Consider the following 55,884-nt stretch of genomic DNA (forward strand, 5'->3'; position numbering starts at 1 on the left):
GAGCACGGCGCCGAGGGCGACGACCGACCACAGCGCGAAGCGCCAGCCCGCGACGCCGCCGAGCGCCGTCCCGAGCGGTGAGCCGACCGCCCTCGCGATCGTCGGTGCGGGCTTCACGCTCGCCACGGCGGTCGGCTCACCGCTCGGGACGGCGCTCGGCGGCGTCGCGGGCTGGCGCTTCGCGCTGTGGTCGGTCGTCGCCCTCGGCGCCGTGCTCGCCGCAGCGATCCCGCTGTTCGTGCGCGCGGTGCCGCTCGCCCCGCAGGCGACGCTGCGCCGCAGGCTGGCCGCCCTCGCCGATCTGCGCGTGGTCGCGCTACTCGTGACTACCGTCTTCATGATCGCGGGCTTCAACATCGTCTACATCTTCTCCGCGACCGTGACCCGGGCGTCCACCGGGGACGCCGGGCCGCTGCTGGCGGCGCTGCTGCTCGCCTACGGCGCCGCCGGTGTCATCGGCAACGTCGTCGCCGGCCCGCTGACCGACCGCTTCGGCAGCCGCCGCGTGGCGGCCGTCGCGCTCCTCGGCCAGGTGGCCGCGCTCGTCGTCCTCCCGTTCGTGGAGGCGTCGTTCGCCGCCTCGATCGCCGTCTTCGCGCTCTGGGGCGTCGCCGCGTTCGCGATGGCCATCCCGATCCAGCACCGTCTCGTCCACCTGGATCCCGGTTCCTCGGCGCTCGTGCTGTCGTGGTACTCGACGGCCATGTACGTCGGCATCGCGATCGCGCCCCCGATCGGCACCCTCGCCCTCGGTGCCGGCGGAGCGGTGGCCGTGCCGTTCGCGGGGGCCGCGGTGACGGTGGTGGCTCTGGCGGCGTTCCTGCTGAGTCACGTCGCCCGAACGGCCCGGCCCGCGGCCGCGCGTCCCGACCCTACGCCGTGAGCGCCTGCATCGCGTCGGCGAGGGCGGCGACCCGGGCCGTCGCTGTCGCCGTGCGTGCGGCGAGGTCGCCCTCGTCGCTCGACGCGTCGATGTAGATCTTCAGCTTCGGCTCGGTGCCGCTCGGGCGCACCATGACGCGCGAGCCGTCCACGAGGACGATGCGCAGCACGTCGCTGGGCGGAAGCGAGCCGAAGCCGTCGCGGAGGTCGTCGATGTGGTCCACGACGACGTCGCCGAGACGGCTCGGCGGCGTCGACCGCAGCGCGGCCATGATCTCGTCGATGCGGGACAGGTCGGTGACCCGCAGCGCGATCTGGTCGCTCGCGAAGTAGCCGAAGCGCTCCGCGAACGCGTCCAGGTGGTCCGCGATGGTGCGACCGGAGGCGGCGAGCTCGTTCGCGAGGTCGAGGAGCGCGGTGGCGGCCGAGATGCCGTCCTTGTCGCGGATGGTCTCCGGGTTCACGAGGTAGCCGAGCGCCTCCTCGAAGCCGAAGATCAGGCCGGGAGCGCGGGAGACCCACTTGAACCCGGTGAGCGTGTCGGCGAAGTCGAGATGGTACGCGGCGGCGACGGCCGCGAGGGCCGGCGACGAGACGATCGAGCAGGCGAGCGCGCCGAAGGCGGCCCCGGCGGTCGAGGACCGCTCGGCGAGGTCCGCGGCGCGCCAGCCGAGGAGGGCGCCGACCTCGTTGCCGCTCAGCCGGCGGAAACCGTCGGCCGAGCCGTCGGGGATGGCGACGGCGAGCCGGTCGGCGTCCGGGTCGTTCGCGATGATCAGGTCCACGCCGGCCGCCCGACCGGTCGCGAAGGCCAGGTCCATCGCCCCCGGCTCCTCGGGGTTCGGGAACGACACCGTCGGGAACGCGGGGTCGGGGTCGCGCTGCTCGGCGACCACGACGGGCGTGGCGAAGCCGGCGCGCTCGAACACGGCCTCCGCCGTGCGCCAGCCGACGCCGTGCATCGCCGTGTAGGCGAACGAGACGGCGTCGCGCGGGGCGGTCGTGGTGGCGACGCCCGCGGTCGCCTCGATGTACGCGGCCTCCACATCGCCCGATGCGACCTCGAACTGCTCGGAGCGCGGGAGGTCGCCGATGTCGCCCTGCGCGACCTCCAGGATGTGCGCCTCGATCTCCGCGTCGGTCGGGGAGACGATCTGCGAACCGTGGTTCACGCCGCCCAGGTAGACCTTGTAGCCGTTGTCGTTCGGCGGGTTGTGGCTCGCCGTGACCATGACGCCGGCGCTGACATCGAGGTGCCGCACCGCGAACGCCAGGACGGGTGTCGGCAGCAGCCGGGGGAGCAGGACGGCGCGCACGCCGGCGCCGGCCATCAGCTCCGCGGTGTCCCGTGCGAAGACGTCGGAGTTCTTGCGGCCGTCGTAGCCGATGACGACCGACGGCTGGGAGCCCTCCGCGTGCTCCAGCAGCCACCGTGCGAAACCGGTGGCGGCCTGGGCGACGAGGACGCGGTTCATCCGGTTCGGCCCGGCGGCGATCTCGCCGCGGAGCCCGGCGGTGCCGAACTCGAGGCGGGTGTCGAACCGCGAGTGGAGGTCGTCGACGGCCTCCGCGGAGCCGGCCTCGGCGGCCACGATCAGCGACTCCAGCTCGGAACGCGTCTCGGGGTCGGGGTCCTGCGCGAGCCAGGCGCGCGCCTGCGCGATCAGCTCGGTCGCGTCCACTGCACCGTCCTGGGCGGCTGAGCTCATAGCGCCTCCACGATCCGGGCCAGCAGGGCGCTGATCACCGGCTCGGCCTCCCGGCCCGCGTCGATGACCTCCTGATGGCTGAGCGGGGTCTTCTGGATGCCCGCCGCCAGGTTCGTGACGAGCGTCATCCCGAGGATCTCCATGCCGGCCTGACGGGCGGCGATGGCCTCCAGGGCGGTGGACATGCCGACGATGTGGCCGCCGATGGTCTTGGCCATCTGCACCTCGGCCGGCGTCTCGTAGTGCGGGCCGCGGAACTGCGTGTACACGCCCTCGTCGAGGCTCGGGTCGATGGTCCTCGCCAGGTCGCGCAGGCGCTTGGAGTAGAGGTCGGTGAGGTCGACGAACGTCGCCCCCTCCAGCGGCGAGTCCGCCGTCAGGTTGATGTGGTCGCTGATCAGGACCGGCGTGCCGGGCTTCCAGTGCTCCTTGATGCCGCCCGCGCCGTTGGTGAGGACCATCGTGGTCGCGCCGGCGGCCGCGGCGGTGCGGACGCTGTGGACGACCCGGCGGACGCCGTGCCCTTCGTAGTAGTGGGTGCGTGCGCCGATCACGAGAGCGTGCTTGCCGTTGGCCAGGCGGATCGAGCGCAGGGTGCCGACGTGGCCCTCCAGCGCCGGCTTGCTGAAGCCGACGATCTCGTGGGCGGGGATGGTGGCCACGGTCTCGCCGATGAGGTCGGCCGCCTTGCCCCAGCCGCTGCCGAGCGTCAAGGCGATGTCGTGCTTCTCGACGCCGGTCTTCTCGGCGAGCTGCTGCGCCGCCTCCCTGGCGACCTCGAACGGGTCGGCCGCCGGCGCGTCGAGCGGGTTCTGGGTGGATTCGAGCATGAGGCAACTCTACTGAGCGCCACCCGGCGGTGAAGCGTTCCCGTGGTTGCGCATCGGTGCACCCGGATACGGAAGAATGAGAGGCATGGGCTATGAATTCGAGCGCAAGCAGCGCATCGCCGTCCTGGGCGGCGGACCAGGCGGGTACGAGGCGGCGCTCGCGGCGGCGCAGCTCGGCGCGGACGTGACGCTCGTGGAGCGCTCGGGGGTCGGCGGCTCGGCCGTCATCACCGACGTCGTGCCCTCGAAGAGCCTCATCGCGACCGCAGAGGCCACCAACGCCATCGCAGAGGCGACGGACCTCGGCGTCCAGTTCTTCTCGCGCAGCGAGAGCGGCAAGCCGGTGCGCCCGGAGATCGCCGTGAACCTCGCCGCGGTCAACAAGCGCCTGATGGGGCTCGCCCGCCAGCAGTCGGAGGACATGCGCGCCGAGCTCGTGCACGCAGGAGTCCGCATCGTCGCGGGGGAGGGGCGGCTCGACGGCGACAACGCGATCATCGTGTCGACCGGCAGCGGCGCCTCCGGCACCGATTTCGACCGGGTGGAGGGCGACACGATCGTCATCGCCGTGGGCGCGAGCCCCCGCATCCTGTCGTCCGCGGTCCCCGACGGGGAGCGCATCCTGACCTGGACGCAGCTCTACGACCTGCCCACCGTGCCGGAGCACCTCATCGTCGTCGGGTCGGGCGTCACCGGCGCCGAGTTCGCCTCCGCCTACACCGCGCTCGGCTCGAAGGTCACGCTCATCTCCTCGCGCGACCAGGTGCTGCCGGGCGAGGACGCCGATGCCGCCCGCGTCATCGAGAACGTCTTCAAGCGCAACGGCATGCAGGTGCTCGCCAAGTCCCGCGCCGAGTCGGTGGTCCGCACCGAGAACGGCGTGGTCGCGACGCTCACCGACGGCCGCACCGTCGAGGGCAGCCACTGCCTGATGGCCGTCGGCTCCATCCCGAACACCGCGGGCATCGGGCTCGAGGAGGCCGGCGTGCAGCTCACGCCGTCGGGCCACATCCGGGTCAACCGGGTCGCGCGCACCAGCATCCCGAACATCTACGCCGCCGGCGACTGCTCCGACCTGCTCCCGCTGGCCTCGGTCGCCTCCATGCAGGGGCGTACCGCGGTCTTCCACGCGCTGGGCGATGCGGTCAACCCGATCGAGCTGCGCAACGTCACCTCCAACATCTTCACCCAGCCCGAGATCGCGACGGTCGGCTGGAACCAGAAGCAGATCGAGGAGGGCATCGCGCAGGGCGACATCTACAAGCTGCCGCTGAAGTCCAACCCGCGCGCCAAGATGCTCGGCATCCGCGACGGCTTCGTGAAGCTGTTCGCGCGCACCGGGTCGGGCACGGTGATCGGCGGCGTCATCGTCGCGCCGCGGGCCTCCGAGCTGATCTTCCCGCTCGCGCTGGCGGTGGAGCACCGGCTCACCGTGGACCAGGTGGCGCGGGCGTTCACCGTGTACCCGTCGCTCTCCGGCTCGATCTCGGACGCCGCGCGAGCGATGCACATCGTGCTCTAGGCAGGGGGCCGGGGGATGGAGGAGGTCCTGGTCGTCGGCGTCCTCGCCGTGCTGACCATCGCGGCCGCCACCGTCTACGGGCAGCGCTTCGGGGTCGCGTCGCCGCTCATCCTGGTCGTCGTCGGCATCCTGGTCTCGTTCCTGCCGTTCGTGCCGGCGCTGGAGGTCCAGCCGGAGTGGATCATCGCGGGCGTGCTGCCTCCGCTGCTCTACTCGGCGTCGGTCTCGATGCCCGCGATGAACTTCCGGCGCGAGTTCGGCGCGATCGGCGGGCTCTCCGTGGTGCTCGTGATCGTCAGCTCGGTGCTGCTCGGGATCTTCTTCGCGTGGGTCATCCCCGGGCTGGGGCTGGCGTGGGGCGTGGCGCTCGGCGCGATCGTGAGCCCGACCGACGCCGTCGCGACCGGGATCGTCAAGCGGGCGGGCGTCTCACCGCGCGTGGTCGCCATCCTGGAGGGCGAGAGCCTGCTCAACGACGCCACCGCGCTCGTGCTGCTGCGCGCGGCGGTGGCGGCCGCGGCGGTCGCCTCGTTCACCCTCGGAGCGGTGACGCTGTCGTTCCTGTACTCGGTGCTGGTCGCCGTGGTGTTCGGCTGGGCCGTCGGGCGGCTGAACCTGATCGTGCGGGCCCGGGTGAAGGACGCCACGGTGAACACTGTCATCTCGTTCACGGTGCCGTTCCTGGCGTCCATCCCGGCCGAGGCGCTCGGCGCGTCCGGGCTGGTCGCGGCTGTGGTCGCGGGCCTGATCACCGGCAGCAGGGCGCCGCGGGTGCTGTCGCCCGAGCACCGCTTGTCGGACAGCCAGAACTGGCGCACGGTGGAGCTCGTGCTGGAGGGCATGATCTTCCTCACGATGGGGCTCGAGCTCTTCGGGATCGTCCAGAAGGTGCAGAACGACCACTCGGGGGTGCTGCCCGCGGTCGGCATCGCGGCCGCGGCCCTGCTGCTGACGATCGTGGTGCGGGCGGCGTTCGTGGCCCCGCTGCTGGCCCTGCTCGCGCGGCGCAGCCGGCGCAGGGAGCGGATGCGGCCGACGCTGACGAAACTGCAGAAGCGGCTCGAGGATCCGGAGGCGGCCAGGCGGCTGCTGGAGCAGGGGCCGCCGCCGACCGACGCGCTGCCGGAACTGCAACAAGGGATCGATCCGGCGGCGGACCCCGATGCGCACGCCGAGGTGCTGGCCGCGGACCCGTCCGCCGCGCACGCGGAGGTGGCCAAGGTGGCGGGCGTGCAGGACGCCGCCGCCGTCACCCGCGACCGGCTCGTGAGGCCGTCGGGATGGCGCGGCCGGCTGATCCGGCGTCAGGGCGGGAAGCGCCGGGCCTGGACCGTCGAGAACATCACCCGGTTCGGCACGCGGCTGCGCCGGGTCCTGGCGGACATCGACTACTTCACGGGAGCGCCGCTCGGCTGGCGGGAGGGCACCATCGTCGTGTGGGCCGGGATGCGCGGGGCGGTGACGGTCGCGGCGGCGCAGAGCCTCCCGTCCGACACGCCGGGCCGCTCGGTGCTGGTGCTGATCGCGTTCCTGGTGGCGGCGGGATCGCTGCTCCTGCAGGGCGGCACGCTAGGGCTGGCCTTGCGGGTGGTGAAGCCGACGGCCTCCGACCCGAAGGCCGAGAAGGAGGAGCGCAAGCGGCTGCTGGAGCTGCTGCACGAGGCCGGCCAGGCGGTGCCGCAGCCGCAGACCACGGAGCGGACTCCCGAGGCGTTCAACCAGCACAAGGCCGCGCGGCTCCAGCGCATCCGCGCTCAGCGCGACGCCCTCCTCGACGCCCGCGACGACGGCACCTTCAGCGCCGACGTGCTCGCCGGCGCCCTCAGCAACCTCGACGCCGACGAAATCAGCATCGACCTCAAAGGCGACCCCACCGAGGCCACCGGCTGACCCCGCCCCCGCCTTCGCCAACTCCGGCGATCCGCCACAAGATCTGCCGATGCTCCGGAGTTACGGACTTTCACACGGCGTGTCTCCGCGGTCCTCCGGAGTTGTTACGTTCCCCACAGCGACCCGATTTCGGAACGTTCTCCACCGATCACGACAACCACGCCCCACCAACAGCTCGACCGCCAACGCTAGAGGGATGAACTGGATGAACTCCCTCGTCACCCACGGCGGAATCGCGACCTCCAGCCAATTGGTCGCGAGCGGTGTCACTGCCCGCGAGCTCACTGCCGCGGTTCGCGACGGTCGGGTGCTCCGCCCGAGACGCGGCGTGTACGCCCTTCCTTCCGCGCCTCGGCCGGCCATCGCGGCGGTCGCCGAGGGCGGACGCCTCTCTTGCGTCTCCGCGGCGCGTAGCTACGGCTTGTGGGGCGGCCTCGACGGCAGGACCCACCTGCGTGTGCCGTCTCATGCGACCCGGTTGCCGCCCAGCCACTCGGTCCGTCACTGGATCGACGGTGAATCGCATCCGGAGTGCTGGCGTGTCTCGATCGCTGACTGCCTGCGGTCGGTGGTGAGGTGCGGATCGGAGGAGACGGCTGTGGCAGTGCTCGACACCGCCTTGTCGGCCGGGCTCGTGACAATCGCGGGGGTGAAACGAATCTTCGCGGACCAGGCGAAATGGATGCGCAGCATCGCCGCCCGTTCGCGGCCGGGTTCGGACTCCGGTGTCGAATCACTCGTCCGGCAGCGGCTAGAGGCTCGAGGGCATGTCATCGAGCAGCAGCTCCAGGTCGCCGGCGTGGGGAGGGTGGACATGCGTGTCGACGGCGTCCTCTACCTGGAGATCGACGGCTACGCGTTTCACTCTGGCCGCGAGGCGTTCGAGCGGGATCGTGTCCGCGACGCGGGCCTCGCGCTCGTGGGACAGCGACTCCGGGTGTCGGCGCGGCAGGTGCTGAACGAGTGGGAGGCCGTCCAGGTCATCGTGGAGCGAATGTTGGCTGGTCCGGAGAATCGTGCAACCGCACGTGCGAAACGACCGTAACTCCGGAGAATCGCCTGATTTTTCGGTAGCTCTCCGGAGTTGCGGGAGGGTCAGTGGATGTTGAGGAGGAGGTGGCCGGAGGAGACGGTCTCGCCGACGGTGGCGTTGATGCCGGTGACGGTGCCGTCCTTGTGGGCGGTCAGGGGCTGCTCCATCTTCATGGCCTCCAGGACCAGCACCAGGTCGCCCTTGACGACCTCGTCGCCGTCGGCGACCGCGACCTTCACGACGGTGGCCTGCATGGGCGCGGTCACCGAGTCTCCGGTCGCGGTGTCCACGGCGTGCGCGCCGGCCCGGCGGCGCGGTGCGGGAGCCGAGACCTGCGCCGGGGCCCCGCCCGCGAGCAGGCGCGCGGGCAGCGACACCTCGATGCGCTTGCCCTCGACCTCGACCACGACGTTGCTGCGGCGCTCGGCCGCGGCCTGCTCGCCCAGCGCGCCCGACCACGGCTCGACGCCGCCGGTCCACTCGGTCTCGATCCAGCGGGTGTAGATCGAGAACGGCTCGCCGTCCTGCGGGGCGAAGGCGGGGTCGCGCACGATGGCGCGGTGGAAGGGCAGCACGGTCGGCAGCCCGGCGACCTCGAACTCGTCGAGGGCGCGGCGGGCGCGCTCCAGCGCCTCGTCGCGGCTGGCGCCGGTCACGATGAGCTTCGCGAGCATCGAGTCGAAGGCGCCGCTGATCACGTCGCCGGCCTGGATGCCGCTGTCCACGCGAACACCGGGGCCGCCCGGGGCCTTGAACACGTGGACCGGCCCGGGGGAGGGGATGAAGTTGCGGCCGGCGTCCTCGCCGTTGATGCGGAACTCGAAGGAGTGGCCGCGAGCGATCGGGTCGTCGTAGTCGAGCTCGCCGCCCTCGGCGAGCCGGAACTGCTCGCGGACGAGGTCGATGCCGGTGACCTCCTCGGAGACCGGGTGCTCCACCTGGAGGCGGGTGTTGACCTCCAGGAACGACACCGTGCCGTCCTTGCCGATCAGGAACTCGCAGGTGCCGGCGCCCTGGTAGCCGACCTCCTTCAGGATCGCCTTCGAGGCGCTGTAGAGCTTGTCGTGCTGCTCGGGGCTGAGGAACGGAGCCGGAGCCTCCTCGACCAGCTTCTGGTGGCGGCGCTGCAGCGAGCAGTCGCGGGTGGAGACCACGACGACGTTGCCGTAGGCGTCCGCCAGGCACTGGGTCTCGACGTGCCGGGGCTGGTCGAGGTACTTCTCCACGAAGCACTCGCCGCGGCCGAAGGCGGCGATGGCCTCGCGGGTCGCCGATTCGAACAGCTCGGCGACCTCGTCGCGGGTGCGGGCGACCTTGAGGCCGCGGCCGCCGCCGCCGAACGCGGCCTTGATGGCGACCGGGAGGCCGTACTGGTCGACGAAGTCGAGGACCTCGGCCGCGTCCGCGACCGGATTGAGGGTGCCGGGGGCGAGCGGCGCGCCGACCTTCTCGGCGACGTGGCGCGCCGAGACCTTGTCGCCCAGGCGCTCGATGGCCTCCGGCGACGGGCCGATCCAGGTCAGGCCCGCGGCGATGACGGCGCGTGCGAAGTCGGCGTTCTCGGCGAGGAAGCCGTAGCCGGGGTGCACGGCGTCGGCGCCGGAGCGGCGCGCGACCGAGAGGATCTTGTCGATGACCAGGTAGGTCTCCGCGCTGGTCGAGCCCTCGAGGGCGTACGCCTCGTCGGCGAGGCGCACGTGGAGGGCGTCGCGATCCTGGTCGGCGTAGACGGCGACGGACGCGATCCCGCTGTCTTTCGCGGCGCGGATGACGCGGACGGCGATCTCGCCGCGGTTGGCGATGAGGACCTTGGAGATACGTGGCACAGTTCCCTAGCCTATTCCGGAGGTCGAACCAGCTTTTGGACGATCCCTACAAAAAAGCACTCGCACGGCTTCAGAGAGTCGACAACTGACTCTCGGCGGCGATCATGCCCGGTTCCACAGCTCCGTCCACTCCACGCCCAGGCGCCGCACCAGATCGCGCAGGGTGGACAGCGACAGGCCGACGACCGTGCTCGGGTCGCCCTCGACGCGCGTGATGAACGGTCCGCCGAGGCTGTCGATGGTGAACGCGCCCGCGACCTCCAACGGCTCGCCGCTGGCCACGTAGGCGTCGATCTCGGCGTCGGTGACGTCGGCGAAGGTCACAGAGGCGACGGCCGCCGCGCCCACCGCGCCGTTCTCGCGGCCGTCGCGGTGGTCGATGAGCCAGTGCCCGGAGTGCAGCGTGCCCGTGCGGCCGCGCTGGTCCCGCCAGCGCTCGCGCGCGACCTCGGGGAGGTGCGGCTTGCCGTGGATGCTGTCGTCGATCGCGAACGCCGAGTCGCCGCCCAGGATCAGGCCGTCGATCGGCGCCCCGTCGAGCGTCCCGCGCACGGCCTCCGCCTTGAGCCGCGCGAGGAGCTGGACCATGGCGTGCGCCGAGAGCGTCCCGTGCTCGGCCTCCGCCGCGGCGACCGCAGCCGGCTCGTCGACGTGCGACGGCACCACGATCGGTTCGACCCCGGCCGCGCGCAGCAAGGCGAGGCGGGCGGGGGAGGTGGAGGCGAGGTAGAGGCGCATGGTCACCTGTGGGATGCTCGATGGATGCCCCAGAAGGACGAGGTCGAACTCGACATTAGCAACGTCGCGCACGGTGGCGTGTTCGTCGCCCGCCACGAGGGCCGCGTGGTCTTCGTACCGGACACCATCCCGGGGGAGCGGGTCCGGGTGCGGGTGGCCGACCGCGCGCACGACCGGTTCTGGCGCGCGGAGCTGCTGGAGGTCCTGGAGCCCGCGGCCGAGCGCCAGGAGCACGTCTGGGCTGCGGCGTCGGTCCGCCGTGCGCCGGAGGAGCGCGCGGGCGGCGCGGAGTTCGGCCACATCCGGCTGGACCACCAGCGCGAGCTCAAGCGGCGCGTGATCGTCGACGCCCTGCAGCGCACGGCGAAGCTCGACGCCGGCACCATCGACGCGCTCGGCCCCGACGGCGGAGGTCCCGTCGTGGAGGCCGTCGCCGGCGAGGCCGAGGACGGCACCGGCTGGCGCACGCGCGTCCGGCTCCAGGTCGGCGAGGACGGCACGATCGGCCCCTACGCCGCCCGCACGCACACCATCGTCCCCGTCACCGACCTGCCGCTCGCGACCTCCGCCGTCGAGGAGTCGACCCCGTTCGGCCAGCGCTTCCCGGGTGCGGAGTCGGTGGACGTCGTGGCCACCGGGCTCGGCGCGACCCACGTGCTGGTCAACGATCGTCCGGAGCGACGCGGCAAGCGGGTCGTCCGTCCCCGGCGCCGGCCGGTGCCCATCCGGGAACGGGTCGGCGAACGGGAGTTCCGGCTGGACGCCCGCGGCTTCTGGCAGGTGCACCGCCAGGCGGCCGCCACGCTCACCGAAGCGGTGCGCTCCGCGGTCGACGAGGCGCTCTTCGACCCGCGCGCGGCGAACCTCGACCTGTACGGCGGCGTCGGACTCCTCGCCGCCGCGCTCGGCGACCGGTTCGGCCCGACGCTCCGCATCACGTCGGTGGAGGCCGACGAGGCCGCGACCGACGCCGCCGCGGAGAACCTCGCCGAGTGGGTCGGCGCGGCGGCGGTGACCGCGCGCGTGGAGCGCTTCGTCACAGGGCTCGCCGCGGAGGCCACCGCCGCCGAGCGCACCCGGTTGCGGGCGGCGACCGTGGTGCTCGACCCGCCGCGCTCCGGCGCGGGCCGTGAGGTGGTGGACGCCATCGCGTCGATGCGGCCCGCCCAGATCGTCTACGTCGCCTGCGACCCGGTCGCGCTCGCCCGCGACGTCGCCTACTTCGCCGAGCGCGGCTATCCGCTGCGCACGCTGCGGGGCTTCGACCTGTTCCCGAACACGCACCATGTGGAGGCCGTCGCCACGCTGACCCCGTGATCGCCCGGTATCCGCGTATCCGAGCACTACGATGGTCAGCATGGTGCGAGTGGCAATCGTCGACGATCACGAGTCCGTGCGGCTCGGGCTCAAAGCCGCCTGTCAGGACGCGGGATACGACGTAGTGGTGACGGCGGCGACGGTGGACGACTTCGTTCAGCAGCTCGGCTCGCAGGAGTGCGACGTCGTCGTCCTCGATCTGTCGCTCGGCGACGGCTCCAAGGTGACCGACAACGTCAAGCGCGCGCAGGCGACCGGCGCGGCCGTGCTCGTGCACAGCATCGCCGACCGGGTCGCGAGCGTCCGCGAGGCGCTTGCCGCGGGTGCGGCCGGCGTCATCCCGAAGTCCTCTCCCACCACGACCGTGATGAACGCGATCGAGACGGTCGCGCGCGGCGATGTGCTCAACAACCTGGAGTGGGCGACCGCGATCGACGCCGACAGCGACTTCGCCAAGGCGCAGCTCGGCCGCCGCGAGCGCGACGTGCTCCACCTCTATGCTTCCGGTCTGCCGCTGAAAGCGGTCGCGGCCCAGCTCGGCATCGCGAACTCGACGGCGCGCGAGTACCTCGACCGCATCCGCGTGAAGTACGTGGAGGTCGGTCGTCCAGCCCCGACGAAGGTCGACCTCCTGCGCCGCGCCGTAGAGGACGGCATCCTGCCCGGGCTCGACCCCGACACGGGCAATGAGCGCGGCTAGCGTCCAGCGCTCCGTCCCCGGAGCACCTGTCGAGACGGCGAAGCCGCGCAACCCGCTCAGCCGCGCCAGGATCGAGCGGATCTCCGACCGCACGGTGTCGGCGTTCGGCCTCGTCTTCGGGCTCCAGACCCTGCCGACGGCGCTCGGTCAGCTCGGCTACCTGCGCAGCCCGTGGGGGCTGATCGTCCTGGTGCTGGTGTTCGGTGGGCTCGCCTTCACCGTGCTGCTCGCGATCTTCGCGCAGCGCTTCGTGAAAGTCACGATGGGCGTGCTCTCCGTGGTGTACTTCGCGGCGATCGTCACGTGGCCGCTGCTCGTCGCCGACCCCAAGGCGTTCGCGTCGGACAAGCCGTGGGTGTGGTTCCTCTGCTCGGTCTTCACCGCGTTCGCCGCCGTGGCGTACCCGTTGTGGCTGGCCATCGTCTACACCTTCCTCACCCCGATCGCGTACGGCGTCGTGCGCGCCCTGCCCGCGGGCGGGGGAGTCGGCGCCGAGCTCGCCGGCCTCGACGCGGTCTACGCGATCATCCTGGGCGGCGTGATCCTCGCCATCATCGCGATGATGCGCCAGGCGGCGACCGCGGTCGACGTCGCGCAGAGCCAGGCGCTCGCCAAGTACGGAAACGCGGTGCGCCAGCACGCGACGGAGGTCGAGCGCGTGCAGGTGGACGCGATCGTGCACGACAGCGTCCTGACGACGCTGCTGTCCGCTGCGAGTGCCCGCACGCAGGAGCAGAAGGACCTCGCGGCGCGGATGGCCGCCGACGCGATCGGGCACCTCCACGCCGCAGAGGCGTCCGGGCCGGAGGATACGACCCAGGTCGGCATCGGGCAGCTCTCCGACCGGCTGATCACGGCCGCGCGGGCGTTCTCCTCGCCGTTCGAGGTGGACGCGCAGGACCACGACGAGTTGCACACCCTCCCGGTCAACGTCGCGGAGGCGGTCTACTCCGCCGCGGTGCAGGCGATGGTCAACAGCATGCAGCACGCCGGGGGCGAGGAGGTGCGGCGGAGCGTCGTCGTCCGCGGCGGTGAGAACGGCGCGGCGGTCCGCGTGGTCGTGACCGACGACGGTCGCGGGTTCGACGCCGATGACGTGCCCGCCGAGCGGCTGGGGCTGCGGGTGAGCATCCGGGAACGGGTCGCGAAGGTCGGCGGCCGTGCGACCGTGGAGTCGGCGCCGGGGGAGGGCACGACGGTCGCCATCGTCTGGCCGGCCGGTGAGCGCGGCTCCGTGGTGGAGCGCGAGCAGGAGGCCGCAGGATGATCACCCTCAACCGTCTGCTGTTCCTCGGCCTCGGAGCGCTCTTCTCGGCCTACCATCTCTTCCTCGCGCTGTCGTCGGTGTCGATCCCGACCTCCGCAGGGCCGGCGATCGTCGCCATGGTGCTGTACGCGGTCGCGACGGTGCTCAGCCTGTGGCCCACCAGCCCGACGAAGATGCCGATCTGGCTCGCGGCGTTCGACCTCGCCGTCTGCGTGGTCATCCCGATCCTGGTGACCAGCCAGCTGGATCCCGCGAAGGACAACGGCTACGCGACCTGGTACGTGGCCGCGGTCGGCACGCTGATGACGATCGCCGCTGTCCGCCGCCAGCAGTTCGTGGCGTGGCTCGGCGTCGGCTTCCTCGCGGTGCAGACGGTCGTCTGGGCGGGGCCCGGCGCGCTGGCGGGGCTGGGCGTGATCGGCTCGGTCGTCTGGGTCGGCGTCGCCGTCGTCATCGCCGGCTCGCTCGCGAAGGCCGGTCGCGACGCCCTCCAGTTCGCACGGGCCGAGCGGGAGGCCACCGAGTGGCAGGCCGCGCAGGAGGCGCACGTCATGGAGCGCCAGCTGCGCCTGCGGCAGACCTACCGGGTGGCCGCGCCGATGCTCGCCGAGATCGTGCGCCGTGGAGGCGACCTCACCGAGGCGGAGCGGCGGGAGTGCCGCTATCTGGAGGGCGCCATCCGCGACGAGATCCGCGGTCGGCGCCTGCTCAACGACGACGTGCGGCGCGAGGTCATGGACGCCCGCCGGCGTGGCGTGGTCGTGAGCCTGCTCGACGAGGGCGGGATCGACGACCTCGACCAGTCCGGGCTGGAGACGGTGCTCCGCCGGCTCGCGGACGCGATCCGCGGGACGACGACGGACAAGCTGATCGTCCGGACCGTGCCACGGTCGTCCAAGACCGCTGTGACCGTGGTGGGGCTGCGGATGTCCGACGACGGCGCGGCGAACGCGCTCGGGGCGGAGTCGGAGGACGACGAGGTCGACCTCTGGCTGGAGATCCCGCGCCCCCTCGTCGAAGCCGTCGTCTGACCCAGGCGGCCACGAGTCCCCGTCTCCCAGCCCCTCGGCGGAAGTTTGCGGGTTAAAAGGGGAAAGGGGCCGACACCCGAATTTGTCGGCCCCTATTTCAAACCCCGAGTCAGGGCGACAACCCGAATATCGCCCTGACTCGCCCCCAAAGCACTCGCCCGCTTACCCTAGTCGGCGAGTGATTGGCGGTGTTACTCACGAGGAGAGACACCTAGCAATAACAATATTGTCGGCGCGAGCGATAAATACATAGTCGTCATTTTGGGGGACCCTGGGGGACACGTCCCGGGCGCCGCTGCACCCCAGTGGCGGAATGTCGCCTGACCCGCGAGTGGGGGACTCCCCGATCGGGGTACAAACGCGGTTTTCGGGGTACTCAGCCCGAGAACGAACGCCACACGCCGGCGCCGGGCGTGAGTGGCCTGCGGAGGCTGCGCTGGGTGCGCTCCCAGCCGTCCGGTCCGCTCTGCGGCCGGGCGTCCCTCGCCGCCTCGGCGGCCTCGGCGGCGGCGGTCGCGAGCACCGCGGTGACGGCCGCGACCTCCTCCGGGGTCACGCCCTTGGTGAGGAACCGCAGCTGAGACGGGTCGAGCGGGGACGGGCCGGTCGACGCCGCGTGCGCGCCGCTCACAGCGGGATGTTCCCGTGCTTCTTCGGCGGCATCGCCGCACGCTTGGTGCGCAGCGCACGCAGCGCCTTGATGACCGAGATGCGGGTGGCCGCCGGCTCGATCACGCCGTCGAGCTCGCCGCGCTCGGCGGCGAGGAACGGGCTGGCGACGTTGTACGTGTACTCGCTGGCGAGGCGGGCGCGCACGGCGGCGACGTCCTCCCCGGCCTCCTCCGCGCGCTTGATCTCGCCGCGGTACAGGATGTTGACCGCGCCCTGGCCGCCCATGACGGCGATCTCGGCGGTCGGCCAGGCCAGGTTCATGTCGGCGCCGAGCTGCTTGGAGCCCATGACGATGTAGGCGCCGCCGTAGGCCTTGCGGGTGATGATCGTCACCAGCGGCACGGTGGCCTCGGCGTACGCGTAGAGCAGCTTCGCGCCGCGCCGGATGACGCCGGTCCACTCCTGATCGGTGCCCGGCAGGTAGCCGGGCACGTCCACCAGGGTGAGGATCGGGATGCTGAACGCGTCGCAGAAGCGCACGAAGCGCGAGGCCTTCTCGCCGGCGTCGATGTTGAGCGTGCCCGCCATCGCGCTCGGCTGGTTCGCGACGATGCCGACCGAGCGGCCCTCCACGCGGGCGAAGCCGATCACGATGTTGGGTGCGAACAGCGGCTGGATCTCCAGGAACTCGCCGTCGTCGACGATCCCCTCGATGATCGTGGTGACGTCGTACGGCTGGTTGGGGGAGTCCGGGATGATCGTGTCGAGCCGGCGGTCGGCGTCGGTGATCTCCAGCTCCGGCTCCGCCTCGAACACCGGCAGCTCTGCCAGGTTGTTCTGCGGCAGGTAGCTGAGCAGGGCGCGCGCGTAGTCGAGGGCGTCCTCCTCGTCGCTGGCGAGGTAGTGCGAGACGCCGGAGATCTTGTTGTGGGTGAGCGCGCCGCCCAACTCCTCGAAGCCGACGTCCTCGCCCGTGACCGTCTTGATCACGTCGGGGCCGGTGACGAACATGTGGCTCGACTTGTCGACCATGATCACGAAGTCGGTGAGCGCGGGGGAGTAGACCGCTCCTCCCGCGGCGGGGCCCATCACGATGGAGATCTGCGGGATGACCCCGGAGGCGGCGGTGTTGCGGCGGAAGATCTCGCCGTACTTGCCGAGCGCGACCACGCCCTCCTGGATGCGCGCGCCGCCCGAGTCGAGGATGCCGATCATCGGCACGCCGGTCTTGATCGCGTGGTCCATGACCTTGATGATCTTCTCGCCGGCGACCTCGCCGAGGCTGCCGCCGAAGATGGTGAAGTCCTGACTGAAGACCGCGACGTTGCGGCCGTGGATGGTGCCGACGCCGGTGACGACCGCGTCGCCGTACGGGCGCTTGGCCTCCATGCCGAACGCGTGCGTGCGGTGCCGGACGAACTCGTCGAACTCCACGAACGAGCCCTGGTCGAGGAGCAGGTCGATGCGTTCGCGCGCGGTCAGCTTGCCCTTCGCGTGCTGCTTCTCGATCGCAGCCTGCCCGCTCGCGGTCACGGCCTCGTGGAACCGCTCCTTGAGGTCGGCGAGTTTGCCGGCGGTCGTGAAGGGATCGGGGGTCTGACGTGCTTCGGTGTCGGTCACGCCGTTCACTCTACCTGCCAGTCGAACGGCCATGCTGTCTAGGGAATCCTACAAATCCGCACGCTTTCGCTGGCAGAATTGAGCAATGAACTTCCGTCGCAGCCGGGCTGTCGTCCCCGTCCTCGAGGTGCTGCCGGAGGCCGCATCGACCAACGACGTGCTCCAGGCACGCGCGGGCGACTTGCCCGATCTCGCCGTGGTGGTCACCGACAACCAGACCGGGGGCCGCGGCCGGCTCGGCCGGGTCTGGGTGTCGCCGCCCGGCAAGGCGCTGGCGATCTCGGTGCTGCTGCGCCCGGAGGGGCTCTCCCCGGAGGCGCTCGGCTGGTTCCCGCTGCTGGCGGGGGTCGCGATGAGCCGGGCGCTCGCGGGCTTCACCAGCCGGGAGGTCGCGGTCAAGTGGCCCAACGACGTGCTGATCGACGAGGCCAAGGTGTGCGGCATCCTCTCCGAGCTGCTGCCGGGCATGGACGGCGTCATCGTCGGCGCCGGCGTGAACCTCACACTGGGCCAGGCCGAGCTGCCCACCCCGACCTCGACCTCGCTCGCGCTGGCCGGCGCGAACGACATCGACCCCGACGCGGTCCTGGCGGCCTACCTGACCCAGCTCAGCGTGCTGTACCGCGAGTTCGTGGCCGCGGGCGGCGACCCGATCCGCAGCGCGCTGCGCGACGAGGTCGTGGAGGCCTGCCACACGATCGGCCGCTCGGTGCGGGTCGAGCTCCCCGGCTGGGACGTCCTGCTCGGCACCGCGACGTCGATCGACGCCTCCGGACGGCTGATCGTGGAGTCGGATCACGGCCCCACCGCGGTGGCGGCGGGCGACGTGACGCACCTGCGGTATTAATGGGATACATGAGCACCACGCCGGAGGGTACGCCCGCGCCACTTCCCGAGCGGGTCATCGCCCGCCTGCGGTCGAACGCGCGAGCCCTGTTCTGGCCGAGCCTCGCCTTGATCGTCGCAGCCGGCGGCGTCGGCTACTTCGCCGGGCGCGTCTCCGAGGTGTGGGAGGTCGTCCTCCTCTGGAGCGCCGCCGCCGCGATCGTGCTGCTGCTGTTCCTGCTCCCGCTCGCCGTCTGGCTGAGCCGCCGCTACACGATCACCACGCGCCGGCTCATCATCCGGCACGGGTTCTTCGTGCGTGTGCGGCAGGAGCTGCTGCACAGCCGCGGCTACGACGTCGCGGTCAAGCGCAACTGGCTGCAGAGCATGTTTCGCTCGGGCGACGTGCGGATCAACTCGGGCCTCGACCATCCCGTCGTGCTGCGGGATGTGCCGAAGGCCGATCAGGTGCAGCGCGCGCTGAGCGAGCTGATGGAGCACGCGCAGACCATCGTCGCGGTGCGCAGGCAGCAGTCGGAGTCAGTCTCCGACGAGACCACCGTCTGGGGTTCGCGCTAGCGAGACGCCCGTCGTGGCGGCCGGCTCGTGCGCAGCGCGTGCCGCGTTGGCCGTCGCCTTCGCGCGGGCGCTGCGGGCGGGCGCGAACACCCACCAGCGGTACAGCACGAAGCGGAACAGCATCCCGACCGCGAGGCCGACGACGTTCGCCGAGATGTTGTCGGCGAACGGGTTCGTCATCCCCAGCAGGTAGTGCGACACCCACACGCACAGCAGCGGGATGCCGGTGCCGGTGGCGAGGCTGACTGCGAAGAACTCGACCCCTTCGCGTGCGGCGTTCTGCTGCCGCTGGCTGGAGAAGGCCCAGTACCGGTTGCCGATCCAGTTCGTGAGGATGGCGATGACCGTCGCGATGATCGTGGAGTAGATCGTCGCGTGCGGCACGTGGCGCAGCACGATCAGCAGCATCACGTTGAAGACGACCAGGTTGACGCCGAAGCCGACGGTGCCCACCGCGCCGAATTTGATCAGCTGCGGCAGGATGCGCGCCGTGCGGTGCGCTGCGGTCGTCTCGGTCGTCATGCTCCAGCCTGGCTATGCGGGAAGATAGGAGTGCGTTCGCCACACTACGCGGCCCCGGTGTCCGGTATCTGGGAGTTGCCCGCGCCTAGGTGAAGAGTATCGAGGAGAGACATCGGAGATGGCCAGGAACAAGGTCGGTGTGATCGGCGGCGGACAGCTGGCCCGGATGATGATCCCCCCGGCGGTCGAGTTGGGCATCGACATCCGGGTGCTGGAGGAGGCCGAGGGCATGAGCGCCGACCTGGCCGCGACCGGGGTCGGCGACTACCGCGACCTCGACACCGTGCTCGCGTTCGCCGAGACGGTGGACGTGGTGACCTTCGACCACGAGCATGTGCCGCCGGCGATCCTGCGCGAGCTCGTCGGGCGCGGCATCCCGGTGCATCCGGGCCCCGACGCCCTGCTCTACGCCCAGGACAAGCTGCACATGCGCGCCAAGCTCAGCGAGCTGGGGCTGCCGGTGCCGGACTGGGCGGCGGTGGAGTCCGCCGACGAGCTGGGCGCGTTCCTCGCCGACCACGGCGGCCGCGCGGTCGTGAAGACGGCCCGCGGCGGTTACGACGGGAAGGGCGTCCGCGTGGTGACGGAGGCCTCAGGGGCCGACGACTGGTTCCTTGCGCTCGCCGAGGACGGCCGCGGCGGCGCGCTCCTGGTGGAGGAGCTGGTGGACTTCCGCCGCGAGCTGGCGCAGCTCGTCGCGCGCCGACCGTCCGGCGAGATCGCCGCCTGGCCCGTCGTGGAGACGGTGCAGCGCGACGGCGTCTGCGCCGAGGTGATCGCCCCGGCGCCCGGCTCGGCCGGCCGGGTGGCGCAGGTCTCGGCCGACATCGCCCGCCACGTCGCCGAAGGCCTCGGCGTCACGGGCGTCCTGGCCGTCGAGATGTTCGAGACGACGGACGGCCGCGTGCTGATCAACGAGCTCGCGATGCGCCCGCACAACAGCGGCCACTGGTCGATCGAGGGCGCGGTCACGGGCCAGTTCGAGCAGCACCTGCGTGCGGTCCTCGACCTCCCGCTCGGCTCTACCGCCCCCCGCGAGGACTGGTCGGTCATGGTCAACATCCTCGGCGGCCCCGCGGAGGGCACACTCCAGGACCGCTACCCCGCGGCACTCGCTGCGCACCCGGAGGCGAAGTTCCACGGCTACGGCAAGGCGCCGCGGCCGGGGCGGAAGGTCGGGCATGTGACCGTGGGCGGCGACGACCTGGATGATGTCGTCTACCGGGCGCGGGCGGCGGCGGCGTTCTTCGAAGGGTGATCGGCCCCCGGTCGGTCTCGGGGCGCCATCGCCACGGCGACGCAGATCAGACCGGCGGCCAGCGGCATCCCGAAACTCAGCCAGACCTTGGTGAGCGGCCAGAGCAGCGTGATGAGCGCGGAGGCCTGATCCGGCGGAGCGACGACGGTCACGCTGTCCCCGACGAACGCGAGCACGACCCCGACGACCGCGATCGCCGCACCGGTCAGGCCGATCCGGATGGAACGACGCCGGAGGTTCACGACGCGGCCCGTTGGGCTCGGTCCCGGCAGTAGGACGTGATCAGAGGGGCCGCCTCCGTGATTCGTTCTTCGATTCGTGTGGGGGAGAGGTCCGCACCGAGCCCGTCGACGACGGACGCGACGAGGGACTGCGAATCGGGATAGACACGTTCCATCGCGCTGAACTGGTCCGCGAACTCGGTCGGGTCCAGCGCTGTGCTCCGCGCCACGCTCGCGAGGAAGCCGGAGCACGTCCCCACGTACTCCTGGGCCGCGGTCAGAGGCTCCGGATGCGGGACGTAGTCGGGGGACGGCCGAGCGTCGATGCCGAGCGCCTTCAACGCGGATACGATCCGCCGAGGAGTTCCCGTGGCATACCAGTTCGCCCCCACCGCGACCTGGTTGTCCGCGTCGAAGGTCGGGACGAGGTCCACCAGTGCCTGGTCCGGAGAGGCGTCCTTGCGGTAGACGCGGAGAAGCACGGTGTCGCCGCCCGAATAGAAGCAGTCGACCCCTGCCATGTCGTCGTAGTGGTTGAGGTCGGCTGAGACGATCCGGTGCCGATCGCATTCCATCGCCGACGCGGTCTCCTCTATCTCTGCCAGTTCGAGCCGTGCGGATGAGGCCGATGGCGAGCCAGAAGGCTGGCCCGGGGCGGTTGTGCAGCCGGTCAGCGTGAGTGCGATGGTCAACGGCCCGAGGACGCCGGCGCGGTGCCGACGTCCCCGAGCGGATCCTCGTGCGGGCATGTGCATCAGTAGAAGACGAGGGCGGTCCCGAACTGCCCGATCGACTGGCCCTTCATCTTCGCGGTTGTGATGACATTCCCGATCGTCACCTTCTTGACCCCGGCGGAGCCGCAGCCGAGAGCCACCCAGTTGGCGACCCAGCTGGAGCCGACCTTGGTGTATCCGCGCCCTTGCATGCACGGATTGCCGTTGGAGTGCGGGTCCACTTCCCAGCCGTAGATGTGCGCCGCGCTAGCGGTGGTGCCGATGAGCGAGCATCCGTCCACCGACGTGTGCCAAGCACCACCCACCGGGATCGCCATCCGGTACCAGTTGCAGCCGGCCCGAGCGCGACTCGGCGACGCGGTCTCCCCGGTGCGGTCGATGGTCATCGGTTGCATCGAGCCCTCCTCGTCCAGGAGGAAGGCCGGCCCGTCGATCGGGGTACCCTGCTCCAGCTGGAGACCTGAGATGTCGATCGTGTCGGTCTCGGCGGCGCCGGCGGGTACAGCACCTGCTGAGGCGAGAACCAATCCTCCGAGGATCGCGATCGCTGTTCTGAGTTTCTTCATGCCTTGCTCCGTTCCATCGCTTCATCACGACTCGACAAATGTAGCAATAGACATGTCAAATATCGACAGTGACAACCACGATGGATACCCCCACCCCCGCGCGCCTAACCCGCCCACCCCGCACCCCACACCTATCCTGGGTGCCATGCCCGCTCACTCTCAGCCTTCGGTGTCCGTCATCATGGGCTCCGACTCCGACTGGTCGGTGATGCAGGAGGCCTCGAAGGTGCTCACCGAGTTCGGTGTGGCGCACGAGGTGGAGGTCGTCTCGGCGCATCGCACGCCCGAGAAGATGATCGCTTTCGGCAAGGAGGCGGCCGGCCGCGGGGTGCGGGTCATCATCGCCGGCGCCGGCGGGGCCGCACACCTGCCCGGGATGGTCGCCGCCGTCACAACGCTCCCCGTCATCGGCGTGCCCGTGCCGCTGGCGCGGCTGGACGGGCTGGACTCGCTGCTGTCGATCGTGCAGATGCCCGCGGGCGTCCCCGTCGCCACCGTCTCCATCGGCGGAGCCCGCAATGCCGGGCTGCTCGCCGTCAAGATCCTCGCCACCTCCGATCCGGAGCTCTCCGGCGCTCTGGCACGCTTCGCCGCCGATCTCGAGGCGAGCGTGGAGGAGAAGAACCGGGCGTTGCAGTCCCAGCTATGAGCGCGGCGACCCCGCTCCGCCACCCCGACGTCTCGTCGCCGGGGGAGATGACCGCGCGCGGCTGGTGGCTCGTCGGCCTCAACGTCCTGCTGCCCGGCGCGCCTCAGCTCGTCGCCGGCAACCGCACGCTCGGCCGCGTCGGCATCCTCGCGACCCTGCTGCTCTGGCTGCTCGGGATCGTGGCGCTCGTCGTCGCCGTCGTCTCGCCGTCGTCGCTCTACACGTTCGCGACCCAAGCGGGCAGCCTTACCGTCGTCCAGCTGCTGCTCATCGCCTACGCCATCCTCTGGGTCGTGCTCACGCTCGACACGCTGCGGCTCGTGCGGCTGGTCAAGGCCCGGGCGAACGCCCGCGGCTGGATCGCGGCGTTCTCCGTCGTCGTGCTGGTCGGCCTGGCCGGGACCGCCGCCTACGGGTCCGCGGTGGCCGGCTCGGCGCGCGGGGCGCTCGGGGACATCTTCGCCGACAGCGCGCCCGTCGCGCCGGTGGACGGCCGGTACAACATCATGCTGCTGGGCGGCGACGCGGGGCCCGACCGCGAGGGACTGCGGCCGGACAGCATGTCGATCGTCAGCATCGACGCGAGCACGGGCAAGGCCGTGACCATCGGCCTGCCGCGCGACCTCAACCCGGTGCCGTTCTCGGCGAAGTCGCCGCTGCGCACCCTCTACCCGGACGGCTACGGCTACCACGACAAGTGCGACGTCGACGTCTGCCAGCTCAACTCCATCTACACGGAGGTCGAGCTCTACAAGTCCGACCTCTACCCGAACGCGAAGAAGCAGCAGAGCGAGCCGGGGATCGAGGCGATGCGCGACGCGCTGGAGGGCGCGACCGGCCTCACCATCCAGTACTACGTCCTCATCGACATGCAGGGCTTCGCCGACCTCATCGACGCGCTGGGCGGCGTCGACGTCACCGTCAGCGAGAAGGTGCCGATCGGCGGCGACGAGAACCTCAACGGCGTCGTGGAGTGGATCCAGCCCGGCAAGCGCCACATGGACGGCTACCACGCCCAGTGGTACGCCAGGGCCCGGCACGGGACGAGCGACTACGACCGGATGGCGCGGCAGCGCCAGCTGCAGGACGCGATCCTGAAGCAGTTCAACCCGCTCAACGTCGTCACGAAGTTCCAGGACATCGCCAAGGCCGGCGCGCAGGTGATGAAGACCGACATCCCGCAGTCGATGCTGGGCTACTTCGTCGACCTCGGGATGAAGACCCGCACCCAGCCCGTGGACAAGCTCGAGCTGGTGCCGCCGACGATCGACCCGACGGAGCCCGACTACACGCAGATCCGCCGGCTCGTGAGGGCGTCGCTGACGCCCGCGACGGCGACCCCGACGCCGTCCGGGCACTAACGAATCCGGCGGGAAGCCGCGCCCTGAATCGCTTCAGCGCTCCCAGGTGACCCCTGAACAGGTCACAGGAACCACCCAGCGCAACCCGGTACCGTCGCCGGCCTATGGCGGGTACAGGTGGAAACGTGGACGAGAAGACGGTGACGAAGAACGGTGCACGCCTGACAGCGCTCGATGGATTGCGCGGACTCGCGGCGGTCGTGGTCCTCTTTCACCACGCCCTCTACACGAACCCCGATTTCCCCGGCGCTCCCGGCGCCGGCCACGCCCCGGTGGGTTCCGCCATGTGGTGGATCAGCTACACGCCGCTCAAGCTCGCGACCGCCGGTGTGGAGTCCGTGATCGTGTTCTTCGTGCTGTCGGGGCTCGTCGTGACCCTGCCCGTCGTGCGCCGCCGCGGCTTCGACTGGGTCGCCTACTTCCCCCGCCGGGTGGTGCGGCTGATGGTCCCGGTGGCCGCGTCGGTCGTGCTGGCGGCGGCATGGGTCGCCGCCATCCCGCAGCTGAGCCCGCAGCCGAGCGGGACGTGGCTGAGCAGCTCGTCGACCCCGAACTTCTCCTGGGAGTACATCGTCAAGGCGATCGACCTGCTCGGCGGCGACGGCCAGATCAACAACCCGCTGTGGTCGCTCCGCTGGGAGCTCGCGTTCTCGCTGCTGCTCCCGGTGTTCGCGATCGCGGCACTGGCGGTGCGCAAGTGGTGGATCGGCGGCCTGGCGCTGGCCTGCGCCCTCACCTGGCTGGGCGCCCGCGCCGGGTCGGGGGAGCTGGAGTACCTGCCGGCGTTCTTCGTCGGCGCGGTCATCGCGGTGCGACTCGACGTCGTCCGCAACGCCGCCGACCGGATCAACACGCGCTGGTTCCGCCACCCGCTCTGGGCGGGGCTCACGGTCGGCAGCGCGCTGCTGCTCATCGCGCCGTGGCTGGTCGGTCCGGGCGTGGGGGAGATCCCCGAGCTCGACCCGGCGCTGAAGGGGCTCGTCCCGCTGGCCGCGGCCGGTCTCGTGGTCGCCGCCCTCGGCTGGAAGCCGCTGCGCATCGTGTTCGAGTCGCGGCCGCTGCAGTTCCTCGGCGCCATCTCCTTCAGCCTGTACCTGGTGCACGTGCCGATCATCCTGTTCAGCACCTACCTGTTCGCCGGCCAGGCCTGGTATGTGCCGCTGCTGTTCGCCATCCCGTTCGCGGTGCTGGTCGCGGTCGCCTTCCGTTGGCTGATCGAGAAGCGCAGCCACGGCTGGTCCAAGGCCGTCGGGGAGTGGGCGTCCGCCCGCTACCAGGCCTGGTTCGGCCGCGATGAGGACGCCGAGACCCGCGAGCGCGAGCCGGCGAACGCCTCCACGCGCGGCTGACGACCAGTGCGCCGCGTGTCAGACGTCGGCGTGCAGCTGCCAGACCCGCTCGGCGGAGTCGCGCCAGCTGAACGCCCGCGCCCGGTCCGACGCGAGCACACCGAGCCGTCCGCGCAGCTCGGCGTCGTCGAGCACGCGGCCGATCGCACCGGCGAGCCGCTCGCTGTAACCGCCGTCGTCCTCCGCGGAGGCCGGCCGCTCGACGACCAGGCTCGCGCCGGCGGCCACCTCGACCAGGGCCGGGTCGTCCGAGTGGATGACCGGGAGGCCGAACTTGAAGGCCTCCACGATCGGCAGGCCGAAGCCTTCGGCGAGGCTCGGGTAGACGAACAGCGTCGCCCGGTCGAGCACCACGGCGAGGTCGGCGTCGTCCAGCCGGCCGAGCGCGCGCACCCGGTCCTCGGGGAGGCCGGCCGCGGCGGCGACACCGGTCGCGGTGCGGTCGTCGTACCGGTCGGGACCGGCGATGAGCAGCGGGATGTCGTGCGCCTCCGGACGTGCGACTGCACGGATCAGCGGGGCGATGCCCTTGCGCGGCATGATCGAGCCCAGCGTGAACGCGTACACCGGCGGCAGCCCGAGCCGGGCGGCGCGCTCGTCGGCGTCGGCCGGGAGCCGCAGCGTGGTCGCCGGGGCGCCGCCGATGACCCGGATGCGGTCGCCGAAGTCCAGCGACCCGGCGAGGCTGTCCGCCACCGCGTGGGTCGGCACGACGATCGCGTCCGCGTGCTTGCGGGCGCGCTTGGCCATCGACTTGGTCCACAGCACCGTGGCGGCCCCGAGCGACTCGGGATGCGTCCAGGCGAGGGTGTCGTGGATGGTCACGGCGATCTGGTCGCCGTCGTTGACGCTGTCGTGCTTGCGCAGCGGCGCGAGGAGGCTCGGGGCGTGCACCATGCCGCGGAGACCGCCCACGGCGAGGCCCGACTGCCAGGCCAGCGAGAGCTCGCGGCGGGCGAGCGGAAGCCGCACCAGGTCCGCGAGTCCAGGCAGGGTGGCACGCAGCTCGGCGAGCTGCTCGTCGGGGACGTTCGACACGTACGCGCGCACGTCGCAGCCCGCGGGCGCGGTGGCGATCAGCTGACGGGTCAGCTCCTCGGTGTAGCGCCGGGCTCCGCCGGTCTCCGCCGAGATGAGCTCATCGACCACCACGCTGAGTGTCGTCATTCGTCTCCAGGTCCAGGACTCCCTGCCGCGCGGCGTCTGCCAGGGCGGCCTCCCACGACCGCATCGGCGCCAGTCCGGCCTTCGCCCAGGCCCCGTGCGCGAGCACGGAATAGGACGGTCGGGGTGCGGGACGGACGAACGTCGCGCTGTCGGTCGGTGTGACCCTATCAGGGTTCAATCCGGCGGCGCTGAAGACCGCCTTGGCGAACTCGAACCAGCTCGCCTGACCCGAATTCGTGCCGTGGTAGACCCCTGCGGGGGCGTCGGATTCCAGCAGGGCGACGATCTGCTCGGCGAGGTCGCCGGTCCAGGTCGGCTGGCCGAGCTGGTCGGCGACGACGCTTACGGTCTCGTGGCTGCCGGCGAGCTTCACCATCGTGCGGGCGAAGTTCGCGCCGCCCGCGCCGTAGAGCCAGGCCGTGCGCACGACGTAGGTGCCGTCGGGGTGCGCAGCGAGCGCCAGCTCCTCGCCGGCCGCCTTGGTGCGGCCGTAGGCGTTGATCGGGTCGCGCGGGGTGTCCTCGGCGTAGGGCTCGGCGGCGTGGCCGTCGAAGACGTAGTCGGTGGAGACCGTCACGTAACGCGCGCCGGCCGCTGCGGCGGCGACGGCGAGGTTCTCCGTGCCCAGCGCGTTGATCGCGTAGGCCTCGTCCTCGTGCGTCTCGGCGTCGTCCACCTTGGTGTACGCGGACGCGTTGACGACGGCGTCGTGTCCGGCCGCAGCCACCAGGACGGCGTCCCGGTCGGTCACGTCGAGCTCGGCGCGGCCCAGAGCGGTCACCTCGTGACCGTGCGCGGCCAGCGCCTTCCGCAGGTCCTGACCGAGCTGGCCGTTTGCCCCGGCGACGAGGACGCGCATCAGTTGTCCAGGGCGGCGCGGGCCTTGAGCGGCTCCCACCAGTCGCGATTGTCGCGGTACCACTGCACGACGTCGGCGAGGCCCTGCTGGAACGGCACCAGCGGCTCGTAGCCGAGCTCGTTCTGGATCTTGGAGATGTCGACGGAGTAGCGCAGGTCGTGGCCGAGGCGGTCGGCGACCCGGTCGACGTACGACCAGTCCTTGCCGGTGGCGTCAAGCAGCAGCTGGGTCAGCTCCGTGTTGGTGAGCTCGGTGCCGCCGCCGATGTTGTAGATCTCGCCCGCGCGGCCGTTCACGAGGACCATCGCGATGCCGCGGGTGTGGTCGTCGACGTGCAGCCAGTCGCGGATGTTGTTGCCCTCGCCGTACAGCGGCACGTGCTTGTCGTCGATCAGGTTGGTGACGAAAAGCGGGATGACCTTCTCGGGGAAGTGGTACGGCCCGTAGTTGTTCGAGCAGCGGGTGATCGAGAGGTTGAGACCGTGGGTGCGGAAATAGCTGCGCGCGAGCAGGTCGCTTCCGGCCTTGGAGGCGGAGTACGGCGAGTTCGGCTCCAGCGGGCGGTCCTCCGCCCAGGAGCCCTCGGCGATCGAGCCGTACACCTCGTCGGTGGAGACGTGGACGAACCGGTCGACCTTGTTCCGCAGCGCGGCGTCGAGCAGCTGCTGCGTGCCCAGGACGTTCGTCTCGACGAAGATCGACGCGTCGCGCACCGAGCGGTCGACGTGCGACTCGGCGGCGAAGTGCACCACGGCGTCGATCGTCGGGAACAGCTCGTCGAGCAGGCCGCCGTCGCGGATGTCGCCCTTGACGAAGGTGTAGCGCGGGGATGCCGCGACCGGGGCGAGGTTCGCCAGGTTGCCCGAGTAGGTCAGCGCGTCGAGGACGACGACCTCGGCGCCCTCCAGACCCGGGTAGGCGTCCTGCAGCGTGCGTCGGACGAAGTTGGAGCCGATGAACCCGGCGCCACCGGTGACGAGAATCTTCATGCGGATGGGCTGCTTTCTGTCGGTGTATCCGGCGTCGAGTCTACCGTGAGGCCGCGTTGGTAGACTCCCGGGGTGCAGATCCGAGAACTTAAGATCCCCGACGCCTACGAGATCACCCCGGTGCAGCACGCGGACGACCGCGGCCTGTTCTTCGAGTTCTACCGGTTCGACCGGTTGGAGGAGGCCGTCGGCCACTCGCTCGACCTCAAGCAGGGCAACACGTCCGTGTCGCGGCGTGGCTCGGTGCGCGGCATTCACTTCGCCGACATCCCGCCGAGCCAGGCCAAGTACGTCATGGCGCCGCGCGGTGGGGTGCTCGACTTCGTGATCGACATCCGCGTCGGCTCGCCGACGTTCGGGCAGTGGGACTCGGTGCTCCTCGACGACACCGACCGCCGTGCCATCTACGTCGCGGAGGGCCTCGGGCACTGCTTCGTGGCACTGACCGACGACGCCACCGTGAGCTATCTGGTGACCGACGTCTACAATCCGGGTCGTGAGCACGGGATCAACCCGCTCGACGGCGATATCGCCCTCGAGTTCCCGCTCCCGGCCGACGACCTGCTCCTGTCCGCCAAGGACACCGACGCCCCCGGCCTCCTGCAGGCGAAGGAGAGCGGGCTGCTTCCCACCTGGGACGCGGCGCGCGCCTTCTACGCTTCGCTCGACGACAAGTAAGGACGACCACTCCCTCATGCGCGGAATCATCCTCGCCGGCGGCTCCGGCACCCGGCTGTGGCCCATCACCAAGGGCATCTCCAAGCAGCTCATGCCCATCTACGACAAGCCGATGGTGTACTACCCGCTGTCGACGCTGATGATGGCGGGCATCAACGAGATCCTCATCATCACCACCCCGGAGTACAACGAGCAGTTCCGCGCCCTCTTCGGCGACGGCTCGCAGCTCGGCATCCGGCTGGAGTACGCCGTGCAGCCCTCGCCGGACGGCCTGGCGCAGGCGTTCATCATCGGCGAGGAGTTCATCGGCGACGAGTCGGTCGCGCTGGTGCTCGGCGACAACATCTTCCACGGCACCGGCCTCGGGTCCGCCCTCCGGCAGCACAACGACATCGACGGCGCCCTGATCTTCGCCTACCAGGTGAGCGACCCGAAGGCGTACGGCGTCGTCGAGTTCGACGACAACTTCACCGCGGTGTCGATCGAGGAGAAGCCGGCTCAGCCGAAGAGCAAGTTCGCCGTCCCCGGTCTGTACTTCTACGACAATTCGGTGGTCGGGATCGCCAAGACCATCGAGCCCAGCGCGCGCGGCGAGCTGGAGATCTCGACGGTCAACGAGCGCTACCTCCAGTCGGGCAAGCTCCAGGTGCAGGTGCTCGATCGCGGCACCGCCTGGCTCGACACCGGCACGTTCGAGTCGATGATGCAGGCGTCGGAGTATGTGCGTGTCATCGAGGATCGGCAGGGCTTCAAGGTCGGCTGCGTCGAGGAGATCGCCTGGCGGGCGGGCTGGATCGACGACGCCCAGCTCGCCGAGCTCGCGGCGCCGCTGGTGAAGAGCGGGTACGGAGAGTACCTACGCCGGCTGATCGAGGGCTGATCCGCCGCAGACCGCCTGCAAGCGGACGGACTGCGCGTCGCCGGCCTACAGGCCGCGGGTGAGCAGCCACGCGCGCACCGACAGTGCGACGCGGAGCACGAGCCGCACCGGTGCGAGGAGCAGGCCTGGGTACTTGTTCGAGAGGAACCGGTACGCGCTCTGGTGGTGCGCGGAGAGCATCCGCTTCGACTCGGTGCGGGTGGACAGCCCGCCGTGGTGGATGACGGAGGCGGCGGGTTCGTAGCAGTTCCGGTAGCCGTGCTTGCCGAACCGGTAGCCGAGGTCGACGTCCTCGAAGTACATGAAGTAGCCCTCGTCGAACCCGTCGATGCGCTCGAACGCTTCGCGCCGGACGAGCAGGCAGGCCCCGGAGAGCCAGCCGACGTCGCGGGCCTCCGTCTCGCGCTCGGCGCGGTACGAGCGGGTCCACGGGTTGCCCGGCCACACCCGCACGAACAGAGCGTGGCCGATGCCGGTGCGCAGCGAGGGGATGCTGCGTGCCGACGGGTACACCGTGCCGTCCTCGTTGAGGATGCGCGGGCCGACGGCGGCGATCCGGGGATCGGAGTCGAGCCGCTCCCGCAGGATGTCGACGGCGCCGGGGGTGATGACGATGTCCGGGTTGCTCACCAGGACGGCGTCGACGTCGTCCGGGAGGGTCCGGACCGCGCGGTTGATCGCGCCGCCGTATCCGTGGTTCTCGCCGAGCGCCACGACCTCGGCCCCGAACTCCGTCGCGATGCGACGGGTCTCGTCGAGGTCGGCGGACCCGTTGTCGGCGATGAGCACCCGCAGACCGCGACTCAACTCCGGCCGGAGGCTGGTGAGGAAGGAGTCGAACTGCCCGCTCGAGTTGTAGCTGACGGTCACGACGGCCGTCGCATCGGCGGATCGGGGCACCCGTCGAGCATACAGTGCCGCTTGGATTCCCCTTTCATGCTTCTGTGGGAGGATTGCGGACGGCAGCACGGCGCTTCGGCGCTTCGGCGCTGCCGGGCCAGGAGATCGAGAACGAGGAAGACGAGTAGACGACGTGGCAGCAGTGGGCAAGCTTTTCTCTCGAGCCGTCGAACGCGGGCCCCGGGTGATCGCGCGGAAGACCCGCACTGCCTTCCTGATGGTCAAGAACAACGGCATCGGCGCGACCCTCGGCTACGCCCGGTCGAAGGTCGGTCAGGTGACCGGGCCGCAGCGCGCTCGACTTCTGGTCGACCTCGCCGACGCGGCGGCCGTCGACTGGACGCAGACGCCCGAGCGCATCCTCGATCCCGTCGTGGTCGCCGACCGGCCCTCGCGCATCGCCTGGATCATGTCGCCTCCCGGCAAGGAGAGCGGCGGCCACCAGAACCTCTTCCGTTTCATCAAGTTCGCCGAGCAGGCGGGTCACCGCTGCGACGTGTACCTCTACAACGCCGGTGACGCCGCCGTCGATGTGAAACTGGTGCGCGAGATGCTCGTCTCGTCCGAGGCATATCCGCACCTCGACGGCGAGATCCGGGTGTGGGACAGGAGCGCGGGCGTGGCCGACGGCACGGACGCGATCTTCGCGACCGGGTGGGAGACCGCCTACCCGGCATTCCTCGACCCCTCGCACGCCAGACGCTTCTACTTCGTCCAGGACTTCGAGCCGCTGTTCTATCCGCTCGGCTCGGAGGCTCTGCTGGCGGAGAACACCTATCGCTTCGGCTTCCACGCGATCACCGCGGGAGGCTGGCTCGCCGACAAGCTCCGCCGCGAGTACGGCATGAAAGCCGACCACTTCGACTTCTCGGTGGACCGCAGCCTTTACCGCTATGAGAACGCCGAGCGGCGCAATGAGATCTTCTTCTACGCGCGCCCGGTTACGCCCCGTCGCGCCTTCGAGTTCGGCCTGATCGCCCTGGCCGACTTCGCCAAGGAGCGCCCGGACGTGAAGATCAACCTCGCAGGCTGGGACGTGTCGAACTGGGAGATCCCGTTCGAATACGAGAACCTCTCCAGCCTCCAACTCAGCGAGCTGAACGCGGTCTACAACCGCTGTGCGGCCGGGCTGGTCCTCTCCCTGTCGAACATGTCGCTGCTGCCGCTCGAACTGCTCGCCAGCGGAGTGATCCCCGTGGTGAACGACGGGCCGAACAACCGGATGGTCTCGGACAACGAGCACATCGCGTATGTCCCCACTTCGCCGCTCGCCATCGCGTCGAAGCTGGTCGAAGTGATCGATCGCCCGGACGCACCGGAGTACGCGAAGATCGCCTCCGAGTCGGTCGGCGACAGCACCTGGGAGGATTCCGGCACGACCTTCGTCCAGGCGTTCGAGAGGGCGATGCGTGGATAGCGCCGCCGTCATCGGCGCGAACGGCTTCCTGGGCTCGCACCTCGTCGACGCACTCGTTCGCGAGGGCCTCCAGGTCACCGCGTTCGACCGCTTCTCGGCCAGACCCTCGTTCACGACCGACCGCGCCCGGCCGATCACCGGCGACTTCCTGAACCGGTCCGACCTCGACGACGCCGTGGCGGGCCAGCGCTACGTCTTCCACTTCCTTTCGACCACGACGCCCGCCACGGCCGCGGGCGACCCGACGCTGGACATCCGCACGAACGTGGCCCAGACCGTCGAGCTGCTGGAGAGCTGCGTCGCCGCCGGCGTCGAGCGCGTCTTCTACGCTTCGACGGGCGGAGCGATCTACGGCGACCAGGGGAAACCGGAGTATTCGGAGGCCGACCGCGCCCTCCCCGTGTCGCCCTACGGCATTGGGAAGCTGACCATCGAGCACTACCTGGAGTACTTCCGGCGCACACACGGCCTGGACTACACGGTGCTCCGCATCTCGAACCCGTACGGCACCCGGCAGCACCCGAATCGCAAGCAGGGACTCATCCCGATCGCGCTGCGCCGCATCGCGCGCGGCGAGCCCGTCCTGCAGTTCGGCGACGGCAGCATGGTGCGCGACTACATCTACGTCGAGGACCTCGTGCGGATGATCCTGCCGCTCGTGCGGACGGTAGGTCGCCATCGCCGGTACAACATGGGCAGCGGGACCGGGTCGTCGGTCGCCGAGATCCTTCAGACCCTCCGCGACGTGACTGGCGTCGACTTCGAGGTGGACGTTCGACCGTCGCCGCCTACCTTCGTCGACCGTGTCGTGCTGGATACCGCCCGGTACACGGGCGAGTTCGGGGCACTGCAGGAGTCCGTCGGACTCCACACCGGCATCGAGCGGACCTACGAGGAGATCCGGAGAGAACGTGACTGACTCACCGTCCGTCGATGTGACGATCGCCATTCTCACCTACAACGGGGAGACTTATCTGAGGCGCATCCTCGAGATGATCCGCCGGCAGGAATTCGGGGGGACCGTCGAGGTGCTGGTGATCGACTCCGGCTCCACCGACAGCACGCTCGATATCGTGCGGGAGTTCCCGGAGGTCGTTCTCGAGCAGATCCCCAACAGCGAGTTCGGGCACGGCCGCACCCGCAATCTCGCCGCTCGGCTCGCCAAGGGCGAGATCGTCGCGTACCTCACCCACGACGCCGTTCCAGCATCGGAGAGCTGGCTCGGCGAGCTCTTGGCGCCGTTCGCCATCGACGAGCGCATCGTGGCCGTGATGGGGAAGCAGATCCCGCGCCCCGGCTGCTTCCCGCTGTTGAAGTACGAGATCCGCGGCGTGTTCGCCGGCTTCGGGCCCGACTTCGGCACGACCGTGTTCTACAAGGACGACTTCGCGAAGGACGAAGGGGTGCTCGGGGCGATGGCGTTCTACTCGGACGTGAATTCGGCGGCTCGCAGGCTCTTCTTGACCGACATCGTGCCCTACCGCGACGTGCGCTACGCCGAGGACCAGCTCTTCGGCCGTGATCTGCTCGACGCCGGATTCTCCAAGGCCTACGCTGCGCGCGCGGCCGTGGAGCACTCCAACGACCTGACGCTGGGCGAGTACGAGCGACGCATCTTCGACGAGACCGTCGGGCTGCGCGAGATCGGCTTCCCGATCCCGCCGATGTCGCGGCCGCAGCAGGCGAGGCTCACCGCCCGCGGGATCGTGGGGGACACCCTCCGGATCCTGCGCGACGGCGACTTCTCCTGGAAACGCAAGGCCTTCTGGCTCGTCGTCAACCCCGCGTACCAGGTGGTCAAGTGGCGCAGCTACCGCGATTCGACGCTCGTCGACATCACCGACAAGGATGCGGTGCGCGCGAAGTCGCTCGAGCACTCCCGTAAGCGCGCCTGACGCTGCCGGTCGTTCAGGCCATCAGAGCAGGGCGCGTGCGAGCTCGCGACCGATCCGGGCGACGCTGGTCCGCTCCCGAATCCCGCGCATGACGTCGAGCCCGCGCTCCCATTCCGGCGACCCGAAGTCCTCGCGCACGTGGGCGAGGGCGTCGAGGATCGTCTGTTCCTCCGGCTCGCCGTCGATCAGGTAGGGGTAGTCGTCGCCGAGCCAGAGCACGGCCTCCGCCTGGGATCGCTGGATCAGGATGTTGCAGCCCGTGTGCGCGGCCGTGAACCCTTTGAGGAACGGTTTGTGGAGGTCGGCGCCGCGGAACTGCCGCACCGCGTAGTGCAGGTTGAATTCGGGGAGGCGGCCGAGCCAGGCCGGGTCCTGCGTCGAGGTGTCGACGAGGACCGGCGTCACCGTCTCTTCGATCCGCGGCGTGAGCACCGCGTTGACCAGCTCGCCGAAGTAGCCCGCGCGCAACCGGTCGGCCGGAGGAGTGCGCGCCGCGGCATCCAGCCGGGGGTCCACGTGGTGGTTCACGAGGACGACCTCGCGGGTCGGGTGGTCTCGCTGCAGGTCGATGAAGGCGGTGAGGGAGGCCGCGACGATGGCGTCCGCCAAACCGCTCGTGGGCGGAGGCGCCTCGTCCACCACGTCGAAGAGGAGCCGATTGCCCGCCGCCTTGAGCGCGGCGAGCCGTTCGGCGGTGGCGACGCGGAGCGCCCCTTTGGTGAGGAAAAGAGTGGAGCGGCGGAAGTCGGCGTCGAGCGGGCTGTAGCGGACGCGTGCTCGCCGGCCGAGGGCGCCCTCCGCGATCCGGGAGAGCTGGTGGCCGCGCATGACCGTCGACCCCGAGTCGGCGAAAGTCGGCGCGTACACGAAGTGCACGTCCAGCGTGGACCGGAGCATGAGGACGATCCTATCCCGGGTAGAGTTGTCGGGACTTGCGAGCCGCGCGTCGACGAGGATGCAGGCGAGCCATCCATGGAAAGAGGATCGATGACGACGCCCCGTGCCGTCTACACCGCCCTGCTGGGCGACTACGAGGAGCTCAGCGAACAGTCCGTCGCCCCGGCGAGCGACGTGCCGTTCATCTGCCTGACCGACCGCGACGACCTGGTGAGCGACACCTGGACGATCGTGAAGGTGGAGCTGCCCTTCCCGTTCGACCTGGTGCGCAGCCAGCGGTATTTCAAGATCCTCGGTCATCCTGCGCTGGACGGCTACGACGAGACGCTCTACATCGACAACTCCGTGCACCTGGAGGCAACCCCCGAGGACATCCTCGACACCTGGCTGGACGACGCCGACTTCTCGCTGCACCGGCACAGCTTCCGGGAGCGCGTCATCGACGAGTTCGACGAGATCGTGCGGCTCAACTACGACGACGCGGCGCGGGTGAACGAGCAGCTCCTCCACTACGCGGAGGCCTACCCGGACGTGCTTCTCGAGCAGCCCTACTGGAACGGGATGCTGGCGCGACGCCGCACCTCCGAGGTCGCGGCGACGATGCGGATCTGGTTCGACCATGTCCTGCGCTACTCCCGGCGGGACCAGCTCTCGGCCAACGTCGCGTTCTCTCTCGGCGCGGTCGAGCCGCACGTGGTGGGCGACGACAACAACGTCTCCGAGTGGCACCGCTGGCCCGTCGACGTCAAACGGCGCGCGGCCCAGAGCGTGGTCACCGGGAGGCGGACGGGGCCGCTGCTGGCGGAGGTCGCGCGCCTGGAGCGCGAGGTGCGGCTGGAGCGCAAGCGTGCGGACGACCTCATCGCGGGCGCCGAGGCGGCCGACGAACGCGTCAGGGCGGCGGAGCTAGAATTGGCGGAGGCCGACGCGCGCGCTGCTCGTGCCGAGCAGCGGTTCGAGCGGGTGCTCAGCAGCTTCTCCTGGCGCGTGTCCAAGCCGATCCGTGTCGTTGGCGGCAAGATCCGCCGCATCAGAGCAGGAAGGCCGACCGATTAGGGTCCTCGTCACCGGCGCAGCCGGATTCATCGGGAGCAATCTCGTCCGGACGCTGCTGGAGCGCGGCGATGAGGTCGTCGGCGTCGACTCGCTGACGCCGTACTACGACCCGGCCATCAAGCGCGCCAATGTCGACGCCTTCGACAGTCCGCGGTTCCGTTTCATCGAGGCGGACCTCGCGGACATCGACACGGAGACCCTGCTCTCCTACCGGGTCGACGCAATCGCCCACCTCGCCGGCCAGCCCGGCGTGCGCGGCTCCTGGGGTGACCAGTTCGGCGCGTACACGCACGCCAACGTCACGGCCACGCAGCGTCTCCTCGAGGCGCTCAAGGGGGCGCCGGGCGTCCGGCTCGTCTACGCGTCGTCGTCGTCGGTGTACGGACAGGCCGAGAGCTACCCGACGACCGAGGACACCCTGCCGGCGCCGCACAGCCCGTACGGGGTCACGAAGCTCGCCGGTGAGCATCTCGTCCACCTCTACCGGGCCAACTACGCGCTCGACACGGTCGCGCTGCGCTTCTTCACGGTCTACGGACCGGGCCAGCGTCCCGACATGGCGTTCACGCGCTTTCTCGGCGCGGTCTCGGCAGGGGAGCCGATCCACGTCTTCGGCGACGGCGAGCAGATCCGCGACTTCACCTATGTCGGCGACATCGTCGCGGCGATGATCGCGGCTATGGAGGCCGACGGTCCGTCGCCCCGGGTGATGAACCTCTCCGGCGGGTCGAGCGTCTCCGTGAACCAGGTGCTCGCGGTCATCGGCGAGGTCACCGGCGGGACGGTCGATGTCCGCTACGAGCCGACGGTGCGCGGCGACGTGTTCCGCACCGGCGGGTCGAGCGAGCTCGCCAGAGACGCGCTCGGTTGGACCCCCCGCGTCTCGCTGCGCGAGGGGCTTGAGCGCCAGTGGGAGTGGGTCCGCGGGCTCCGTTGACGGGTGCCAGCGGCCGACGCCGACGGTCGGCCGGTCAGAGCTCGGCGGCCGGCTCCTCCACGGCGGCGACGTCGTCCACTGCTGCCTGGACGTCGAGCCGGATGAGGCCGGAGCCGTACTGCGGCTCGTCCACCTCGAATGTCGCAGCAGGGTTGAGCCGGTCGAGCGAGCGTCCGGTGACTTCCTCGAGGCTGCCGCGCACGATGTAGTTGCCCGAGCCGAGCGTGTGGTTCGGGAACGCGAACTTCACGCTGTGCTCGCCGGGCGTCGTGGGGAGCTCGAGTTCCAGCACCTTGGTGTTGACGCCGTAGACCGGCTGACCGGTCGAGGTCTCGATCGCGATCCCGGCGACCAGCGGAGGCTGGGGCGTCGTGAGTTCGTACCGGTAGCGGAGGACGAGGTCCCCTGCGGCCTTGACGATGACCCGGTCCTCGTCGGTGGTGGCGGTCTCGACGTCGATGCCCGCGATCCGCGCCGGCGGGAGCACGGGCTCGCCGCCCGCGTGCGTGCGGTCGTGCTCGAGACGCTCCTGCTCGAAGCCGAACCGGAGCACCCGGAGGCCGTCGGCCGGATCGCCGTCGAAGATCTGGTTGCCGTGGTTGAGGACTACCACGCGGTCGCACAGCCGCCCGACCTGCTCGGCCGAGTGGCTGACGAGGACGATCGTGCGGCCCTCGCGCTGGAACTCCTCGATCTTGTCCATGCACTTGCGTTGGAACGGTTCGTCGCCGACGGCGAGGACCTCGTCGACGAGCAGCAGGTCGGGGTCGACGTGCACGGCGACGGCGAACGCCAGGCGCACATACATGCCGGAGCTGTAGAACTTCACCTGGGTGTCGATGAACGACTCGATGCCGGAGAAGTCGACGATCTCGTCGAAGTACTTGTCAGTCTCCTTGCGGCTGAGGCCGAGGATCGCCGCGTTGAGGTAGACGTTCTCGCGTCCTGTGAGGTCGGGGTGGAACCCGGCGCCGAGCTCCAGGAGGGCCGCCATACGCCCGCGACGGGTCACCGAGCCGCTGGTCGGCTGGATGATGCCGCCGACCACTTTGAGCAGCGTGCTCTTGCCGGACCCGTTGTGCCCGACGAGCCCGACCGTGCTGCCGACCGGGATCTCGAGGTCGATGTCGCGCAGCGCCCAGAAGTCGTCCTTGTGCCTGCGGGAGGCGCCGAAGTTGACGAGGCGCTCCTTCAGCGACTTCTCCTTGTGCAGGACGAAGCGCTTGGAGACGCCGGAGACGGAGACGAGGGAGGGCATGGTCATCGGTCACAGCTCCTGAGCGAAGTTGCCCTGCAGGCGGGAGAAGATCCGCTGGGAGAGCCAGAGGAGGACGACGCTGACCAGGAGGGTGATCAGGAGCCGGAGGAACAGGTGGTCGGGCCAGGTCTGCGTGAGCGCCCCTTCCGAGGCGCTCCCCGCCGCCCAGAGCGCCTTCTGCATGCCGATGACCGCGATGGTCACCGGGTTGGCCAGGTAGAGCTGCTCGACCCAGTTGCCCTGCAGGAGCTTGTGCACGTAGGTGAAGGAGTAGACGATCGGCGACGCCCAGAACAGGATGACGATCGCGATCTCCACGAGGTGCTGCGTGTCGCGCAGGTAGACGTTCACCGCGGAGAGGAAGAGGCCGATCGCGGTGGCGAACAGCACGAGGGTGACGACGGCGAGCGGCGCGAGGAAGACATTGAGATTCCAGGCGAACGGGACGGTGGCGAGCAGGAAGATCGCGATGGTGAGCACGACGAGCTGCACCAGGAAGTTGAAGAGGGCGCCGCCGATCGCGCTCAACGGGAAGATCTCCCGGGGCAGGTAGACCTTCTTGACGAGCCCCGAGTTGGCGAGGATGGCCGTGGTGCTGCCGGTCACGATCTCGGCGAAGAGTCCCCACATCGTGAGGCCGATGAAGACGAAGATCGCGAAGTCGGGAGTGCCGCGCGCGGCGCCGAGCACCTGGCCGATGGCGAAGTAGTAGATGAGGAGCTGCGCGAGCGGCCGGAACAGACTCCAGACGATCCCGAGCGAGCTGTCCTTGTAACGGGCCTTCAACTCCCTGCGGATCAGCAGCCCGAGCAGCTCGCGATGAGCCCACACGTCGCCCAGGGAACGCCCCGTGCCGCGGATGAAGCCGGACCGCTGGCCGACGTGCTCCATCGGGAGGGACTCGATGACGGCGGCGCGTGCGCCCGCATCGACCGGTGTTGTCATTGCTGTACCTCGGATGGGACGGGATAGGGGACGGGCAGGCGCCCGGAGCATCTAGAGAGTCTAACGCCGCCCCGCCCGGGAGTTTCCCGAAGACGGCGGGGCGGCGCAGGGCTTACGCGGCCGGTCCCGTCGGGATCCCCGCCGCGAATCCGGCCAGGACGTCGAGCCACGCCTGACCATTGGCGAGCTGGTTGTACCGCGTCATCGACGAGATCGGGTGCTTCTGGCCGCCGCTGAGGTAGTAGATCGAGCCATCCGGCGTGCGGATGAACGCGTTGGCCGCGACGCCCTTCGGAGCGAGCGAGCAGGTGAAGCCGTCCAGCTGCACGTAATTGAACGGATAGGAAGAGGCGAGCGATGACGGGACGGAGTGGATGGATCCGCCGGCACTGACGTACTTCTGCGTACCGCAGAGCACACCGAACCCGAGTAGGCCCGGAGCGGTCGGGTACGCGGCGAGCCGGTCGTCGGACGTGAATGTGAACGACCGGAAGCCGGCCTCCGTTGCCGGGTCGAACGACGAGAACGCAATCTTGTTCGTCACACCGTTGACGAGGTAGACGGTGGCGCTGCTGACGTTGCGCACCAGCGTGCCGGATACCAGGGCGACTGGACCGGACGGGAGCGACGAGATGGTCGCCTGGGGGACGGCGGTGATGGCTGGGGACACGCCGGGGGAGAGCGCCAGGAGGGCGTCCCAGGAACTGATTGGACGGATGTCCGTCGGCATGACGAGGTACACGGTGCCACCGGCCGCCGACATGATCGCCGAGCCCGCCTTGACGGGGCTCGCGGTCGGGAAGCCGGTGAGGAACGAGGCGGGGACAGTCACCGGCGCGAACGAGGCGCCGCCGACACCCACCCCCCATGCGTGCAGCCCGTCGGAGGACAGGACGCTGATCGACGAGTCCGCCGCGGATCTGAACGTCCCTGTGAATGGCGTGCCCACCGGCAGCTGTGCGATGCTCGCACTCTGCAGGTTTCCGGCCGACCTGCCGGGGAGACCGGCGAGTGCCGTCGCGCTCGGGTCGACGGCAGAGGCTTGGCCTCCGGTGATGAAGACGCTCGAGGTGGTCCCTGTCTTCGTCACGAAGACGTTGTCGCGGACGACCGGCTTGCCGAACGGCAGATAGGCGACAGCCGAAGGCGAGAGGCTGTTCACCCCGCCCGACAGCCCTGCGGAGGTCAGGGAGGCCTGATCGAGCACCTCGCGCTTGGTTCCTCCTGTGATGTAGTACAGCGGACCTCCCGACGAGGTCATGAATGGGGTGATCGCCGTTCCCGACGCGAAGCGTCCCGTCTGCGACGCGGTGAGCTGGGTGTAGCCGGTCGTGGTGCACGATCCGCCGTAGTCGGCGACCTGACCGCAACTCGAGAACTGCAGTTTGATTCCAGAGTCTATGAAGTAGATCGAGCCGTCCGGTGAGCGAACGATCCTGCTGGCCGCCTGCGCCGAGGTGAACTGGTCGAGGTAGCTCTGCGGCACGTACGCCACCTGGCCGAGCGGTGACAGCGCGCCGAGCATGTCGAGATTGGTGACCGGGTACTTGACGGTTCCCGACACGAGGTACACGGACGGGTTGGCGACGGTGCGGACCAGACTCGATTGGAGTCCGAAGGTCTGCAGGTCGAGGGCGCTGCCGTTGAAGACATCCTGGTCCCCGGGAAATACGCCCGAGTCGGCCCACTGCCAGAGGGTGTACGACGACCATCCGGCCGGGAGGGCGCCCGGCCCGTCGGAGATGCTGCTCGGGTACCGCGCGATGAACAGCGGGTTGGCTCCGAATGCGCCGGAGTTGCCGGTGCAGGTCGCCCACCAATTGGTGGTGGAGTAGATCGCGGGGAGCCGGCCGGTCCGCGCCTGGACTGTGGCGGAGAAGTCCGCGATCCATGACACCATCTGACCCGCCGACAACCCGTAGCAGGTCGCGCCGTAGGGGTTGTACTCGATGTCGAGCAGTGGAGGCATCGTCCGTCCGTCGGCCGTGCCCTGGCCGCCGTGGTTGAGGAACCAGTTGGCCTGCGCGGCCCCGCTCGAGGTGTCCGGAGTGGCGAAGTGGTAAGCCCCGTGCAGGAGTCCCGCATTGTAAGAATCGGTGTATTGCTCGGAGAACTGACTGCTGACATAGTCGGTGCTCTCGGTGGCCTTCACATATACGAAGCGGGCGCCGTTGGCTGCGATCGTGGCCCAGTCGGAGGCGTTGAGCACCTGCCACCCACTGACGTCGAGACCGGGAATGCCGGGCGGGGCGCTCGCAGCGAAGGCCTGGGCCTTCGCGCCGGACTGCGCGGTCGATTCGTTCGCCGCCACGGTGGACCCCATGCTGTGGTTGCGCGCGGCGTTCTGCACGGCGAGCGTCGGATCGGTCGCTGTGACTCCATCGGCAGGTGACGTGGCGGTGGGAGCGGGAGCGGGGGCGGTGGAGGCAGTCGCGGTCGGGGTGGGTGTCGCCGTCGGCGAGGGCGTCGCCGACGGAGTCGCCGACGTGGTCGGAGCGGACATCGTGTCCGGCGCGGCGGTCGCGACCGGATCGGACGTCGCGGCGACGGCGACTGGTGGCGTGATGACGAGCGCCGCGAGGACTGCGGAGCTCATCGCACCTGCCAGCAGCATCCGCGAGATGGAGCGCATGGAAACCTCGTTTGTCTAGGGGGTCTTGCAGCGCAGACTAATACACGCATTTTCTGCCGACGGTCTGCCGCGCCCGCCTTCGGCGATCTCGACGCGCTCTTCGACGTGCCTTCAATTGGGTACGCGGCGCGGCACATCCGGAAGGACGTGGCGGGAAAGCTTTCAGTAGGCTTGCGGGGAACATGTCAGCCCGCCCCGACCGACAGGATCTGACTGTGGAGATTCGAGCAGCACGGCTCCTCGTCGCCCTCGGCGCGGCGGCGCTGACGGTCGCTGTGTCCGGCTGCACGGCCGGTCCCGGCGCGACAACACCATCGTCATCGCCGTCCGAGCTCCCGCAGAAGCCCTCTTCCTCTTCGACCTCCGCCCCTACGGTGACGATCGCGCCGGTGCTCGTCGTCGCCTCCGTCGACGTTGACGGCAAGCACGTGACCGCCTCGGGCTATGTGCAGGGGATCATCTCCGACTCGGGAACCTGCACCTATCGCTTCACCCATGCCGGCTCGTCCGACGTCGTCGTCGACAACGCCGCCGTCGCAGACAGGGCGACGACGTCCTGCGGGGCCGTGCAGCCCGACATCGCGCAATTCCCCCGAGGCACGTGGCAGGTCACGCTCGCGTATACCTCGAACGGCGCCGAATACGTGTCGGAGCCGGTACGACTGGAGGTCCCCTGATGCGGAACAGATCGATCGTGACGACCGTGATCGGAATACTCGTGGCGGGCCTCCTGACGGTGACGGGAACACCCGTCGCGCAGACCGACAGCGCAACCGCGGCCGACGCACGCCTGTTCGACCCGGGCAACATCATCAGCGACGCGCTCTTCTTCGACGGTGGTTCACTCAACGCGAGCCAGGTGCAGTCGTTCCTCGTGAGCAAGGTTCCCACCTGCCGGTCGGGGTACACCTGCTTGAAGGACTATACGCAGGCGACGCAGAGCAAAGCCGCCGTCGCAGGACGATGCGATGCTTATAACAGCGCCGGAGTCGAGTCGGCTTCGACGATCATTGCGAAAGTCGGCGCCGCGTGCGGCGTGAGCCAGAAGGCGCTCATCGTGCTGCTCGAGAAGGAGCAGAGCCTCGTCTCCGATGATTGGCCGGAGGGCGACCAGTACCGCAAGGCCACGGGCTATGGCTGCCCGGACACCGCTGCGTGTGACAGCCAGTACTACGGCTTCTTCAACCAGGTGTACAACGCGGCGCTCCAGTTCAAGCGCTACGCGGCCACTCCCACCAGCTGGAATCACATCGCGGGCCGGGTAAACCAGATCCGCTACAGCCCGGACGCCGGTTGCGGTTCGAGCAGTGTGTTCATCCAGAACCAGGCCACGGCCGGTCTCTACAACTACACGCCGTACCAGCCCGATGCCGCCGCACTCGCGAACCTGTACGGAACGGGCGGGAGCTGCAGTTCGTACGGGAACCGAAACTTCTGGCGCATCTACACCGACTGGTTCGGATCGCCCACCGGGGCCTCCACCCTGGCGCGCACGCTGGACAACTCGACCGTGTACGTGCTGAGCGGCACGGTCAAGTATCCGATTGCGAGCCTCGACCTCCTGAACGCACTGTCGCCGCTCGGGCCGATCGGCTACGTCTCGCAGGGCTACCTGGACGGATTCACGACAGGTCAACAGGCGGGCCGCATCCTGCGGGCGAACAACGGCACGATCTATTTCTTCGACTCGGGTTTGAAGCTCGCTTTCGGGAGTTGCGGACTCGTCGCGGACTATGGCGGCTCCTGCGCGGCGACCGGCTACATGCAGCTCACCGACACCCAGCTCGCCCTGTTCCAGAACGGCCCCAACATGACCTCGGTAATGGGGACCACGACGGGCGGACGGTACTATGTCACGGCGGGGACGAAGCGCGAGATCCTCGACGACGCGTCGCAGACGGCCGCAGGGATCCCGCTCGGCTACAACGTGCTGACCGACGGGGCACTCGCTGGTCTGGCACTCGCCGCCCCGGTGCTGCGTGACCAGGCGTTCGTGCAACAGCGGGGCGCGAGCTCGTACTCCTTCCTCTCCGGCGGCAAGGCCTATCCCGTGGCTCCTTCCGCGGTCGGGTCCGCCGGTCTGCCCGCGCGGGTCAACGGAACGCTGACAGCAGCGAGCATCGGCCTGATCCCGACTGCGGCGACGTCCTTCGCTGGTGCAATCGCGGTCAGCGGCACATCGACCGTGTCGATATTGACCTCCGGTTCGCGGCTCGACTGGAAGGGCGGGGCGCCTTCCTCGATCACGCCAGTGCCCGTCACGCCGACGATGCTCCGGACCTACCCGCTCACTGGAACGGTGAGCGTCGGCTCGTTCCTGAAGAGCTCCTCGCCCACCGTCTACATCGTCGGGCCGAGCGACCTCAAGCCGATCTCGTCGTGGGATGCGCTCGTCGCGCTCACGCCGAAAGGCTCGTCCCCGTCGATCTTCACCGTGGCCGACTCGGTGATCGCATCCTTCCCATCCGGACCCACCGCCCTGGTGTCCGGGACGCTGGTGCGAAGCAACGCGGACGCCACGGTCTACCTGGTGAACGGGTTGACCAGCAAAATCCCGTTCTCGAGCTTCGACTACCCGGCGTCGATCGGCCTGACCGGGTTCACATTCGTGTCCGACGCGGTGCTCGCCGGGTACCCAAAGGCCTCCGCGTCAATGGGATACGGCATCACGTGCAACGGCACCGACTACGTCGCCGCTACCGGCGCACTGAGGGCGCTCGATGCGACGACCAAGCCGCTGTTTCCCCTGGTGTACACACCCCTCGACTCCTACACGTGCGCTCAGCTGACGATCGGGTCTCCTGCGACGAAGTTCATCCGGACGCCGGACGGTTCTATCTATCTGCTCGACGGCGGAGCGAAGCGGCCCGTCGCCTCGATGGACCGTTTCGGCCAGCTCGGAGGATCGGTTGGCTGGGTGGACGTGACCACAGGCCTCGCGGGGACCATCCGCACCGGCGCGAGCGCCTGAGGTGGACGCGCTCTCGGCGGGCGCAATCTACCGCAGGCGTCCTAGGCCGTCAGCGACTTACGTGCAGTGAAGCGTCGATCGACTCCGTGGAGCGCCTTCACGGCGACGATCGCGGCGGCGACCATCGTGATCGTGAACAGCACGGTCAGCACGAGCCATGTTCCCGGCGGCTGCCAGAGAGGAGCGCGGAACAGTGCGGCGATATAGGCCGCGTCGCCGACGACATATCGCTTGATCGCGACGAAGTAGGCGAACACCTGGCCGAACGCCATGAGCCAGACGGCGAACGTCGCGACCTTGCGCAGCGGCGCTGCGGGCGCTCCGAAACCGCAGCGGTCGAGCGCCATGCCCGATGCGAGGAGCAGGGCGAGGACGATCGCGAGTGTGTAACGCCCCTGCCAGATGAAACCAGCGTTCGTGATCACAGCGGCCTGGGCGATGGCGGGTACGAGGACGAGGGCCACCAGCAAAAGGATCACCGAGAGCCGGCGCACGGACGTGGCGAGGATCAGCGCGGCCAGCACCAAGCCAAGCATGAGCGCTGCCCACACGATCAAGGTGAACGACGGGGCAGGCGTATCCACCCAGCCGAAGAGGCCGACCCAGCCGCTCGCATAGTCGAAGGTGTGCTGGACCATGTAGAGCAGCCCATCGCGGAACGACGTGCCTGCTCCGTTGAACTGCTGAGGCTGCGCGACGACCGATGGCCGGATGAAGTAGACGAACTCCGCCACGGAGACGAGTGCGGCGAGGCAGACCGTTACCCAGATCGCGGGACGCCGCAACAAGCGCATGAGGATGGCCTTCCTGGCGAAGAGGAGGGCCACGACGACGGCCATGACGACCCAGAGAAGGGAGATGTTCCTCGTGGAGGTGAGCATGATTGTCGCCAAGACGGTGACGCCGAGCAGCTCGTACATCCGCACGCGGGTCACGGCCCTCGAGCAGAGCACCACCAACGATGCAAGTAGGCTGCCGGTCGCTGCGGGCTCCAGTCCGTTGGGATTGAGGGTGCCGCCGAGGTAGAGGACCATCGGCGTCACACTGACGAACGCCGCGAAATACGACCAGCGCGGCCGGGCGAGCTGGCTCAGCGCGAGGAATAGGAACCCGAACATCGCGGCGCACAGTAGCGAGTTGACTCCGCGCATCGCGTACAGGGCTTTGTCGCCATCGAGGACGAGGCTCGGGAGGCCGGTGAGCGCGTAGAACACCGGACTGTTCCCTGCGGCCGTGTGACCGCTCTGGACGATCCGATCGGGATCGCCGGGCACGGGATGCACGCAGGAGGCTGCGATGTCCGGTTTGAAGGCGTAGCAGGTGCGGGCGAGGGTCCAGGCGACGAATTCGGGGACCTTAGCCTCCGACATCCGCGGATTGCTGGGGAGTGGACCTGTGAACACCTGCCCGCGCGCGACCGCGGCGGCTCGCACGAAGTGAGTCGGCTCGTCCGGCGAGGAGCCGATCGGCGAGGCGAGATTCCAGAGGAGCATCGGCACGAGCGTCAAGACGAATGCGACGCCGAAGACGCCCCAGCGGTTGCCCACGAGGCGGCCCAGGCGACTCGATCGCGGGCGACGTCGTCGTTCCGTCATGCGATCTGTGCTCCATTCTCGTCCGACGGGCCACGCGCCCGGACCAACCCTAGAGCATGGGTGTATGAGATGCTGATCGTGTCATGTCGCCCTCCCTCACCGTTTCGGTCGCGCTCTGCACGTACAACGGAGCGGAGTTCCTGGAGGACCAGCTCAGAAGCATCCTGGCACAGACGTCTCCGGTGGATCAGATCGTCGTCGCGGACGACGGATCCAGCGACGCGACCCTGAGGATTGTGGAGCATGTCTTGGCAACTCCGGGCGCCCCAGAGCATGTCGTGCTCACGGGAGGCGAGCGGCATGGGGTGTCCGCCAACTTCGAGCGGGCGATCGCGGCCACCAGCGGCGACCTGGTGGCGCTCTCCGATCAGGACGACGTCTGGCACGCGGCCAAGATCGAGCGGATGCGGGCGATCTTTGAGGAGCGCGAGGGCGTCCTGCTCGCCTTCAGCGACGCGGACCTGATCGATGCGACCGGTGTGTCGACTGGCGGTGGTCTGTTCAGCCAGCTGGAGGTCACGGACGAATCGTTGGAGCGCATCGAATCGGGGCAGGCGTTCCCGGAGTTGCTCCGCCGCAACATCGTCACCGGGGCGACGGTGGTATTCCGCCGCGGCCTCGTCGATGCAGCCTTCCCGTTCCCCCAGTACTGGGTACACGACGAGTGGCTGGCGATCGTCGCGGCCGCCCTCGGCGATGTCACCCCCGTTCGCCAGGAACTCATCGGGTACCGGCAGCACGGGTCTAACCAGATCGGCGTCGCGGCACCCACTCTCCGGAGGAAAGTCGCCCGGGTTCTCGCCCCGCGCGGCGATCGCAACACCCGGCTTTGGCGTCGGGCCGAAATCCTGCGGGAGCGCCTCGAGCAGCTCGGCCCGCTGGCGAGCCGCGCGGACTCCCAGCTGCTTGACGGTAAGATCCGACACGAGCGAGTCCGGGCACTGCTTCCGGACAACCGACTGCGCCGCGTCGTCCCCGTCCTGCGGGAGGCGACGACGGGCAGCTACTCACGGTTCGCGAGTCGGGGGTCGGCGGACATTGTGAGGGACCTCTTGCAGCCCCGCTGAGACCGAAAGCACGCCCACCCATGCTCCAGAGCAAGTCTGCGTTCCGCACGGCGTCAGCCGGTCACAGCATCGCCGTCGGACGGCGGACGATCTGGGTCGTCTCCGGGGTGACCGCCGCGCTGCTGGTGCTCGGCGCCGTCACCGGCGTGCAGTGGCCGTTCTTCCTTGCGAGCGGCGTGCTCCTCTTCGTGGCGTTCGGTCAGTTCATGGGCTGGGCGATGGCCCTGGCGACCGAGGTAATCGGCGTCTTCGCAGTCCTCGCACTCTTGATCTCGCTCTACCCCTTCACCCATCTGGGGCTGGAGTGGTCGAACCTGATCGTGTGCGCGCTCCTGGCTGCGTCCGCGCTGGCTGCGATCGCGCGGCGTAGGCACCACCTGCGGCTCCCGTTGCGCTCCTCCGCGTTCCTGATCGGTGGTGCGCTCATCGTCCCGCTGCTCGGGGTGCTCGCGACCGTGTTCTCGATCGTGGTGTACGGCGGAGGCCACGTGTCGTGGGCGATGGGGAACGACGCAGTCTGGAACACCGTCGCCGCCCGCCTCTTCGTCACCGACGGCGGTCTCATCGCGTCCATCCACCCGAACCCGAGTCCGTTCAGCAACGAGCTCATGGCCTCGGCGATGGCGCCTGGCCGAGCCGCCGTAGCGAACGCTCATCTGCTCGAGCACGACATCCTGCGGGTGATCCAGCTCTGGCTGTTCCTCACTTTCCTGGCCTGCGTCCTGTCGGCGCTGGTGGTGGCGCGCGAGATCACGCCGCGGCGTCGGTGGGCCCGCGTGGTTGCCTCCGTGCTCGCCGGAAGCATTCCGATGCTCTGGTACGTGAGTGGGTTCGCGTTCGGCTACGGTTTCGTCAACGTCACCGTCGCCCTCGTGGTGATTCTCTGCGTGTGGATCATCTGGAGGGAGTCGGCTACGTCCCCCTTCATCGGGTTGTGCGCCCTCCTGCTCGCGTGCACGGTGACCCTCGCTGTCTGGGCGCCGCTGGTGCCGATCCCGCTCGCCCTAGCCGCCCTCTGTGCGGTGATGCAGTGGCGCGCGTGGCGGGCCGCGCTTCGGTGGCCGACGGGGCTGATGTTCTGGGGAGCGGCGCTTCAACTCGCCGCCTACGGCCTGTTCGTGACGTTCCCCGACCTGCGGCGCGACTCAGAGGCACTCGGCGGTGGTGGCGCGATGCTCCCGATCGGCCCGGCGTCTCTCGTCGTGTGCAGCATCGTCCTGTTCGTGCTCGCCGCGGCCGCCGCGGCGGGTCGAGGTCGGCGGCGGACGTTCGCGGCCGTCTGCGTCCTCATAGCCGCGGGCGGGGCCTCCGTCTACTGGCTCTCGCGTCAGGCCGCCTCCCACGGTGGGTGGGGGTACTACTCGGCCAAGCTCACGTGGATCCTCACGATCGTGGCGATCATCATCGCGGTCTCGCTCATCGTCGGCTGGCTCAACGCCCCTACATCCCGCGTCGTCGAGTCCTTCGCCGTCTTCGCTGCCGCGGGCGCAGTCGTGGTGTTCCTGGCCGGCCAGGTGCCACCGGCGTCCTGGTCGCCCGGCCAGATCGTCCCCGCTCTGACGATCGGGCGCGTGGGCGGCTCGAGCGCGCACGACGCCGAGGCCGCCGTGCTGTTCGCGCTCTCCGATCCCACGAAGAAGACCCTCGCTGTGCAGTACTTCGACGACCCGAACCAGGATCTCTTCGTGAATGCCTGGCTGATCCAGCAGCACTCCGATGTGAGCCGCGATCCGATGCGCGACAACGCCTACTTCCTCGACACGGCGAAGATCGATCGGGTTTGCTCGACGATCCGACAATGGGGTGGCCACGTCGACATCGCGACACGCAATCCCGCGCTTCCGCAGGAACTCAGCAAGCAGTGCGTCGGAGCGGACATCTCGGTCACCGTAGGAACGGTCGGCAGGAGCTAGCGTCGATCAGTCCGCGACGTGGTCCGGCCGCCCGGCTTCCTCGTCGGCATTGTGGGCGTCGCGCTTGACCTCGGCGAGTTTCGCGTCGAGTTCATTGATACGCAGCCGCAGCAGCACGACCTCCTCGGCGAGGGTGCGCGTCTTGTCCTCTAGCGTCGTCAACTCGGAGCTGTGCTGGATGCAGACCAGGAAGAGCACTGCGATGCTGACGAAGAACACGAGGTTGACAGGCGCCCCGACCCCGAGGAGGCTCGCAGCCCAGTCGAGGATCCCGGGGAAGATGCCGATGACCAGCGCCAGAACGCCGGCGAGTAGCCACCAGATGGCGTGACGCTCGCGCATGCGCTTGCGGCGCATCATCTCGATGACCACACCGAGAGTAAGCAGTGCCGCCACGATGCCCAGGACGTAAGCAGTGACGGTCATGCGTTCACCTGTCGTTCGGAGGGGGCGATCGGTCGGAACAGGGCGAAGCCCAGCGCCAGGAAGACGCGGCCGAGATAGGTCGCGGCTTTCACCGGGTTGTGGGAGGGGACGCCGGCCGTGCGCGGACGCATCGTGACCGGTATCTGCACGATGACGCACCCGGCCCGTGCTGCGATCACGAGCGCTTCGATCGTGTCGCCGAGATATTCGGCCGGGTAGTTCGAGGCGAAGAGGGCGACGGCCTTGGGGCCGCTCGCCTTGAAACCACTTGTCGTATCGGTCAGCTTCGTTCGTGCAGTGCGGCTCAGAGTCCACGACAGCATCCGCATCGCCCAGCGGCGCGGCCCGCGGACCTCATAGTTGCCGCTTCCCGCGAAGCGGGCCCCGATCGCCAGATCGGCGTGTTCGAGTTCGTCCAGGAGCCGGGGCACAGCCGAGGGGTCATGCTGTCCGTCGGCGTCGATCTGGATCACGTTGCGGAAACCATGGTTGATCGCGTACTTGAAGCCGAACCGCATGGCACCGCCGACGCCGAGGTTGAAGGGGAGCACGGCGATGGTCGCGCCGGCCTCCTGAGCCATGATCGCTGTGCGGTCGGACGAGCCGTCGTCGACGACGAGGCAAGCGACCCCCGGGAGCGACGTGAGGATCTCATTGACTGTCGCTCCGACTGACGCCTCTTCGTTGAACGCGGGCACCACTATGAGGGTCTGCTCGAGGGGTGTTGACATGATGCTGGATTCTATCGTGAAGGGATGATCACGAACTGGCGCGCCATCCCGTCAGGACGTGACGGCCGAGTGATCGCAGCCCCGCGACGTCGGAACGGGCCGAAGGCACACGCGTCACAGCGTTCAGGCGCGAAGACCAATGGGCGGAAGCCACGCGGGCGGCACGTGCCCAGCCCCGCGCACGCAATGTCGCGGCCGAGCTGAGGAAGAACGCGCGCTCCTCGTCGAATCGGCTTCCGTCGGTGGCGGTCCATGAGGAGACGCTCGCATCGTGCCTTCGGTAGCGGAAGACGGTGTCGGGTAGGACGACGAGCGAACCTCCTGCGAGGACGATGTCGAGCTGAAGGGCGAGGTCGAGCACCACCTCGAAGTCCTGATCGAACCCGTGCGCACGCACGGCCTCCGTACGCCACAGGATCGAGGGGAAGTACGTCCAGTTTCCGCGCAGCAGGCTGACGGCGAGACGTTCCGCCGACAGCACCAGCTCCGCCTGGCCACGCGGTCGGTACCACTGCTTCACGCGGTCGGGCAGCGGCGCCGACGGGCGTCCGTCGCCATCGATGACTGTGACGGACGGCTGGAAATACGCGGCCCCCGGGTGCCGTGCAGCGGCCGCCCGCATAGTGGCGACATACTCGCGCTCGAGGAGGTCATCGCATCCCATCAGGACGAACTGGTCGCTCTCCACCAGGCTCACCGCCCGGGAGAAGTTGCCCGACACTCCGAGATTGGTCTCGTTGCGGAGGTAGACGATCCGCTCGTCGCCGAGCCCGGACACCCATCGGCCCGGCTCGGGATCAGGGTAGACATCGTCGACGACAACGAGACGCCAATCCGGGTCGGTCTGGGCCTGAACGCTCGCGACCGCCTCGCGGAAGAGTCCCGGGTCGCCGTAGAACGGCATCATGATGTCGATCGTCACTGCGTACAGGCTTTCATCGTAGGGTAAGGCTGCGGATCGCAGGCCGCCATCTATCCTTCCATGCATTCGGGAGCATCCCATCACCGCGTTCGAACCTATCAACGAGCCCATCCCCGACCTCGAGGACCCTGCGACCCCGGCGGGCGCGCGGTCCTCGGTTGCGCTGATCCTCGGAGCGACGGCGATCTCCGGGCTGGCGGGCTATGCCGTCACCTGGCGCGTCTACACCGCGATCGGGGCCGCGGGCTATGGGGTGTTCTCGGTGTTCTGGTCCGCCCTGTTCCTGGTGGTAGGCGTTCTCTTCGGGCTGCAGCAGGAGGCCACGCGTGCCACCGCGCAGACCTTCGTGCTCGAGCGCGCGGACACGGGCTCACCGCGGCGTACGTCGCTCTGGGCGTTCGCCGGTGCCATGGCCCTGGTGGTCGCCGTCGTCGTCGTGGGCACGAGTCCGCTGTGGGCGGTGCCGAGCCTGGGTGCTGCAAACCAGGGCCTGTCCTGGCTGGTCGCGCTCGGCGCTGCATTCAACTGCCTCGTCGTCGCTGCTTCGGGGGTTGCAGCGGGTGCGGGTATGTGGCGGCAACTCGCCGCGATCGTCGCGCTCGATGGCATCATCCGGATCCTGGGCGTGGTCGCGGTGCTGGCGATCACGGACGACCTCGTCGCCCTCGCGATCGCAGTCATCGTGCCGTTCCCACTCTCGCTCGCCATCGTCTTCCTGAGCTCCCCACGGCGTTTCACGGCGAGCGCCAGGGTTTCGGCCGGTGTCCGCACACTGATCGCCAACACCGGCCGCACACTTCTCGCGGCGTCGGCGACCGCGGTGCTCATCAACGGCTTCCCACTGCTGCTTTCTTTTTTCTCCGGACCGCAGAACCATGCTGCCCTCGGCTCATTGGTGCTGACGGTCACGCTCACCCGTGCGCCGATCCTCGTCCCCTTGACCGCTTTGTCGAGCTATCTCGTCAGCCGGTTCTCGCATCACCCGGACCGGACCGGACGGACGATGGCCGGCCTGATGGCGGCCATCGCGGGCATCATCGCGCTCCTCTGCGTGGCAGCATGGCTATGGGGAGTCGCGGTGATGCACCTCGTCTTCGGCGCCGAATATGACCTTGGCGCCGGTGTGATCGTGTCGCTCATCGCGTCCTCCGGACTCATCGGCGCTTTGTTCGTCACCGGTTCGGCCGTGCTCTCCCGTGACGCGCACGGCCTCTATGCGCTGGGCTGGGTGGTCGCCTCCGTCATTGCGCTCGCGCTCCTTTTCGTTCCCATCGACCTCCCGACGCGGGCGGCCATCGCGCTTGCCGCCGGACCAGCCGTCGGCCTGATCGTGCATCTGACCGGTCTCAGGCGCCTATGGAGCCGTCCCGATGCGGCAGCCGCAGCCGCCAGCTCATCCCCTGCGACGCCTTGACCGTGCAGATCACCAGCAGCATCCAGCCGGACTCGACCAGGATCGAGCTCTCGAAGACGCTGGTGACCAGGAGGGCGACCATCACGAGCGGCGCCCACGCGTAGACGACGCTGCGGCGGTTGGAGGCGAGCAGCCAGGAACGGCTGAACGCCAGCGCGATGAGCGCGACGAACAGCACCAGGCCGATGAAGCCGACCTGGAGGTAGACGTCCAGGTAGGCGTTCAGGCCGTCCGGGTGGTAGGCGCCGGTCGCGTCCTGGATCGCGTTGAACGGGTAGAGGTCGGTCGGCCAGGAGCCCACCCAGCCCCAGCCGGTGATCTGGTTGATCGGGATGAGCTCCCAGATCTGGATCCAGAGCTTGTAGCGCACCTGGAAGTCCGCGCGGGCGTTGAGCAGGTCGATGACCCGGGTGCGGTAGATGTACGCCAGGACCAGCACGCCCACGGTCACCACCGCGAGCGCCCACTGCACGAGAGTGCGGCGGTTGGCCGGGACCTTCCGCAACAGGTACAGCGCGAGCGTGGCGAGGCCGACGACGACCGACACCGCCGCGATCACGGGGGAGTGCGCGAGCAGGATGCAGAGCGCGGCGAGGGTGATCGAGAACGCCGCCAGCGTCGGCCGGACCGACCGGGTGCGCAGCTCGACGAGGAACGTGACGAAGGCGATCAGCGCGACGATGCTGAGCTGGTTGCGCGAGCCGAACAGGCCCTGGATCGGGCCGCCCGCCGCGATGTTCCCCGCGATCCCGAGGAACCGGATCGGCACGTCCAGCAGCAGGCCGCTCAGCACCTCCAATGCGAGCGACACGGTCAGCAGCACGCGCAGCGCGTCTCCCACGACGCGGACGATCTGGATGGCGTCGCGCACGAGGGCGATGTAGACGGCGAGGAAGGCGAACAGGAGCTGGTAGACGACCCCGGCCACGGTGGCCAACTGGTAGTCGCTCCAGATGATGGAGAGTGCGCACCAGCCGACGAAGAGCAGGGCGGAGATCGGCAGCAGGCCGTGCCACTCGATGAGCTTGCGCTGCGCGATGAACGAGAGCGCGGCCAGCACGGCGATGGCGCCGAGCGCCCCGATGAGGCCGGGCCAGCCGATGACCGCGCGGATCGCGTGGGTCGAGAATCCGGTCACCACCGCCAGCAGCGCGAGCGTGGAGGTGAATCGGGCCGATCCGAGGAACTCGGTGACCGCGGGCGGCACCAGGGTTCGACGCGGTTCGGCCATGAACAGAATCCTACGTGGCGGACTGCTTGGTCTTCAGCGCGATGAGCACGAGGAGTGTCCAGCCGCCCTCGATCAGCATCCGGCTCTCCGCGAGGCTCTGGGCGAGCAGTGCGGCGAGGAGCAGCAGCGGCAGGAGGGCGAGCGCGGTGTAGGGGAGGTCGTCGGCCACAGCGACGCGCGGGCGGTCGACCGCGTGGAACCACGACCGCCACAGGGTGCTCAGCACCAGCAGGGCGAAGATCACCAGCCCGACGATCCCGAGCTGCAGCCACACGTCGAGCCAGGCGTTGTGCGCCTGCAGGTAGACGACGCCGTTGCGCACCGCGAGGTCCTTGAACGGCGACACCCACGGCGCCCAGTAGCTCACCCAGCCCCAGCCGAACGCGGGCCGCTCCTGGGCGAGGTGGATGACCGAGTCCCAGATCGTGAGCCGCCCGGTGAGGTCCTCGCTCTTGCCGAGCAGCACCGGGATGCGCGAGGCGAACAGCACCACGGAGACCACGGCGACGATCGTCAGCGCGGCGGCGGTCAGGTACACCGGCCGCCTCCGGTCAGGGCCCGCGCGGCGCGTCCACAGGGCGAAGCCGAGGACGACGGCGGTGAACACGGCGGCCACGAACACCGTCGAGGAGCGCGTCAGCGCGAAGGTCACGACGGCGACGACCAGCCAGGTGATCGCCGTGCCGCGGCGGATGCTGCGGTCGGCGAGCTGGATGCCGAACACGACCAGCCCGAGCAGGGCGATCATCGCCAGCAGGTTGCTGTTGCCGACGATGCCCTGGATCTGGCCGCCGTGGAAGAGCAGGTCGCGGCTCCAGTAGAACGCGGAGGGCAGCCGTCCTGACGGCACCGGCTGCACGGGCGTCAGCGGGAGCACGGGCTTGCGTACGAAGATCGCGACGATCAACTCGAACAGCAGCGAGAGGCCGAGGATCCAGCGGAATGCGTTCGCCAGAGCGGTGAGCAGAGCCTGCCAGCTCAGGCAGAAGGCGAGGAACACGGCGGCGGCGGTCGTGGCCAGCTGGGTGACGAGCCCGAGCGCCGTCGCGCCGGGGTAGGCCGACCAGGCCAGCGAGACGATCGCGAAGGCGAGGAAGAGCACCAGCGACTTCGGCAGCTTCCGCCAGCGCACCGCGGGCCGCATCCGGACCAGGAAGACGACGCTGCCGACCGCCAGCGCCCCGGCGAGCACGAAGTATCCGGGCCAGCTGATCAGGTTTCGCCAGAAGTCGCCGGCGAACAGCGTGAACAACAGCAGCACCGCGAACACGGAGGCCCCGGTGCCGGAAGCGCCGCGGGCGGCGGCGACGCGGTCGCTCAACGGTGTCGATCCGGACGCCGGGTGGGAGGGCCTGCTCACCCCCGAAGGATAGCTCACCGGTTCGGCGTCGCCACGAAGAGTGTTCCGCCGCCGGAATATACGGTCAGCTCCTGCTCGTCGGCGGTGACGACGGCCGCTTCGCCGCGGGCGAGCCGCAGCCCGCCGTGGGCCCCGCGGAGCTCGACCTCCCCTGCCGTGCAGAGCGCGATCGCCGTGCCAGGCAGGTCGAGGGAGGCGGACGGCACGTCGCCGCCGACCTCCACCCGGGCGAGCCGGAAGTCCGGCACGTCGGGAACGAACTCCTCGACACCGGGAGCGGGCCGTTCCCGGACCATCGGCGTCACCGCGAAGGGGGCGAAGTCGAGGATGCTGACCAGCTCCGGCACGTCGATCCGCTTCGGGGTGAGCCCGCCGCGCAGCACGTTGTCGGAGGCCGCCATGAGCTCGACCCCCAGCCCGCGGAGGTAGGCGTGGATGTTGCCGGCCGGCAGGTAGAGCGCGTCGCCCGGGCGCAGCGCGACCCGGTTGAGCAGCAGCGCCAGCACGATCCCGGGGTCGCCGGGGAATGCCGCCGCGAGCATCCGCACCGTGTCGGCGTCGACGCCCTCCGCGGTCTGCGCGGCCGAGACGACCGCGTCCACGACCGCCCCGACCTCGGGCGCCCCGCCCAGCAGCCATTCGGTCGCGCCGCGCAGCGCCTGCTCCGGGTCGCCGTCGAGGGTGGCGGCGAACGCGGCCACCG

50 protein-coding genes and 1 pseudogene are annotated in these 55,884 nt (G+C 69.5%); 26 read left to right on the forward strand and 25 right to left on the reverse strand.

Going from position 1 to position 55,884, the window contains the following annotated elements; genetic code table 11:
• Positions 1 to 883, forward strand: an 883-nt coding sequence (locus tag AC3A3H_RS04040) for an MFS transporter (protein WP_487613257.1), incomplete at its 5' end; no start/stop codon positions are given.
• Here the strand turns inward: AC3A3H_RS04040 and AC3A3H_RS04045 are convergent.
• Complete coding sequence (locus AC3A3H_RS04045) at positions 873 to 2,591, reverse strand: phospho-sugar mutase (RefSeq protein ID WP_487613258.1); 1,719 nt, start codon at positions 2,589 to 2,591, stop codon at positions 873 to 875. The genes AC3A3H_RS04040 and AC3A3H_RS04045 overlap by 11 nt on opposite strands.
• Positions 2,588 to 3,421, reverse strand: a complete 834-nt coding sequence (locus tag AC3A3H_RS04050; RefSeq protein ID WP_487613259.1) for a purine-nucleoside phosphorylase — start codon at positions 3,419 to 3,421, stop codon at positions 2,588 to 2,590. Before AC3A3H_RS04050 ends, AC3A3H_RS04045 begins: the two co-directional genes overlap by 4 nt.
• Positions 3,422 to 3,506: 85 nt before the next feature.
• On the opposite strand from AC3A3H_RS04050, the gene AC3A3H_RS04055 reads away from it, so the two are divergent.
• The 3 genes from AC3A3H_RS04055 (at position 3,507) to AC3A3H_RS04065 (ending at position 7,878) form a co-directional block, all read left to right on the forward strand.
• The gene (locus tag AC3A3H_RS04055; protein WP_487613260.1) at positions 3,507 to 4,943 is read left to right on the forward strand and encodes an NAD(P)H-quinone dehydrogenase; all 1,437 of its coding nucleotides are present in this window, start codon (positions 3,507 to 3,509) and stop codon (positions 4,941 to 4,943) included.
• Positions 4,944 to 4,958: 15 nt separating this feature from the next.
• Entirely contained in the window at positions 4,959 to 6,833 is a 1,875-nt protein-coding gene (locus tag AC3A3H_RS04060; protein WP_487613261.1) for a cation:proton antiporter domain-containing protein, read from the forward strand.
• A 196-nt stretch (positions 6,834 to 7,029) separates the two neighbouring features.
• Positions 7,030 to 7,878 carry a type IV toxin-antitoxin system AbiEi family antitoxin domain-containing protein gene (locus AC3A3H_RS04065; RefSeq protein ID WP_487613262.1) on the forward strand — a complete coding sequence of 283 codons (849 nt, stop codon included), beginning with the start codon at positions 7,030 to 7,032 and terminating at the stop codon, positions 7,876 to 7,878.
• Between the two features lie 50 nt (positions 7,879 to 7,928).
• Here AC3A3H_RS04065 and AC3A3H_RS04070 read toward each other — a convergent pair whose 3' ends face one another.
• Positions 7,929 to 9,692 (reverse strand): acetyl/propionyl/methylcrotonyl-CoA carboxylase subunit alpha, encoded by a 1,764-nt coding sequence (locus AC3A3H_RS04070; protein WP_487613263.1) that lies wholly within the window; start codon positions 9,690 to 9,692, stop codon positions 7,929 to 7,931.
• Positions 9,693 to 9,794: 102 nt separating this feature from the next.
• Positions 9,795 to 10,430 carry a Maf family protein gene (locus AC3A3H_RS04075; RefSeq protein WP_487613305.1) on the reverse strand — a complete coding sequence of 212 codons (636 nt, stop codon included), beginning with the start codon at positions 10,428 to 10,430 and terminating at the stop codon, positions 9,795 to 9,797.
• Between the two features lie 24 nt (positions 10,431 to 10,454).
• Between AC3A3H_RS04075 and AC3A3H_RS04080 the strand changes: the two genes are divergently transcribed.
• The 4 genes from AC3A3H_RS04080 to AC3A3H_RS04095 are packed head-to-tail and all read left to right on the forward strand — an operon-like array spanning position 10,455 to position 14,745.
• Positions 10,455 to 11,747, forward strand: a complete 1,293-nt coding sequence (locus tag AC3A3H_RS04080) for a class I SAM-dependent RNA methyltransferase (protein WP_487613264.1) — start codon at positions 10,455 to 10,457, stop codon at positions 11,745 to 11,747.
• A 40-nt stretch (positions 11,748 to 11,787) separates the two neighbouring features.
• Positions 11,788 to 12,447, forward strand: a complete 660-nt coding sequence (locus AC3A3H_RS04085; RefSeq protein ID WP_487613265.1) for a response regulator transcription factor — start codon at positions 11,788 to 11,790, stop codon at positions 12,445 to 12,447.
• Positions 12,434 to 13,714 (forward strand): sensor histidine kinase, encoded by a 1,281-nt coding sequence (locus AC3A3H_RS04090; protein ID WP_487613266.1) that lies wholly within the window; start codon positions 12,434 to 12,436, stop codon positions 13,712 to 13,714. Before AC3A3H_RS04085 ends, AC3A3H_RS04090 begins: the two co-directional genes overlap by 14 nt.
• Entirely contained in the window at positions 13,711 to 14,745 is a 1,035-nt protein-coding gene (locus AC3A3H_RS04095; RefSeq protein ID WP_487613267.1) for a hypothetical protein, read from the forward strand. The genes AC3A3H_RS04090 and AC3A3H_RS04095 overlap by 4 nt, the downstream gene beginning before the upstream one ends.
• Before the next feature lie 376 nt (positions 14,746 to 15,121).
• Here the strand turns inward: AC3A3H_RS04095 and AC3A3H_RS04100 are convergent, their stop codons facing one another.
• Both AC3A3H_RS04100 and AC3A3H_RS04105 read right to left on the reverse strand, forming a co-directional pair.
• A complete protein-coding gene (locus tag AC3A3H_RS04100) occupies positions 15,122 to 15,376 on the reverse strand; it encodes an acyl-CoA carboxylase epsilon subunit (RefSeq protein WP_487613268.1) in 255 nt (84 codons plus the stop codon).
• Positions 15,373 to 17,010 (reverse strand): acyl-CoA carboxylase subunit beta, encoded by a 1,638-nt coding sequence (locus AC3A3H_RS04105; RefSeq protein WP_487613269.1) that lies wholly within the window; start codon positions 17,008 to 17,010, stop codon positions 15,373 to 15,375. Before AC3A3H_RS04105 ends, AC3A3H_RS04100 begins: the two co-directional genes overlap by 4 nt.
• Positions 17,011 to 17,062: 52 nt before the next feature.
• Between AC3A3H_RS04105 and AC3A3H_RS04110 the strand changes: the two genes are divergently transcribed.
• Positions 17,063 to 17,824 (forward strand): biotin--[acetyl-CoA-carboxylase] ligase, encoded by a 762-nt coding sequence (locus AC3A3H_RS04110; protein ID WP_487613270.1) that lies wholly within the window; start codon positions 17,063 to 17,065, stop codon positions 17,822 to 17,824.
• Positions 17,825 to 17,832: 8 nt separating this feature from the next.
• A complete protein-coding gene (locus tag AC3A3H_RS04115) occupies positions 17,833 to 18,381 on the forward strand; it encodes a PH domain-containing protein (RefSeq protein WP_487613271.1) in 549 nt (182 codons plus the stop codon).
• Here the strand turns inward: AC3A3H_RS04115 and AC3A3H_RS04120 are convergent.
• Positions 18,343 to 18,903 (reverse strand): GtrA family protein, encoded by a 561-nt coding sequence (locus tag AC3A3H_RS04120; protein WP_487613272.1) that lies wholly within the window; start codon positions 18,901 to 18,903, stop codon positions 18,343 to 18,345. The genes AC3A3H_RS04115 and AC3A3H_RS04120 overlap by 39 nt on opposite strands.
• Positions 18,904 to 19,021: 118 nt before the next feature.
• On the opposite strand from AC3A3H_RS04120, the gene AC3A3H_RS04125 reads away from it, so the two are divergent.
• Positions 19,022 to 20,161, forward strand: a complete 1,140-nt coding sequence (locus tag AC3A3H_RS04125; protein ID WP_487613273.1) for a 5-(carboxyamino)imidazole ribonucleotide synthase — start codon at positions 19,022 to 19,024, stop codon at positions 20,159 to 20,161.
• Here AC3A3H_RS04125 and AC3A3H_RS04130 read toward each other — a convergent pair.
• From AC3A3H_RS04130 to AC3A3H_RS04140, 3 genes are all read right to left on the reverse strand, one after another.
• A complete protein-coding gene (locus AC3A3H_RS04130; RefSeq protein ID WP_487613274.1) occupies positions 20,122 to 20,403 on the reverse strand; it encodes a hypothetical protein in 282 nt (93 codons plus the stop codon). The two genes, AC3A3H_RS04125 and AC3A3H_RS04130, sit on opposite strands and share 40 nt — an antisense overlap.
• Positions 20,400 to 21,074 (reverse strand): hypothetical protein, encoded by a 675-nt coding sequence (locus AC3A3H_RS04135; protein WP_487613275.1) that lies wholly within the window; start codon positions 21,072 to 21,074, stop codon positions 20,400 to 20,402. The genes AC3A3H_RS04130 and AC3A3H_RS04135 overlap by 4 nt, the downstream gene beginning before the upstream one ends.
• A 62-nt stretch (positions 21,075 to 21,136) precedes the next feature.
• Entirely contained in the window at positions 21,137 to 21,682 is a 546-nt protein-coding gene (locus AC3A3H_RS04140; RefSeq protein ID WP_487613276.1) for a hypothetical protein, read from the reverse strand.
• Between the two features lie 145 nt (positions 21,683 to 21,827).
• On the opposite strand from AC3A3H_RS04140, the gene purE reads away from it, so the two are divergent.
• From purE to AC3A3H_RS04155, 3 genes are all read left to right on the forward strand, one after another.
• A complete protein-coding gene (gene purE, locus AC3A3H_RS04145) occupies positions 21,828 to 22,331 on the forward strand; it encodes a 5-(carboxyamino)imidazole ribonucleotide mutase (protein ID WP_487613277.1) in 504 nt (167 codons plus the stop codon).
• A complete protein-coding gene (locus AC3A3H_RS04150; RefSeq protein ID WP_487613278.1) occupies positions 22,328 to 23,692 on the forward strand; it encodes an LCP family protein in 1,365 nt (454 codons plus the stop codon). The genes purE and AC3A3H_RS04150 overlap by 4 nt, the downstream gene beginning before the upstream one ends.
• 125 nt (positions 23,693 to 23,817) lie before the next feature.
• Positions 23,818 to 25,041 carry an acyltransferase family protein gene (locus tag AC3A3H_RS04155; RefSeq protein ID WP_487613279.1) on the forward strand — a complete coding sequence of 408 codons (1,224 nt, stop codon included), beginning with the start codon at positions 23,818 to 23,820 and terminating at the stop codon, positions 25,039 to 25,041.
• Positions 25,042 to 25,059: 18 nt separating this feature from the next.
• Here AC3A3H_RS04155 and AC3A3H_RS04160 read toward each other — a convergent pair whose 3' ends face one another.
• Genes AC3A3H_RS04160 through rfbB form a run of 3 tightly spaced genes read right to left on the reverse strand, consistent with a single transcriptional unit; the run spans position 25,060 to position 28,056 of the window.
• Positions 25,060 to 26,208, reverse strand: coding sequence for a glycosyltransferase family 4 protein (locus AC3A3H_RS04160; RefSeq protein WP_487613280.1), 1,149 nt, complete (start codon positions 26,206 to 26,208; stop codon positions 25,060 to 25,062).
• Positions 26,180 to 27,067 carry a dTDP-4-dehydrorhamnose reductase gene (rfbD, locus tag AC3A3H_RS04165; RefSeq protein ID WP_487613281.1) on the reverse strand — a complete coding sequence of 296 codons (888 nt, stop codon included), beginning with the start codon at positions 27,065 to 27,067 and terminating at the stop codon, positions 26,180 to 26,182. The genes AC3A3H_RS04160 and rfbD overlap by 29 nt, the downstream gene beginning before the upstream one ends.
• Positions 27,067 to 28,056 carry a dTDP-glucose 4,6-dehydratase gene (gene rfbB, locus AC3A3H_RS04170; protein WP_487613282.1) on the reverse strand — a complete coding sequence of 330 codons (990 nt, stop codon included), beginning with the start codon at positions 28,054 to 28,056 and terminating at the stop codon, positions 27,067 to 27,069. The genes rfbD and rfbB overlap by 1 nt, the downstream gene beginning before the upstream one ends.
• Positions 28,057 to 28,128: 72 nt before the next feature.
• On the opposite strand from rfbB, the gene AC3A3H_RS04175 reads away from it, so the two are divergent.
• Positions 28,129 to 28,734, forward strand: a complete 606-nt coding sequence (locus AC3A3H_RS04175) for a dTDP-4-dehydrorhamnose 3,5-epimerase family protein (protein WP_487613283.1) — start codon at positions 28,129 to 28,131, stop codon at positions 28,732 to 28,734.
• 16 nt (positions 28,735 to 28,750) lie between these two features.
• Positions 28,751 to 29,614, forward strand: coding sequence for a glucose-1-phosphate thymidylyltransferase RfbA (rfbA, locus tag AC3A3H_RS04180; RefSeq protein ID WP_487613284.1), 864 nt, complete (start codon positions 28,751 to 28,753; stop codon positions 29,612 to 29,614).
• 45 nt (positions 29,615 to 29,659) lie between these two features.
• On the opposite strand, the gene AC3A3H_RS04185 is transcribed toward rfbA, so the two are convergent.
• Positions 29,660 to 30,514, reverse strand: coding sequence for a glycosyltransferase family 2 protein (locus AC3A3H_RS04185; RefSeq protein ID WP_487613285.1), 855 nt, complete (start codon positions 30,512 to 30,514; stop codon positions 29,660 to 29,662).
• Between the two features lie 184 nt (positions 30,515 to 30,698).
• On the opposite strand from AC3A3H_RS04185, the gene AC3A3H_RS04190 reads away from it, so the two are divergent.
• Genes AC3A3H_RS04190 through AC3A3H_RS04200 form a run of 3 tightly spaced genes read left to right on the forward strand, consistent with a single transcriptional unit; the run spans position 30,699 to position 33,826 of the window.
• Positions 30,699 to 31,931 (forward strand): rhamnosyltransferase WsaF family glycosyltransferase, encoded by a 1,233-nt coding sequence (locus AC3A3H_RS04190; protein WP_487613286.1) that lies wholly within the window; start codon positions 30,699 to 30,701, stop codon positions 31,929 to 31,931.
• Entirely contained in the window at positions 31,924 to 32,850 is a 927-nt protein-coding gene (locus tag AC3A3H_RS04195; protein ID WP_487613287.1) for an NAD-dependent epimerase/dehydratase family protein, read from the forward strand. Before AC3A3H_RS04190 ends, AC3A3H_RS04195 begins: the two co-directional genes overlap by 8 nt.
• Positions 32,843 to 33,826: a glycosyltransferase family 2 protein gene (locus AC3A3H_RS04200; protein ID WP_487613288.1), complete on the forward strand. Its 984-nt coding sequence runs from the start codon at positions 32,843 to 32,845 to the stop codon at positions 33,824 to 33,826. The genes AC3A3H_RS04195 and AC3A3H_RS04200 overlap by 8 nt, the downstream gene beginning before the upstream one ends.
• A gap of 21 nt (positions 33,827 to 33,847) precedes the next feature.
• Here AC3A3H_RS04200 and AC3A3H_RS04205 read toward each other — a convergent pair whose 3' ends face one another.
• The gene (locus tag AC3A3H_RS04205) at positions 33,848 to 34,723 is read right to left on the reverse strand and encodes a hypothetical protein (RefSeq protein WP_487613289.1); all 876 of its coding nucleotides are present in this window, start codon (positions 34,721 to 34,723) and stop codon (positions 33,848 to 33,850) included.
• A gap of 90 nt (positions 34,724 to 34,813) precedes the next feature.
• Between AC3A3H_RS04205 and AC3A3H_RS04210 the strand changes: the two genes are divergently transcribed.
• Together AC3A3H_RS04210 and AC3A3H_RS04215 are read left to right on the forward strand one after the other, a co-directional pair.
• Positions 34,814 to 35,779, forward strand: coding sequence for a glycosyltransferase domain-containing protein (locus tag AC3A3H_RS04210; protein WP_487613290.1), 966 nt, complete (start codon positions 34,814 to 34,816; stop codon positions 35,777 to 35,779).
• Positions 35,733 to 36,716, forward strand: coding sequence for an NAD-dependent epimerase/dehydratase family protein (locus AC3A3H_RS04215; RefSeq protein ID WP_487613291.1), 984 nt, complete (start codon positions 35,733 to 35,735; stop codon positions 36,714 to 36,716). Before AC3A3H_RS04210 ends, AC3A3H_RS04215 begins: the two co-directional genes overlap by 47 nt.
• 34 nt (positions 36,717 to 36,750) lie before the next feature.
• Here the strand turns inward: AC3A3H_RS04215 and AC3A3H_RS04220 are convergent, their stop codons facing one another.
• The 3 genes from AC3A3H_RS04220 to AC3A3H_RS04230 form a co-directional block, all read right to left on the reverse strand.
• Positions 36,751 to 37,974: an ABC transporter ATP-binding protein gene (locus AC3A3H_RS04220; RefSeq protein ID WP_487613306.1), complete on the reverse strand. Its 1,224-nt coding sequence runs from the start codon at positions 37,972 to 37,974 to the stop codon at positions 36,751 to 36,753.
• Positions 37,975 to 37,983: 9 nt separating this feature from the next.
• On the reverse strand, positions 37,984 to 38,919 hold the full coding sequence (locus AC3A3H_RS04225) for an ABC transporter permease (RefSeq protein ID WP_487613292.1): 936 nt from the start codon (positions 38,917 to 38,919) through the stop codon (positions 37,984 to 37,986).
• A gap of 112 nt (positions 38,920 to 39,031) precedes the next feature.
• Positions 39,032 to 41,551, reverse strand: coding sequence for a lysozyme (locus AC3A3H_RS04230; RefSeq protein WP_487613293.1), 2,520 nt, complete (start codon positions 41,549 to 41,551; stop codon positions 39,032 to 39,034).
• Positions 41,552 to 41,733: 182 nt separating this feature from the next.
• Between AC3A3H_RS04230 and AC3A3H_RS04235 the strand changes: the two genes are divergently transcribed.
• Both AC3A3H_RS04235 and AC3A3H_RS04240 read left to right on the forward strand, forming a co-directional pair.
• Positions 41,734 to 42,228, forward strand: a complete 495-nt coding sequence (locus AC3A3H_RS04235) for a hypothetical protein (protein WP_487613294.1) — start codon at positions 41,734 to 41,736, stop codon at positions 42,226 to 42,228.
• Complete coding sequence (locus AC3A3H_RS04240; RefSeq protein ID WP_487613295.1) at positions 42,228 to 44,522, forward strand: hypothetical protein; 2,295 nt, start codon at positions 42,228 to 42,230, stop codon at positions 44,520 to 44,522. Before AC3A3H_RS04235 ends, AC3A3H_RS04240 begins: the two co-directional genes overlap by 1 nt.
• Before the next feature lie 41 nt (positions 44,523 to 44,563).
• Here the strand turns inward: AC3A3H_RS04240 and AC3A3H_RS04245 are convergent, their stop codons facing one another.
• Complete coding sequence (locus tag AC3A3H_RS04245) at positions 44,564 to 46,117, reverse strand: DUF2142 domain-containing protein (protein ID WP_487613296.1); 1,554 nt, start codon at positions 46,115 to 46,117, stop codon at positions 44,564 to 44,566.
• An 83-nt stretch (positions 46,118 to 46,200) separates the two neighbouring features.
• On the opposite strand from AC3A3H_RS04245, the gene AC3A3H_RS04250 reads away from it, so the two are divergent.
• Both AC3A3H_RS04250 and AC3A3H_RS04255 read left to right on the forward strand, forming a co-directional pair.
• On the forward strand, positions 46,201 to 47,184 hold the full coding sequence (locus AC3A3H_RS04250) for a glycosyltransferase family 2 protein (RefSeq protein ID WP_487613297.1): 984 nt from the start codon (positions 46,201 to 46,203) through the stop codon (positions 47,182 to 47,184).
• Between the two features lie 20 nt (positions 47,185 to 47,204).
• Positions 47,205 to 49,097 (forward strand): hypothetical protein, encoded by a 1,893-nt coding sequence (locus tag AC3A3H_RS04255; protein WP_487613298.1) that lies wholly within the window; start codon positions 47,205 to 47,207, stop codon positions 49,095 to 49,097.
• A 6-nt stretch (positions 49,098 to 49,103) separates the two neighbouring features.
• On the opposite strand, the gene AC3A3H_RS04260 is transcribed toward AC3A3H_RS04255, so the two are convergent.
• From AC3A3H_RS04260 to AC3A3H_RS04270, 3 genes are read right to left on the reverse strand one after another with little or no spacing between them, the layout of a single operon-like run.
• The gene (locus AC3A3H_RS04260) at positions 49,104 to 49,523 is read right to left on the reverse strand and encodes a DUF2304 family protein (protein WP_487613299.1); all 420 of its coding nucleotides are present in this window, start codon (positions 49,521 to 49,523) and stop codon (positions 49,104 to 49,106) included.
• Positions 49,520 to 50,254, reverse strand: a complete 735-nt coding sequence (locus tag AC3A3H_RS04265) for a glycosyltransferase family 2 protein (RefSeq protein WP_487613300.1) — start codon at positions 50,252 to 50,254, stop codon at positions 49,520 to 49,522. Before AC3A3H_RS04265 ends, AC3A3H_RS04260 begins: the two co-directional genes overlap by 4 nt.
• A 28-nt stretch (positions 50,255 to 50,282) precedes the next feature.
• Positions 50,283 to 51,176, reverse strand: a complete 894-nt coding sequence (locus tag AC3A3H_RS04270) for a glycosyltransferase family 2 protein (RefSeq protein ID WP_487613301.1) — start codon at positions 51,174 to 51,176, stop codon at positions 50,283 to 50,285.
• 253 nt (positions 51,177 to 51,429) lie between these two features.
• Between AC3A3H_RS04270 and AC3A3H_RS04275 the strand changes: the two genes are divergently transcribed.
• The gene (locus AC3A3H_RS04275) at positions 51,430 to 52,590 is read left to right on the forward strand and encodes a polysaccharide biosynthesis protein (RefSeq protein WP_487613302.1); all 1,161 of its coding nucleotides are present in this window, start codon (positions 51,430 to 51,432) and stop codon (positions 52,588 to 52,590) included.
• Here the strand turns inward: AC3A3H_RS04275 and AC3A3H_RS04280 are convergent.
• From AC3A3H_RS04280 to AC3A3H_RS04290, 3 genes and pseudogenes are all read right to left on the reverse strand, one after another.
• A complete protein-coding gene (locus AC3A3H_RS04280) occupies positions 52,523 to 53,821 on the reverse strand; it encodes an O-antigen ligase family protein (RefSeq protein ID WP_487613303.1) in 1,299 nt (432 codons plus the stop codon). The genes AC3A3H_RS04275 and AC3A3H_RS04280 overlap by 68 nt on opposite strands.
• Before the next feature lie 10 nt (positions 53,822 to 53,831).
• Positions 53,832 to 55,181, reverse strand: a complete 1,350-nt coding sequence (locus AC3A3H_RS04285) for an O-antigen ligase family protein (protein WP_487613304.1) — start codon at positions 55,179 to 55,181, stop codon at positions 53,832 to 53,834.
• Positions 55,182 to 55,195: 14 nt separating this feature from the next.
• Positions 55,196 to 55,884 (reverse strand): annotated as a pseudogene (locus tag AC3A3H_RS04290) (mannose-6-phosphate isomerase, class I); the annotation flags it as partial.

The sequence above is a fragment of the Leifsonia sp. Soil_N53 genome, from assembly GCF_057655165.1.

Coding starts and splice junctions, on each gene's coding strand:
- AC3A3H_RS04045 (WP_487613258.1), bottom strand. CDS start 2,591: ATGAGCTCAGCCGCCCAGGACGGTGCAGTGGACGCGACCGAGCTGATC.
- AC3A3H_RS04050 (WP_487613259.1), bottom strand. CDS start 3,421: ATGCTCGAATCCACCCAGAACCCGCTCGACGCGCCGGCGGCCGACCCG.
- AC3A3H_RS04055 (WP_487613260.1), top strand. CDS start 3,507: ATGGGCTATGAATTCGAGCGCAAGCAGCGCATCGCCGTCCTGGGCGGC.
- AC3A3H_RS04060 (WP_487613261.1), top strand. CDS start 4,959: ATGGAGGAGGTCCTGGTCGTCGGCGTCCTCGCCGTGCTGACCATCGCG.
- AC3A3H_RS04065 (WP_487613262.1), top strand. CDS start 7,030: ATGAACTGGATGAACTCCCTCGTCACCCACGGCGGAATCGCGACCTCC.
- AC3A3H_RS04075 (WP_487613305.1), bottom strand. CDS start 10,430: ATGCGCCTCTACCTCGCCTCCACCTCCCCCGCCCGCCTCGCCTTGCTG.
- AC3A3H_RS04080 (WP_487613264.1), top strand. CDS start 10,455: ATGCCCCAGAAGGACGAGGTCGAACTCGACATTAGCAACGTCGCGCAC.
- AC3A3H_RS04085 (WP_487613265.1), top strand. CDS start 11,788: ATGGTGCGAGTGGCAATCGTCGACGATCACGAGTCCGTGCGGCTCGGG.
- AC3A3H_RS04090 (WP_487613266.1), top strand. CDS start 12,434: ATGAGCGCGGCTAGCGTCCAGCGCTCCGTCCCCGGAGCACCTGTCGAG.
- AC3A3H_RS04095 (WP_487613267.1), top strand. CDS start 13,711: ATGATCACCCTCAACCGTCTGCTGTTCCTCGGCCTCGGAGCGCTCTTC.
- AC3A3H_RS04105 (WP_487613269.1), bottom strand. CDS start 17,010: ATGGCCGTTCGACTGGCAGGTAGAGTGAACGGCGTGACCGACACCGAA.
- AC3A3H_RS04110 (WP_487613270.1), top strand. CDS start 17,063: ATGAACTTCCGTCGCAGCCGGGCTGTCGTCCCCGTCCTCGAGGTGCTG.
- AC3A3H_RS04115 (WP_487613271.1), top strand. CDS start 17,833: ATGAGCACCACGCCGGAGGGTACGCCCGCGCCACTTCCCGAGCGGGTC.
- AC3A3H_RS04120 (WP_487613272.1), bottom strand. CDS start 18,903: ATGACGACCGAGACGACCGCAGCGCACCGCACGGCGCGCATCCTGCCG.
- AC3A3H_RS04125 (WP_487613273.1), top strand. CDS start 19,022: ATGGCCAGGAACAAGGTCGGTGTGATCGGCGGCGGACAGCTGGCCCGG.
- AC3A3H_RS04140 (WP_487613276.1), bottom strand. CDS start 21,682: ATGAAGAAACTCAGAACAGCGATCGCGATCCTCGGAGGATTGGTTCTC.
- purE (WP_487613277.1), top strand. CDS start 21,828: ATGCCCGCTCACTCTCAGCCTTCGGTGTCCGTCATCATGGGCTCCGAC.
- AC3A3H_RS04150 (WP_487613278.1), top strand. CDS start 22,328: ATGAGCGCGGCGACCCCGCTCCGCCACCCCGACGTCTCGTCGCCGGGG.
- AC3A3H_RS04160 (WP_487613280.1), bottom strand. CDS start 26,208: ATGACGACACTCAGCGTGGTGGTCGATGAGCTCATCTCGGCGGAGACC.
- rfbD (WP_487613281.1), bottom strand. CDS start 27,067: ATGCGCGTCCTCGTCGCCGGGGCAAACGGCCAGCTCGGTCAGGACCTG.
- rfbB (WP_487613282.1), bottom strand. CDS start 28,056: ATGAAGATTCTCGTCACCGGTGGCGCCGGGTTCATCGGCTCCAACTTC.
- rfbA (WP_487613284.1), top strand. CDS start 28,751: ATGCGCGGAATCATCCTCGCCGGCGGCTCCGGCACCCGGCTGTGGCCC.
- AC3A3H_RS04205 (WP_487613289.1), bottom strand. CDS start 34,723: ATGCTCCGGTCCACGCTGGACGTGCACTTCGTGTACGCGCCGACTTTC.
- AC3A3H_RS04210 (WP_487613290.1), top strand. CDS start 34,814: ATGACGACGCCCCGTGCCGTCTACACCGCCCTGCTGGGCGACTACGAG.
- AC3A3H_RS04220 (WP_487613306.1), bottom strand. CDS start 37,974: ATGCCCTCCCTCGTCTCCGTCTCCGGCGTCTCCAAGCGCTTCGTCCTG.
- AC3A3H_RS04225 (WP_487613292.1), bottom strand. CDS start 38,919: ATGACAACACCGGTCGATGCGGGCGCACGCGCCGCCGTCATCGAGTCC.
- AC3A3H_RS04230 (WP_487613293.1), bottom strand. CDS start 41,551: ATGCGCTCCATCTCGCGGATGCTGCTGGCAGGTGCGATGAGCTCCGCA.
- AC3A3H_RS04235 (WP_487613294.1), top strand. CDS start 41,734: ATGTCAGCCCGCCCCGACCGACAGGATCTGACTGTGGAGATTCGAGCA.
- AC3A3H_RS04240 (WP_487613295.1), top strand. CDS start 42,228: ATGCGGAACAGATCGATCGTGACGACCGTGATCGGAATACTCGTGGCG.
- AC3A3H_RS04245 (WP_487613296.1), bottom strand. CDS start 46,117: ATGACGGAACGACGACGTCGCCCGCGATCGAGTCGCCTGGGCCGCCTC.
- AC3A3H_RS04250 (WP_487613297.1), top strand. CDS start 46,201: ATGTCGCCCTCCCTCACCGTTTCGGTCGCGCTCTGCACGTACAACGGA.
- AC3A3H_RS04255 (WP_487613298.1), top strand. CDS start 47,205: ATGCTCCAGAGCAAGTCTGCGTTCCGCACGGCGTCAGCCGGTCACAGC.
- AC3A3H_RS04260 (WP_487613299.1), bottom strand. CDS start 49,523: ATGACCGTCACTGCTTACGTCCTGGGCATCGTGGCGGCACTGCTTACT.
- AC3A3H_RS04265 (WP_487613300.1), bottom strand. CDS start 50,254: ATGTCAACACCCCTCGAGCAGACCCTCATAGTGGTGCCCGCGTTCAAC.
- AC3A3H_RS04280 (WP_487613303.1), bottom strand. CDS start 53,821: ATGGCCGAACCGCGTCGAACCCTGGTGCCGCCCGCGGTCACCGAGTTC.